Below are 55,796 nucleotides of genomic sequence, written 5' to 3'. Positions count from 1 at the left end.
CCGACGCCAATCGAACAACCCATCAATCTTTCAGGGGGAAGCGACGTCGCCGTTACCATTGCAGAGGCCGAGCAGATGCTCTTTGGGGATGGAACCTTGCGCATGCAACAGCGACGCCATCGGTCAACATGTGACCAAAACGGAGTGAGGCTGAACAATATTGCCTCACGATTACTCATTACCGGCACTGAACGGCCGCCACTCACTCACAAAACCCTCGCATATCTGAGGGATAGTCAATTTATGGCATTTCAATTATGACTCGGTTATGGGAAATTTCCCTATGCTTTCCCCCAAAACGGATAGAAGGGGCGGCGCGTGCAGGTAGCAAAGGTAGAACTATGGCAGATATCGGGGCCTATCTTAAGAAACACACCGAAGCCTTGGTGAAAGATGTCGGGATCGAAGCCGCGTGTGAGATCACGGGCAAATCCAAGGCGACGCTCGGCCGCTACTATTCGGATAATTCGGAGCACGCGGATCGGTTCATGCCCGTTGACGCAGTGGCACGGCTAGAGAATGCGGCTAACTATCCGCATGTCACTTCGGCGCTGGCGGACCTGAAGAACATCACTCTGTCCTACGGGGATCGCAACACGGATTCTCCGCGTACAGGTGGTGTGAACGCGGATGTCATCGCCCTGAGCCAGCGTTTCGCCATGCTGATGACCGAGTATCAGGCGGCCATCGAAGACGGGATCATTACCGTCAACGAAGCCAAGCGCCTGCTGAAGGAAACCAGCCTTTTGCAGCAGGTTCTTATTGAGATGAAACTACATCTCGAAGAAGAAAGCGTTAGTTAAGAGTTGGCACCAGACGCCTTTGGGCGGTCGTTGTTAGAACGTGCTTATTGCACTGCCACCTGACAGCTTCTCCTATACAGTGTCAGATCAGGATTTCCGTTTTACAATTACGGACCCTACCGAATAACCCGCTCCGAACGAGCAGATTAGCCCGATATCCCCGTCTTCAAGATCGTCCGAGTATTTGGAGAAGGCGATAATCGACCCGGCTGAGGACGTGTTGGCATAGTCCTGCAAGATGTTGGGTTGCTCACCCGCCTCGGGCACACGTCCAAGGACCTTCTTTCCGATGAAATCGTTCATGGTCTTGTTGGCCTGATGCAGCCACAGGCGTGTCAGGTCGTCGCTGCCGATGCCCTCGGCCTCCATGTGGTCGCTGATATGCTGGCTGACCATGGGCAGCACTTCCTTGAAGACCTTGCGCCCGTTCTGCATGAACTGCATGTCGCGCCGGTCGATCATCCCATCAGGGCGCGAGCGGCGCAGAAAGCCGTTATTGTTGCGGATATTGTTCGAGAAACTGGTGGCGCATCGGGTCGACAGGACCTCAAAATGCGGGCCTTGCGCGTCTTCGATGCGTTCGATCAGGGTGGCCGTGGCCACGTCGCCGAAGATGAAATGACAATCCCGGTCGCGCCATTCCAGATGGCCCGAGCAGATTTCGGGGTTCACGACCAATGCGGACCGAACCGAACCCGAGCGCACCATATCCGCCGCCGCCTGAATGCCAAACGTGGCCGAGGAACAGGCGACATTCATGTCAAACCCAAAACCCTTGATGCCCAGAGCCTGCTGTATCTCGATGGCAATGGCCGGGTAGGCCCGTTCGTGGTTCGAGGCCGCGCAGATCACCAGATCGACATCTGCCGCCGTCCGACCAGCTTGCGCCAGTGCTTTGTGGCAGGCATCCACCGCCATTTCGGTCATGATCCCCGGCTCGTCATCGCTGCGCTGGCGCAAAGCGGGGTGCATGGTGTCGGGGTCCAACACGCCGGATTTATCCATCACATAGCGGTTTTCGATGCCGGACGCCTTGACGATGAACTCCTCAGAGGAGTGCTGCATCGGCTCCATCTGTCCGGCTTCGATGGCCTGGGCGTTCTCTGCATTCACCTTGTCGGCATAGGCGTTGAAGGCTTGCACCAGCTCGGCATTGGTGATGACGTTTTCCGGCGTGAAAACGCCTGTACCGGTGATTGCAGGGATATACATGGCAAGTCCTGAACGTTTTGGATTTGCTCAAAATGCAGTCACAGGGGCATTTGATCAAGTCTTGGTTACCCGAGGGAAGCCAGGCCCGAGGATGATTCTCCACTTCAGTTATTGAATAGTTCATAATTTGAAGTATATGACCCGCAACGACGTCTCGGAGTCTCTTCAATGTCAGACAGTATCAGCGACAGGCTTAGCCGTTTGAGCCCAGAAATTCAGGCCATCATGGGCGTCTACGCGCTCTATTGGAAACTCGAAGAGACCTTCGACACCGTCGAAACTGACCTGAGCCACCCGGAATGCCATATGCTGATCAAGCTGGATGAACCTAAGCGAATGGGTGTTCTGGCAGCCGATATGCTCAGCGTGCCATCCACAATTACGGCCACTGCGGATGCTCTGGAAGAAGCCGGCTATCTGGCGCGCCAGCGCGATCCCAACGATCGCCGTGCCTGGTTGCTGGTGCTGACCGAACAAGGCGAGAGCGCGCGAGATATGTTGGTGTCAGCAGCCGGAGATCTGTTTCACAAGGCATCTGGCCTGAATGCAGAAGAAACAGCCGAGTTCGCCCGGATGGCGAGCAAGATTCGTGACAACGTACTGAAAACGGGAATTCCCGAGGGATTGAAGAAATGAAACAGCTGACTTCTCTGGGCCTGCTATTGGCCGTTTTGGCGACGCCGCTTGTCGCGCAAGAGACCGCGAAACCGGTCAAGCTAATGCAGGTGCAGGAAACGGCTCCGGGTTTCACTCGACAGTTTTTCGGCCGCGTCGCTGCGCGTCAGACCGTTGATCTGGCATTTCAGGTTCCAGGGCAGATTGTTGAGATGCCTGTCACCGAAGGGTTCGTCATCCCGAAGGACGGTCTGATTGCCCGACTGGATCAGGAACCGTTCGAACTCAGGCTGGATCGCGCCCGGTTGCAGAAAGAACAAGCTGACCGAACCGTCGCGCGCCTGTCGCGGTTGCGCGGCACAACCGCCAGCCAAGTGGCGGTCGATGATTCCGAAACCGAAGCGCAACTGGCCGCTATCGCCCTCCGCGACGCGGAATACGAGCTGGAACACGCAACGCTGACGGCGCCGTTCGACGCGCTTGTATCAAGCCGCGCAGTTGAGGCCTTTACCACCGTGTCGGCGGGAACTCCGATCGTGCGCATCCACGACATGTCCGAACTTCGGATCGAGGTGGACGTCCCCGAGATCCTGTTCCAACGCTCGGGTCAGCAGGATGACATCACGATCACGGCCAAATTCCCCGTAAGCGACGAAGTTTTTCCGCTGGAAATCCGTGAGTTCGACGCTGAGACCTCGAGTGTTGGGCAGACATTCCGCATTCAGTTCGGCCTGACCCCGCCTGAGGGGCTGCAGATTCTGCCCGGCTCGTCCGTGTCGGTGAACGTGCATGTCAGGGATGGCCGCACGGGGATCGTTCTGCCGGCGTCAGCCATCGTCGCTGGCGCGGATGGCGCGCTGGGCGTGATGGTCTTTTCTCCGGCTGGCGCAGACGAGGGCACGGTACGCCTTGCACCCGTAACCATCGAACCAACGCAGACCGGCGAAGTCCGTGTTCTGACCGGCTTGTCAGACGGCGATGAGGTGGTTGTCGCAGGTGGCTCGGCGTTGACAGACGGCCAGAGCGTGCGCCGTTTCACCGGCTTCTCGAACTAAGGGGCGGGCTAATGAGAATTGCACGCGCATCTATCGACCGGCCGCTTTACACGTGGCTGATCATCCTGATCGCCCTGTTTGGCGGTATTTGGGGCTTCCTTTCCCTGGGGCGCCTGGAGGACCCGGCTTTTACAATCAAAAACGCGGTGATCGTCACGCAATACCCCGGCGCCACGGCCGAGCAAGTGGCGCTGGAAGTCTCTGAACCTCTGGAATCGGCGATCCAGCAAATGGGCGAAGTGGATACGATCACCTCGTTGAACCAGCCGGGGCAGTCCCTGATCGAGGTTGAGATCAAATCCACATATGACGGTAGCGAATTGCCAGCCATCTGGACCCGCCTGCGCGCCAAAGTGCGCGATGCGGCGCGGGGCCTGCCATCTGGCGTAAACCAGCCCTTCGTCAATGATGGTTTCGGCGACGTGTTCGGCCTGTTCTACGCAGTCACGGCCGAGGGGTTTTCGGACGCCGAAAAGCACGAATTGGCGACGTTTCTGCGGCGTGAGCTGTTAACGGTCGACGGCGTTGCCGATGTCGAGGTTCAGGGCTTGCCGCAAGAGGCGATTTTCATCGAACCGGATCTGTCCATCTCGGTGAACCAGAATGTCCCAATCCAAGCCATCAACGAGGCGATTGCCAACGCGGATTCGGTCAACTCCTCCGGCTCGGTTCGGTCCGAGAACGACCGCACCACCATTCTGACAGCCGAAGGGTCGGATAGTGTGTCGGCCATCGCAGGGTTGTCGGTCGGCTCGCAAGGGCAGGTGATCAACCTGTTTGACATGTCCAACGTTTACCGCGCCCGTCAGACCGACCCGGATATCATGATCCGCTTCGATGGGACCGAGGCCTTTACGCTGGGCATTGCCGGTTTGGCCGCCGAAAACATTGTCGAAGTCGGCAAGCGCGCGGATGCCAAATTCGCGGAACTGGATACGCAAATCCCCTTTGGCGTGGAGATTCTGCCCATCTACCAGCAGCATGTGGTGGTCGAGCAAGCCTCGAACGACTTTCTTGTGAACCTCGCCATGTCGGTGATCATCGTGGTCGCGGTTCTGGGCCTCTTTATGGGATGGCGCGCCGCCATTGTGGTCGGGACGACATTGCTTCTGACCGTGGTCGGGACGCTACTGTTCATGGCGCTGTTCTCGATTGAGATGGAGCGAATCTCGCTGGGTGCCCTGATCATTGCGATGGGGATGTTGGTGGACAATGCCATCGTGGTGGCCGAGGGCATGCAGATCGCGATGCTGCGCGGCAAATCCTCGCGCGATGCAGCGGATGAGGTGGCATCGAAAACGCAGATCCCACTGCTGGGCGCGACGGTCATCGGCATCATGGCCTTTGCGGGCATCGGTCTCAGCCCCGATGCGACCGGAGAGTTTCTGTTCTCGCTCTTTGCGGTTATCGGGATCTCATTGCTGCTCAGCTGGGTTCTGGCAATCACAGTAACACCGATGTTGGCGCATTACTTCTTCAAGCAGGGCAAAGAGGGTGAAGTTGACGCCTATGGCAGCCTTCTGTTCCGCGTTTACGGCGCGATCCTGCGCTGGGCGTTGCGGTTCCGCTGGCTCGTTGTGGCCGGGCTGATCGCTGTCACGGTGGCCTGTTATGCGGGCTTTGGCCTGATGAAGCAGCAATTCTTCCCGGACTCGAATACGCCGCTGTTCTTTGTCCACTACAAACTGCCTCAGGGCACACCAATCTCGCGTACGTCAGCGGATATGGCCGTGGTCGAGGATTGGCTGGCCGAACGTGACGATGTGGTGTCCGTCACCACATTTGTCGGGCAGGGCGCAACCCGTTTCATGCTGACCTACAGCGCGGAGGACCCGAACCCAAGCTACGGTCATATGATCATTCGGACGGAAACGCTCGAGGATATCCCAGTGCTGCAGGCCGAGCTTGAGGCCTTTGGGGTGGCTCAGTTCCCTGAAAGCGAGTTTCGCACCAAACGTCTGGTCTTTGGTCCGGGTGGAGGCACCCCGATACAAGCCCGCTTTTCGGGTAGCGACCCAGCCGTGCTGCGGCAGTTGGCGGACGAAGCGGTTCAACGCATGGCGGCTGCTACGCCGAACGCGCTGAACATCCACCATGACTGGCGCGAAAAAGAACTGGCGGTTCAACCGATCTACGCAACCGAACGCGCGCAGACAGCTGGTGTTTCTCGCGAAGATATTGCGGCCACGCTGCAATTCTCGACCGATGGCATCACCGGAGGCGTCCTGCGCGAGCGCGACCGCCTGATCCCAATCATTCTGCGCCGCCCTGCGGAGGGTGACTATTCGATCGTCGATCAGGTCGTGTATTCCGATCAGTCAGGCCAATTCGTACCCATCGAACAGATGGTGGACGGGTTCGAATACCAGTTGCTGAACACCGAGGTCCACCGGCGCAACCGGGTCCTGACCATCACCGTTGGCGCGGATATCCCGCCGGATGTGACTGCAGCGCAGGTGCATTCCGAGGTGCGCGCAACGATTGAAGAGATAGACCTGCCACCCGGCTATCGTATGGAATGGGGCGGTGAGTTCGAGGACTCGGGCGATGCCCAGGAAAGCCTTGGTAGGCAATTGCCGCTGAGCCTGCTGATCATGGTGCTGATCTCGGTGCTGCTGTTCAATGCGATCCGCCAGCCGGTTATCATCTGGCTGTTGGTGCCCATGTCGGTGAACGGCGTGGTCATCGGTTTGCTGGGCACCGGGCTGCCGTTCACCTTTACGGCGCTTCTCGGTCTGCTCAGCCTGTCGGGAATGCTGATCAAGAACGGCATCGTTCTGGTCGAAGAGATTGACCTGGTCCGCGCAACGGGAAAACCCCTGCAGGAGTCGATCATCGAAGCATCCGTCTCGCGTCTACGGCCGGTGATGCTGGCGGCGATTACAACGATCCTTGGGATGGCCCCGCTGCTGACGGATGCGTTCTTTGTCTCGATGGCGGTCACCATCATGGGCGGGTTGGCTTTTGCCACGGTCCTGACCATGGTCGCGGCCCCGGTCTTCTATATGCTGTTTTTTCAGCGAGATGAGAAACGACAAGCGGTTACCGCTTGAATGAAAAACCCCCGGTCAAAGACCGGGGGTTTTGCTTTTTCCTTGGTGCTGCAGGTCAGCCCTGCAGCGATTTCACCTCGACGTCACCTTCGGCCTGCGCCTTGATCGCCAACGCTGCTGCGTAGCTGGCGGCGGCGGTGGTGAAATAGGGGATCTTGTCATACAGAGCGATCGAGCGGATCGACCGGCTGTCTTCCACCGCCTGTGCGCCTTCGGTTGAGTTCATCACCAGCTGAACACCGCCGTCTTTCATCAGGTCAGTCACATCGGGGCGTCCCTCATAGACCTTGTTGACCACTTCGCAAGGTACGCCCTGCGCGTCCAGCCAGGTTTGCGTGCCGCGTGTGGCGACCAGTTCAAAGCCCTGATCGACCAGAACGCGCGCGGCCTCCAACATGTCCGGCCCTTTGTCGGCATCCTTGATCGAGATGAATGCGCGGCCGGATGAGGGCAGCACCATGCCAGCGCCAATCTGTGCCTTCAGGAATGCGCGCGGGAAGTCGCGATCCCAGCCCATGACCTCACCAGTCGAACGCATTTCCGGGCCCAGAATGGTGTCGACGCCAGGGAAGCGTGCGAAGGGCAGCACGGCCTCTTTGACCGAGAACCACGGCATGTCCGGGTCGGCCAGTGTCATCTGGTCGGCGATCTTGCTGTCGTCGACTGTCTTGTAGGGCGGGCGTTTCGGGAAGTCCGCCAGTTTCTCACCCGCCATGACACGCGCGGCGATGGATGCAATTGCGCTGTCGGTGGCTTTGGCGACGAAGGGTACGGTACGCGAGGCGCGGGGGTTTACTTCAATCAGGTAGATCTCAGCATCCTTGATCGCGAACTGAACGTTCATAAGGCCGACCACGTTCAACGCCTTGGCCAGTTTGAACGCCTGATCTTTGATCTGCTCGATGATCTCTTTCGACAGCGAGTAGGGCGGCAGCGAACAGGCCGAGTCGCCCGAGTGAACACCCGCCTCTTCGATATGCTGCATGATGCCTGCAACGTGAACGTCGGTGCCATCGCACAGAGCATCGACGTCCAGTTCCACCGCACCAGCCAGATAGCTGTCCAGCAGAACAGGGCTGTCGCCCGAGACCACAACAGCCTCGTTGATGTAGCGCCGCAGCTGATCCATATCGCGCACGATCTCCATCGCGCGGCCGCCCAGAACGTAGGAGGGGCGGATCACCAGCGGGAAGCCGATTTCCTCGGCGATCTCAAGCGCCTGTTCATCGGTCGAAGCGATGCCGTTTTTCGGCTGCTTCAGGCCCAGCTCGTTGACCAGCGCCTGGAAGCGTTCACGGTCTTCGGCCAGGTCAATCGCGTCGGGCGTTGTGCCGAGGATCGGAATGCCTTCGGCCTCAAGCGCGTTCGCCAGTTTCAGCGGAGTCTGGCCGCCGAACTGGACGATGACGCCGTGCAGCGTGCCGTTTTCCTGCTCTTTCGTCAGGATTTCCATGACGTGCTCAAAAGTCAGCGGCTCAAAATACAGACGATCCGAGGTGTCATAGTCGGTCGAGACCGTCTCGGGGTTGCAGTTGACCATGATGGTCTCATAACCCGCGTCGGTCAGCGCAAAGCAGGCGTGACAGCAGCAATAGTCGAACTCGATGCCCTGACCGATCCGGTTCGGACCACCGCCAAGGATGACGACCTTTTTACGGTCACTTGGGCGCGCCTCACACTCAACTTCACCCATCATCGGAGCTTCGTAGGTCGAGTACATATAAGGTGTCTGCGCTTCGAATTCGGCGGCACAGGTGTCAATGCGTTTGAACACGGCCTTTACGCCCAGATTGCGGCGGGCGCGGCGGACGTTGTCTTCGTCACGGCCAGTCAGGTTGCCCAGACGTGCGTCGGTGAAGCCCAGCATTTTCAGTTTTCGGATGCCGTCCTCGGTGACCGGCAGGCCGTCTTTGCGGACCTGGCGCTCGGCCTCGATGATCTCGCGGATGCGGGCCAGGAACCAAGGGTCGAATTTGGTGACACCGAAAATCTCATCATCGGAAAGACCGTGACGCATCGCTTGCGCAATCGTGCGCAGACGGTCGGGAGTCTGCTGACTGATCGCTTTGATCACGGCAGCCTTGTCGTCCGCTTCTTCCCAAACACCTACATTCAGGCCGGAGATTTCGATTTCGTCAAAGCCGGTGAGGCCCGATTCCATTGAGGCCAGCGCCTTCTGCATCGATTCGTGGATCGTGCGGCCGATGGACATGGCCTCACCCACCGACTTCATCGCGGTGGTCAGGTAGGGCTCAGACCCCGGGAATTTCTCGAAGGCGAATTTCGGGATCTTTGTGACGACATAGTCAATGGTCGGCTCGAACGACGCGGGGGTGACCTTGGTGATGTCATTGTCCAGCTCGTCCAGCGTGTAGCCGACGGCCAGCTTCGCGGCGATCTTGGCAATCGGAAAACCGGTCGCTTTTGATGCCAGCGCGGACGACCGGGAAACCCGAGGGTTCATCTCGATGACGACCATGCGGCCATCTTCAGGGTTGATCGCCCACTGTACGTTCGAGCCACCGGTCTCAACCCCGATCTCGCGCAGAACGGCAATCGAGCCGTTGCGCATGATCTGATATTCCTTGTCGGTCAGCGTCAGGGCAGGGGCCACGGTGATCGAGTCACCCGTATGCACGCCCATCGGATCAACGTTTTCAATCGAGCAGACGATGATGGCGTTGTCGGCGGTGTCGCGGACCACCTCCATCTCGTATTCTTTCCAGCCCAGCAGGCTTTCATCGACGAGGATCTGGTTCACCGGCGAGGCATCCATGCCCGAGCGGCAGAAATGGATGTAATCCTCGCGGTTATAGGCCACGCCGCCGCCGGTACCGCCAAGCGTAAAGGCAGGTCGGATGATGGCGGGCAGGCCGATTTCCTCCAGCTCGTCCAAGGCCATCTGAACACCGGCATCCAGATCGGTAGAACCGTCTTCACGCTTGGGCGCGGTCACGATGGTTGCCTTGGGGTTTTCAAGGCCCAACCGGTCCATCGCCTCGCGGAACAGAGCACGGTCTTCTGCCATTTCGATCGCGTCGCGTTTAGCGCCGATCATCTCGACGCCGAACTTGTTCAGCACGCCCATCTCTTCCAGCGCTAGCGAGGTGTTCAGGCCGGTTTGGCCACCCATGGTCGGCAGCAGGGCATCGGGGCGCTCTTTCTCGATGATCTTGGCGACCACTTCGGGGGTGATCGGCTCAATATACGTCGCGTCGGCCAGACCCGGATCGGTCATGATCGTCGCGGGGTTCGAGTTCACCAGAATGACCCGGTATCCTTCCTCACGCAGCGCCTTACAGGCCTGAGCGCCGGAATAGTCAAACTCGCAGGCTTGTCCGATAACAATGGGGCCCGCCCCAATGATCATGATCGACTTGATGTCGGTTCTTCTCGGCATGGCCTTGTTCCTTCGATTGTCAGCGAGTCAGGGCACCGCCCCAGCGCCCAAATTGTCCTGCGTTATAGGGACCGCGCGAAAAGGTGCAAGAGGTATCGGGAACAGAGGTGAAATTGCCGCTTTCCCCCCTTTCCCTTGGCAGAGTATTCTCTATATCGCGCATCACGGCTTATGAGGATGCACTTGCGTATTCGTTTTGATCAGGGACCTGCCGGTCCGGGAACCCGGTTCGACCGGCCATCCCACATCATCCGGGCGGATGCCGCGGACGAGGTGCCACAGGCGTTGGCGGCCCTCGATGACGCGCGCGCGGCGGGTAGTTGGCTGGCTGGTTATGCCAGCTATGAGCTGGGCTATGTGCTGGAACCTCGGCTGCTTGGTTTGTTGCCTCGTGAACGGAAACTGCCGCTGCTGTGTTTCGGCGTCTATGACGCACCGGATCAAGGCGCGCTACCCAAAGCGCAAGGCGGCGTATCCGCGTTTCAGCCGCGTTGGGATGAAGCACGCTACAGTCAGGCCTTCCGGGCAGTGCATGATGCTATCGGGGCAGGGGATATTTATCAGGCGAACCTGACCTTCCCGATTGATCTGCAGGTCGATGGGGAGAGCGCGGCGCTCTACGCGGCGCTGACGTCCGGCCAACCGGTCGGCCACGGAGCACTGGTTCAACAGGACGGTCTGCCGGACCTTCTAAGCCGCTCGCCCGAGCTGTTCTTCCGCACGGATGAGACTGGCCGGATCGAAACGCGGCCCATGAAGGGCACCCAACCGCGCAGTGAGGACATGGCAGAAGATGCCCGCCGCCGCAACTTCCTGTCCTCGGATGAGAAGAACCGGGCCGAGAACCTGATGATCGTTGACCTGCTGCGCAACGATATCAGCCGCGTGGCGCTGCCCGGTTCGGTTCACGTGCCCGAGCTGTTCAAGGTCGAAACCTATGCTACGGTGCATCAGATGGTCTCGCTGGTGCGGGCGCAGCTGCAGGTCGGGGCCGGGCTGTCCGACATCATCACGGCTCTGTTCCCTTGTGGTTCCATCACCGGCGCGCCCAAGATCCGTGCGATGGAGATCCTGTCCGAGCTGGAGCCCTGGGCGCGTGATATCTATTGCGGAACCATCGGCTGGGCCGCGCCGGATGGCCGGTCGGAATTCAACGTCGCCATCCGCACACTGATGATGGACGATGGAAACGCCACCCTGAATGTCGGCGGCGGCGTGGTTTGGGACAGCACAGCCCCATCTGAATACGAGGAGGCCCTATGGAAAGCCCGCTTCGCCCACCAGTTGAGCCTGATTTCCGCCTGATCGAAACCCTTGGCTTTCAACCCGATCAGGGCTTCGTGCGGCGTGATCGGCACCTTGACCGCATGGCGCGCACGGCAAAGGACTTGGCGCTGTCCTTCGACCGCAATGCGGCGCTTGCGATATTTTCCGGCGTTACCAGCGATGCCCCCTTGCGGTGTCGGTTGACCATGGATGTCCACGGAGGCTTTGACCTGACCGCGGCCGCGTTAGCTGGCAACCCTGAGATCTGGCGGTTGGGGATTTCTCAGACCCGGCTGAACTCAGACGACATATGGTTGCAGCACAAAACCACGCGCCGCGTGGTTTATGATACTGCCCGAGCCTCCCTGCCGGATGGCATTGACGAGCTGCTGTTCTTCAACGAGCGGGAAGAGCTGTGCGAAGGAACCATCACCAATCTGTTCATTGAAAGGCCGGACGGGCGCAGGCTTACGCCTCCTGTGTCCTGCGGTCTTTTGCCGGGCATTCTGCGCGAACAGCTTTTGGAGGAGGGTTGGGCCGAGGCCGTTCTAACCATGAATGATCTGAGTTCCGCCAAGGCGATTTATATGGGCAACTCTCTGCGCGGTCTAATCCCCGCAAATATGGTGGCGCTATGAGCAACGACAGCGCATTGGACCACCGCCCGGTGGCGATTGGGCGTCTGCGGCTTGAATTCGGTGCGTTCTTTGTTGCGGTCCCTCTGCTGATTGCAGTCCTGTTCCCGCCCAACTGGATGTTCCCGGCCTTGTTCGCATTCACTGGGCTGGGCATTGTCCTCTTGCATGCCACACCGGGCTTCCAATGGGCCGAACTTCGCTACAATTGGGCAAACTGGTCGGTCCGCGAACTGGCCGCTTTCACGGCTGCTACAGCACTGTTCTGCACGGCGCTGATCTACCTAACCCGCCCGGACGCCGCCTTTTTCCTTTTGATGCACCGGCCCGAGATGCTGGCGTTTATCTGGGTCGGCTATCCGCTACTGTCTGCGCTACCGCAAGAGCTGTTGTTCCGCCCGCTGTTTTACCGCCGCTACCATGGGATCCTACCTGACGGCCACAAGGCCGACCTCCTGAACGCGGCCATCTTTTCCTTCGCCCATCTGATGTACTGGAGCTGGATCGTCGCCGTCATGACTTTTGTTGGCGGCCTGCTGTTTAGCTGGGCCTATCGCAAACGAGGGTCCTTCTTCTACGCGGTGTTGTTGCACGCGATTGCGGGGAATATCATTTTTGCCGTGGGCCTGGGCGTGTATTTCTATTCCGGCAACGTTCAAAGGCCGTTTTGACGGCGCGACCCGCCTTGACTTTCCAAGCCTGACAGGGTGTATCGGCGCGACGAATTCTGCGCCCGAAGGGATATTCCATGCACGCCTATCGCAGCCACACCTGCGCCGCTCTGACCGCCGCCAATGTCGGTGAAACCGTCCGCCTGTCCGGTTGGGTGCATCGGGTCCGAGATCATGGCGGCGTGCTGTTCATCGACCTGCGCGACCATTTCGGTGTGACACAAGTTCTCTGCGATGGCGACAGCGCGGCATTTGCCGAGCTTGAAAAAGTTCGCTCGGAATGGTGTATCCGCATCGACGGCACCGTCAAAGCGCGTGACGCCGATTTGGTGAACCCGAAACTGCCAACTGGCGAGATCGAGGTTTACGTGCGTGAGCTTGAGGTTCTGGGTGCCGCCGACGAACTGCCGCTGATGGTGTTCGGCGATCAGGAATACCCCGAGGAAACCCGCCTGCGCTATCGCTACCTCGACCTGCGCCGCGAGGCGATGCAGCAGAACATGACCCTGCGCTCGGACGTTGTGGCCTCGATGCGTCGCCGCATGTGGGATCAGGGCTTCCGTGAATATCAGACGCCGATCATCACCGCCTCGTCGCCCGAAGGCGCGCGTGACTTTCTGGTGCCCTCGCGCCTGCACCCGGGCAAGTTCTATGCACTGCCGCAAGCGCCGCAGCAGTTCAAGCAGCTGATCATGGTGTCTGGCTTCGACAAATACTTCCAGATCGCGCCATGTTTCCGTGACGAAGACCCGCGAGCGGACCGGTCGCCCACCGATTTCTACCAGCTTGACCTTGAGATGTCGTTTGTCGAACAGCAGGATGTGTTCGACACCATCCAGCCCGTTTTGACCGGCGTGTTCGAAGAGTTCGGTGGCGGCCGCAAGGTCGATCAGGAATGGCCTCAGATTTCCTACAAGGATGCGGCCCTGTGGTACGGCTCCGACAAGCCCGACCTGCGGAACCCTATCAAAATGCAAGTGGTCTCCGACCACTTCCGCGGTTCTGGCTTCGCGATTTTCGCAAAGCTGTTGGAGCAGGAAGGCACCGAAATCCGCGCCATCCCCGCGCCGACTGGCGGCAGCCGCAAGTTCTGCGACCGTATGAACGCTTTCGCCCAGAAAGAAGGTCTGCCCGGCATGGGCTACATCTTCTGGCGCGATCAGGGCGATGGGATGGAGGCCGCTGGCCCGCTTGCCAAGAACATCGGTCCCGAGCGGACCGAGGCGATCCGTCAGCAACTGGGTCTGGGTGTCGGCGATGCGGCGTTCTTCCTGGGTGGCAAGCCGAAAACCTTTGAAAAGGTCGCGGGCAAGGCGCGCGATGTGATCGGCGATGAGCTGGGCCTGACCGAGAAAGATCGTTTCGCCTTTGCTTGGATCGTGGATTTCCCGATCTACGAGCAGGACGAGGAAACCGGCGCGATCGACTTTGAACACAACCCGTTCTCGATGCCGCAGGGCGGTATGGAGGCGCTGAACGGCGATCCTCTGAACGTGCGCGGCTATCAGTACGATCTGGCTTGTAACGGGTATGAGCTAGTCTCGGGCGCGATCCGGAACCACAAGCCAGAAATCATGCTGAAAGCCTTTGAGCTGGCGGGCTATGGTGAGGACGAAGTGAAATCCCGCTTTGGTGCCCTTTTCAACGCGTTCCACTACGGCGCGCCGCCACACGGTGGTTGTGCCGCGGGCATCGACCGGATCGTGATGCTGCTGGCGGATGAAGCCAACATTCGCGAGGTCATGATGTTCCCGATGAACCAACGCGCCGAAGATTTGATGATGGATGCGCCGTCCGAGCCAAGCTCGGATCAATTGATGGAGCTGGGGCTTCGCATTATCCCGCAGGATTAAAGAAACAGCCGCCCGCTTCAAGCGGGCGGTTTGCTTTTGAGGGGGTGAAACAAGGCTTTAAGTGCGTATAACCTGATCGCGTTGATCACCGAGGCAAGAATGCGTTTGTGTTTCGATTCTGTCTCGTTACCTCAATCCCCTAATATGCTTGTGACATTCTCGGGACGGTGGTGCCGCTCAATGCTTCAAGCAAACCTGACCTAGATCGCTTCGGGTTAAACCTGTGACACGAATACCCTGCCACGCATTCAGCGTTCTCGGGACATTCGTGTCACTTGATGATTCAGGTAAAACCCGAAACGCTTTAGTCCAGAGGATTGGCTACCCCGACCCGTTTCGCCCGGATGGCCCGAGCCGAGCTGCGGGCCTGTCGGTACATCCACAAACACAACAAAGATGCGGTGATGAAATAGGCGGTTACCAATTCAGATAGCCTCTTTCTGCTGCAATCTGTCTTGAACGATCCCGGCAACCTGCGCGGCGCGTGCGGTGATCGGCGTGCCCTCGGAGCGCGAAGCTGCAAGGTCCTTTGCCGCCTTGATCAAGACCAGATCATTGGCCTCACGCGCGACGCTGCCGAGAAACTGGGCTGCATAGTCCAGCGTGCGGTGATCATTCGGACTGGCCAGCACATCGGCGATATGGGCCATGTCGTCCTGATAGGCGAGGGGATCTGGATGGATCTGCTCATCCCGGACCGCGTGTAGTTCGCTGGGGCGGCGGTTTTCGGGCAGCAGTTCGAGAATGGTTCTTTGAAAGAAGGCCATGGATTTGATTGGCTTGTCCAGAAATCCATCTGCCCCGGCCTGCATCGCCTTTTCGCGGATGCAGTCATCGCCGGACATACCAATGATGACACCGATCCGAGGGGTGGCCTGCGCCAGTTCGGCAATCAGATCAGCGCCCGAGCCATCTGGCAGCCCCATATCCACGACGATGATCGAGGGGCGATAGATCTGCAGGTGACGCCGTGCCGATTTCAGGCAATCTGCACGCCGGATCCGCGCGCCGCTATGCAGGCACATCAGGCGGATCACATCGCAGGAATATCGGCTGTCTTCGACAACCAGAATGGTCTGTCCCCGCAACGGTCGGGTCGCGGTGGGTGTGGCAATGGTGGTCAATGGTCCCGAATCGTCCATGGCAGCTCTCCTATCCAGCAGATGCCTCACGCTATGAACTTCTGGCTAACACAGGGTTAACGGGCAATTTGGCGCACTTGTCCTTTGACCGGGCAGCCCCCATAACCCAAGCAATGCAGGACAGAGGAGACTATCATGATTGGACGCCTGAACCACGTTGCCATCGCCGTTCCGGACCTTGAGGCCGCATCGGATCAATACCGCAATGCGCTGGGCGCCAAGGTGGGCGCGCCTCAGGATGAACCCGATCATGGTGTGACGGTTGTTTTCATCGAACTGCCCAACACGAAGATCGAGCTTCTGTACCCGCTGGGTGATGACAGCCCGATCAACGGATTTCTGGAAAAGAACCCCGCCGGAGGTATCCACCACGTTTGCTATGAGGTCGACGATATCATCGCCGCACGTGACCACCTGAAGGAAACCGGCGCGCGCGTCCTGGGCTCGGGTGAACCCAAGATCGGTGCCCATGGCAAACCCGTGTTGTTCCTGCACCCCAAGGATTTCAATGGTTGCCTGGTCGAGTTGGAACAGGTGTAACGCCAGCCCGGAGGGCCTGACATGACTATCACTGCCGCTTTGGTTCTGTTTGCCGTCATCTGGTTCATGACGCTGCTGATCGTTCTGCCTATCCGTATCAAGACGCAGGGCGATCTGGGGGATATCGTTCCGGGCACCCATGCGGGTGCGCCGGAAGAGCATCACATGAAAAAGAAGATGTGGATCACCACCGGCATTTCGATCGTTCTGTGGGCGATCATAGCCGGGATCATCCTATCAGGCGCGATTTCGGTGCGCGACTTCGACTGGTTGAACCAGTTAGAGCCGCGCTGACCTCAGGTGTTCGAAAGCTTGTGGTAGATATGGGTGAACGTGGCCGCCCCGAGGATCGGGATCACCAGGTTTACCAAAGGAACGGAAAGCGGGATCGCCATCAGCGTTCCTGCAGCCCAGATTGTGGTGACGTGTTTGGCGCGTAGCTTGCGTGCCCCGTCACGGCCCAAGCGGCGCATGGCGGCCAGCGTAAAGTACTCTCGACCCAGCAGAAATCCGTTCATCGCCCAGAAAATGAAGGGCGCGAAGGGTGGGAAGATCGCGTAGAGGATCAGTGCCAGAATATTGGCTAGGATCAGCACGCCTAAAAAGCCCAACCCATCCATGATGGCCTCGGATACCGGTATCCTTGGAGCCTTGGGCAGGGTTGGATAGTGCTTGTCCTCAACGGCCTGCGCCACGTCCTCGAGAAAAATTGAGGTGATGGCCGAGGCGACCGGCACCATTAAGAACACCGGCAACACCAGCACCAGAAAAATGCCCGAGTAATTCAGCACGTCGTTCAACCACGACACCGTGCCGACAAATGGCAATGATATCTCGTTTCCAGACAGTGAATTGATGAACCAGATCGCGCCCGCGCAGGCGAGGATCAATAACAGAATCGTCAGACCGATACCCCGAAACAGGACAGAGCGGAATTTTGGGTCTCCGATCTGACCCAGCGCGGCAAAAAACGCGTTGAGGATGATCATTCCGCGACCCATTCCGTCAGGGCGGCAACATCGGGCCGAGGGCGCTCGGGCGGGGCGCTGCCTTCCGTGGCGATGTGAATCAAGCCCGCGACGCTTTCATTGTCGGCGAGACCAAATGCTTTCTGGCAGAAGGCACGGTCATGGGTTTGCCAGCCGGACAGCCAGTTGGCGCCCCATCCTGCGGCCAATGCCGCGTTCAACAGCGCCAGACAGACCGCGCCCGCCGAATAGGTCTGTTCGATGGCCGGGATTTTCTCGGACGGTTTCTGAACCTCGATCACGGCTACAGCCAGATGTCCCAAGTCGAACTGGCTGCGCGCCTTTGCAATGTCTTCGGGGCTTTTGCCCAAAGCGGTGCCGCAGTCCTCGGTCAGGCTGGCCAGACGCGCCATGGCGCCGTTTTCCAACACAATGAACCGCCAAGGCTCAAGCTTGCCATGATCAGGGCTGCGCGCGGCTGCGGTCAGCAGCGGCAACAGCTCATCCCGCGTCGGAGCCGGGGCGATCAGCGTTTTTGCAGGGCGAGAGCGGCGCACCTGCAGAAATTCCAGCGCGGCGGGGTTTTTCAGGGACATATGTTAACTTCCTTTACATCAGCGGTTTGTATTTTGGTTGCCACGGCTTGGGTTTCAAGGGGCAGGACAAGTTCGCTGGGTCTTTTCTGGCCGGACGGTGGGGCCTACGGAAAAGGGGTTTGAATGGCTACATTTGGGATATCTAAGGCATCGGCGTGTCGCCGTCCATGCGCGCGCTATCGGAGCCTTAATCCTGCGTTTCGCGAATCTGATAGACGCCTTCGGGCAGATCCAGCGCGGCTGCCAGATCACGCACCTGTTCAGGCGACAGTGTTATTTTCTGGACCTCACCGGTGCGGGGATCGAATTGCTCCAACGTCACGCATTCCGCGAAGCTGTTGATGACAACGTCCTCGTTCAAAGGCTTGTCGCCTTCATCCACCAGAGTAATCACCGTCGAGTCGAATTCATGCTCAATCGAAAACATGAGTTCAGAGTGCGCGCGACCGCCTCGCAATGCAAGCCGTTTGGGCGCGATCCGGGTATGGTCGTGCCGTCATGCGCGCGCTATGTTCCCTTTAAGGCCTGACCGCTTGAAGGAAACCTGATGCGTCGACTTATTCTTCTGGTGATTGCACTGTTTCTGTCAGCATGCAGCGCGGAAACCCTGCGTGAGCAGTCCGTCGCCGAGTGGGAGGCCTCGGAAGCGCCCGTGACTGTTGAGACCTTCCGGGAAGTGAGCCAGGCAATCGGTGACGAAGCACGCGCGCAATGTTTGCGTACCTCAAAGGGGCAGAACTGCGACTTCCGAATTCTGGTAGACTTGAACCCCAAAGCTCCGGCCAATGCGTTTCAGACGCTGGACGACAAAAACCAGCCGGTGATCATTTTTACCCGCTCGATGATCCAGTCGGCCCAAAACGCGGATGAACTGGCCTTTGTCATGGGCCATGAGGCGGCGCATCACGTTCTGAGTCATATCGCCCGTCAAAGCGAAAACGCAAGCGCCAGCGCCGCGAAATTCGGAGATCTGGCGCGGCTGCGTGGCGGCACCGATGCAGAGATTGAAGAGGCGCAGAAACTGGGTGCTAAAGTGGGCGTGCAGGCCTATGTCCAGACCTTCGAGCTTGAGGCCGATCAACTGGGTACCATCATTACCTATAATGCCGGATATAACCCTCTGGTCGGTGCCAAGTATTTCGACCGCATTCCGGATCCCGCTGACAAGTTCCTCAGCACACATCCGCCCAACGCGCAGCGCGTGCAGATCGTTCAGCAAACGGCTCGGCAACTTGGATTGACCCAATGACGGATGTGCTGCGGATGGGGGTCGTCCTGACGGATCGGGGCTCGAAATACGCGGTGTCGGGCGCGCATGTCGAATCGCGGGCCGAGATTGACGCGGTGCTGGACGCGCTGCGTTCGGACAAAAGCTATGCCAAGGCCACGCATAATACATGGGCGGCGGTTTTGCCGACTGGCGGGCTAAAGGCCGATGATGGCGAAAGCGGCGCTGGCATGGTGATCCTACGTATGTTGGAGCGTGAGGGGCTGCGCAATCACGTGATCATCGTCACCCGCTGGTATGGCGGCAAGAAATTGGGCGGAGACCGCTTTCGTCGCGTTCAGGACGCCACGCGTGCCTACCTGGACCGGATCAGCGCCCCAACTTGACCTGAATCAAAGTCCTTTGGCCCATGCTTGCTACCCTGTTTGACAGCGCGACAGGGAAAGGACGCAACATGCCCAGCCTGAAATCACTGCGATTGCATGCCGGTTTGGTGGACGACATGGCAAACATGCTGGATGTCGATCTGGAGGAAGCCACGATCCGGGGCGATGTGTCTCTGGACCAGCTCTCAGAGGCGGTACTGCGCTGCACCGATTGCCCCAATCCCGACAATTGCCAAACGCTGTTGGCTCAAGCATCGTCTCTAAGCCGGACCCCTGAATACTGCCGCAACAAAGACTTGCTGCACAAACTGATGCCCTAGAGCGGGTTAGTGGGATGCCGCATCTGGGAAACATCATGACCCATTTCCGTCTGGTCCTGCGCATGGGGCAGACAACCGGCGCAGACCTTGTTCACGCGCATCGGTCCGGCAAGCTCAGCCAAGAGGAATGGGCCGAGATGATCCAGTTCTGCCGGGGGTGCTCATCTGCGCAGGATTGCCCCGAATGGATGGATCGGCAGGCCGCGGGCACAGACGCACCGCAGACCTGTCCGAATCGGGCGAAATTTGCCGCGCTCAAGGCCGCGCAAACTGAACAGGCCTGAAGTCTCAGGACCTGAAATGCCTTTCAGAGCTTTGAATGCGATCCGTCGCACAGGGGTTGCTTGGACGTATGTTTGCACCCGCAGAAGAACACCTTTTTGCTGGCCTCGGCGGTATATTTGACCGGCTCGAACGTGCTGCCTTTGTGGGAGCCATCGCAGAAAGGTTGCCGCTTAGACTGGCCGCAGGAGCACCAGAAATAGCTTTTCCCTTCTTCGACCTCGACAGGAATGGGCGAGTCTTGGGCGATGGTCGGCGATTGAGACATTTGGCTACTCCGTCCTTTGGCTGATGTCTGAAAAAAGTCTAGGGTTATGTTTCGAAAAAGGTAGCCTGTCTTGGCGAGTAGGTCGCAATTTGCCGGTCATGCTGGCATGGAATCGCTGCGTTTCACGGTTTTGTGATTGATTCTGTTGCCAGATTGCTTGTCAGCCCGTATTCTGGTCGTGGCCCCGAAAATTGGGCAATATCAGAAAAGTAATAAAGGAATGATGGACATGAAACTGAAGTTTGCCGCCGTTGGTGCGTTTGCTCTGATCCTGACTGCCTGTGCGCAGCAGGAAGAACCGACCCCAGTATACGTTCAGCCGAGCTATGATAAAGCTGGCACACCAAGCTGCCCGGGCGGGTATCAGCTGGCAACAACCGAAGCAGGCCAGACTGTCTGTGACCCGATACAATAAAGGTTTTGCAGGCGGCCCCGATGCGGGCCGTCTGCACATCCAACGGAGTGGATACCGCCCTTGGGGCGGTTTTTTCTTGCCCATTGCACTGCGCTTGCCAACCCTTCAGAACGGCACGAAAGCAATCGCCCGAGGACCCATGCTCAATTTCTTTTCCCGCCTAAAGGACCGCACCAAATGGAGCTGGCAAGGATTGGTCGCCACCTGGCGGGAGGAGTACTCCTTTCGCGTTTGGGGCTATGCCAACCTGATCTCGGCGGTGCTTGCTGTGTGGCTGCCGATCAGCGGGGTCGAGCGTGCGTTGATCCTTGTCATGGGCGTCCTCGTGCTCGTGGCCGAGCTGTTCAACACGGCCATCGAGCGGGCGGTCGACTATACCTCGACCGACCATCATCCGCTGGCGGGACAGGCCAAAGATGCTGCGAGCGCAGCTGTTGCATTGACAGCGATTGCCGCTGGGATTGCCTGGGCCGTAGCGCTGATCGGCCTGATCTAGACCGCCTTAAGCTACGCTTTAAACGCCGTGGAGCGCTCAGCGAAACTTGCGATGTATCCTGTGGCGCAGACCAAATGATCTGTGTTTCAGATGCCGCGGCCTGTGATGCTTGAGAACCAGTTTACGACGCGGATGCAGGACACGCTTGCCCAGTTTGACCTTGTGTTTGAGGACCGGAGCCGCGTGATGCCGGTGAACAAAGTGTTTGCTGCGCGTGTAAATCACCAGCTTGTTGCCACCGACTGACAAGATCGTGACCGCGCCGCTATGCGCGTGCTGCGCCGCGACCGGAGGCGCCAGCATCATGGCCGCCACCGCCAGCAATTTGAAATGCGATGAAATCTTCGGAAACCGAAACATGAAACCCTCCAACCCGTGTCGAGTTCAGCATCGCGGCTTTGGCGGGCAAGCGCCAATAAACTCGGCTCACGCTTGCCCCAACTTATTTGTAGTTGTCAGATCATAGGGTTAGGGGTGTTCAAACCCGTTTGCCCCACAAGTCATACTCACCCGCTTCATCGACCTCGACCGTAACGAGGTCTCCGGGTTTGAGGGTTTCGAACCCCTCATCAATGAAAAGGTTGCCGTCAATCTCGGGCGCGTCGGCCTTGGTTCGGCAGGTGGCGGCCTCGTCATCGACCTCATCCACGATGACCTGGAGGGTCTGACCGACCTTGGCTTCCAGTTTGGCTTCAGAGATCGCCTGCGCTTTCTCCATGAAACGGTCCCATCGGTTCTGCTTGACCTCAGGGGCCACATGATCGGGCAGATCGTTCGAGCGCGCGCCATCAACGTTTTCGTACTGAAAACAGCCAACACGATCCAATTGCGCTTCGTCCATCCAGTCCAGCAGGGTCTGGAATTCAGCCTCGGTCTCGCCCGGATAGCCGACGATAAAGGTCGAGCGCAGAGTGATGTCCGGGCAGATCTCGCGCCAGGCTTTGATCTCATCGAGTGTTTTGGCGGCTGCGGCCGGACGGGCCATGCGCTTCAGCACATCCGGGTGCGCATGCTGAAAGGGGATATCCAGATAGGGCAGCACGTTGCAGCCCGCATCTGCCATCAGCGGGATCAACTCGCGCACATGCGGGTAGGGGTAGACATAGTGTAGCCGAATCCAGGCATCGAGCTGCCCCAATTCGCGCGCCAGATCGGTGATATGGCTGCGCACCTCGCGGTCCTTCCACGGGTTCACATCGTATTTCCGGTCCAACCCATAGGCCGAGGTATCCTGACTGATCACTAGCAACTCGCGCACGCCGTTGTCGACCAGCTTTTCGGCCTCGCGCAGCACCGCATGGGCCGGACGGCTGACGAGCTTGCCGCGCATGTCGGGGATGATGCAGAACTTGCACTTGTGGTTACAGCCCTCCGAGATCTTGAGATAGCTATAATGCCGCGGAGTCAGCTGCACCGAGCTGGCGGGCAACAGGTCCACGAATGGGTCCGGATCAGGCGGCACCGCCACATGAACTGCGTCTAGAACCTGCTCGTATTGATGCGGGCCGGTGACCGCCATGATGCGCGGGTGGTGTTCCCGGATATAGTCCGGCTCTGCCCCCAGACAGCCAGTAACGATGACCTTGCCGTTTTCGACAAGAGCCTCGCCGATGGCGTCCAGAGATTCGGCCTTGGCGCTGTCCAGAAACCCGCAGGTGTTCACAATCACGGCATCGGCCCCGGAATAATCGGGTGAAATGCCGTACCCTTCGGCGCGCAGCCTGGTCAGGATGCGCTCGCTGTCTACCAGCGCTTTGGGGCAGCCCAATGAGACCATACCAATGGTCGGCTGGCCTGAACGCGGCGTGTCGGTGATCCGGGCAGACGGGGCAAGGTCGGGGCGGAGGTTTGGCGGATTGCTACTCATGCGGCCGCATATAGTTTGGATTGGTTCCCCTTGCAAATGCAGCCGTGGGTTTGAATGATACCAAAAACACAAGCCAAAAAAGGCGGAGAGCAGTTCGATGAAATGGCTGATACGTACCCTGTTCATCTTGGTGGCCGTTGTGGGCCTTGTCGTGGGCGCGCTTTTGTTGATGCCCGGCGACAAGCTGGGGGCGCTTCTGGCTGAACAGGTCAAGGCGGAAACGGGGCGTGAGCTGACCTTCTCGGGCGATGTGTCGATCTCATTCTGGCCCGTTCTGGGCCTCGAAACCGGGCCGGTCACCTTCGGCAACGCTGATTGGGCGGGGTCTGAGCCGATGCTGAGCGCTGAAAGCCTGTCTTTCGGTGTGGATGCGGCGGCGCTGTGGGCCGGCGAGATCCGGATCAAACGGGTCTTTGCCGACAGCCCGGTTCTGCGGCTGGAATATGCCAACGGGCGCGGAAATTGGGAGCTGACCGCAACTACGGCCGCCACGACAGGTGGAGGAACAGCGCCCGCGCCTCAGGCGACGCAACCGATCACGCTCGACCGGCTGGAACTCAGCAACGCGCGCCTGATCTTTGTCGAAAACGGCGCGACCAAGTGGAATTTCCGGGACGTAAACCTCTCGGCGCAATGGCCGGATGTCTCGGCCCCGATGATCATGGAGGCTAATATGGCCGTGCCCGGTGGCACTGTTCAGGTAAATCTGAAACTGCCTGATCTTCCAGCCTTTGCCTCGGGCGGCGCGGCACCTCTGGTGCTTTCGATGACAGTGCCGGGCGGGCGTATCGCCTTCAACGGGCGGGCCACCATCGAAGGAGAGATGGACGGCAAGACCGAAGTCAAGACCAGCAATACCGACGCCATGCTGGCCGCGTTCGGGCAGGCGGGTGTGTCGGTGCCCAATGGTCTGGGGCGTGTGGCAGACGTGTCGGGGCAGATGACTTACACGCGGGACGGTCGCATCTCTTTGCGAGACATGACCGCCGTGTTGGATCACAACCGGTTTGATGGCGAGGCCGATATCGTGATTTCAGACCCTCCGCAGATCACAGCCCGGTTGCGGGCGGGGGATTTGGATTTTTCAACCTTTGCAGACACCGTCGATACAGGATCCGGAGGTGGAGGGGCCTCTGCCAGCGACGGGTGGTCGACGACACACATCGACGCGTCGGCGCTGGGTTTGGCAAACGGTTCGATTCGATTGACCGCGTCCTCCATCGCCGTGCCGGACATGACGCTTGGACAAAGCGACCTGACGCTCAACCTCGACCGGTCGCGTGCGGTTCTGAAAATGCAGCCCGCGACCCTGTTTTCCGGGCAGTTAAACGGTCAGGTGGTGGCCAATAATCGCAACGGCCTATCCGTCGGTGGAAATTTCAAAGCCGAAGGGATCAATGTGCAGCAGGCCCTGTCAACGCTCGGAGGGGTTGAACGGCTGACGGGCACGGCTTCGGCTTCGCTGGAGTTTCTGGGCGTGGGGCAGACCGAAGATGCAATCATGCGGTCGCTGTCTGGGAAGGGAGATATTGCGGTCGGGAAAGGCGTGATCTCCGGCTTCGATCTGAACCGGCTGATGGGGCGCGGCGAAGGGTCCGGAGGGACCACGGTGTTCAACAGCCTGACGGCCAGTTTCACCATGGATGGCGGCAATCTGACGAATAACGACCTGCTCATGTCGCTGGATAATTTCAGGGCAGATGGCGCGGGACGCGTCGGGATCGGCGCGCGCGATATCGACTATCTGTTCACGCCGGTCGCCCTGCGCGCCAATTCAGGCGAAGGGATCGCCGTGCCGGTGCGCATCGTCGGTCCGTGGAGCGACCCTTCGATCCGCCCTGACCTGACAAAGGTCATCGAGGCAGCGGCAGAAGGAAAGCTGAAAGATCTGGAAAACGACGCCAAAACCAAGGTTCTGGAAAAGGTCGGAGGAGAGCTGGACTCGACCATCACAGACACTGATCAAATCGAAGAAGTGCTGAAGGACAAGCTAGAAAAAGAAGCCAAGAAAGGTTTGCTCAAGCTGTTCGGAGGGGATTGATTGGGGCGCGCATCGACGCCCCTTTCCTTTAGATCGTTTGGTCGTAGTCGCCGACACCCGGCTCGGTCCGGATGACAGCATCGATGTCGGCAAAAATCGCCCGCATCTCTGCTTCGCTTTCGCTGCTTTCGCAGACAACCACCAGATTGGGGGTGTTCGACGAGGCTCGCACTAAGCCCCAGCTGCCATTATCCAGAATGACACGTGCACCGTTGACGGTGACGACCTCTTTGATCGCGCGGCCCGCGAAGCTATTGCCTGCGTCGGCCTTGGCGACCAGCTTGTCCACGAGGCGCTGCAGGATATCGTATTTCTCGGTATCCGCCGCGTAGGGCGACATGGTCGGGGTGGACCACGTCTTGGGCAGGGCCTTGCGCAGGTCGGACATGCTCTGACCCGGGTTGCGGTCCATCAATTTGCAGATTTCCACCGCAACGCGCATCCCGCAGTCATATCCGCGCCCAACAGGCTCGGCGAGGAAGTAGTGGCCGGATTTCTCAAACCCTGCGAGGGCTCCGATCTCTTTGACCCGGCGTTTCATATGGCTGTGGCCGGTTTTCCAGTAATCTGCCTTGACGCCAAGGGCCTGAAGTTCCGGGTCGCTGGCAAACAGGCCGGTTGATTTTACGTCGGCCACGAAGGTCGCGCCGGGATGCAGCTTGGCCAGATCACGCGCCATGATGACACCGACCTTGTCGGCAAAGATCTCTTCGCCCTCGTCATCAACCACACCGCAGCGATCGCCGTCGCCGTCAAATCCCAAGGCCAGATCGGCACCGCTGGATTTCACCGCATCCGCCATGTCATGCAACATCTCCATGGCTTCGGGGTTCGGGTTGTAGTTCGGGAATGTGTAGTCGAGTTCGGTGTGGCTGGGCACAACCTCAACACCGATCCGCTCAAAAATCTCGGGTGCAAATGCCGAGGCAGTGCCATTACCCGTGGCGCAAACCACCTTAAGCGGGCGGGACATTTTGAAATCACCGACCAGATCGTCGATATAGGCCTCTTTAACGCCATCGACGAATTCATACGAGCCGCCCTCACGCGCCACTGTCTCGCCATTCAGCACAATGTCGCGCAGCTCGGACATCTCATCCGGGCCGTGGGTCAGCGGTCGGTCGAAACCCATTTTAACCCCGGTCCAGCCGTTTGGGTTATGGCTGGCGGTGACCATCGCCACCGCCGGAACATCCAGATGGAACTGCGCGAAATAAGCCATTGGGCTGAGGGCAGGGCCGATGTCCTTCACCTGAATACCCGCCTGCATCAGGCCGAGGATCAACGCGTTTTTGATGGCCAGAGAATAGTCGCGGTAGTCATTGCCAACCGCAATGACCGGCGCGATGCCGCGTTTGTGCATCTGAGTACCGATCCCAAGACCAAGGGCGGTCATGCCCGGCAGGTTGATCGCATCAGGGTACTTCCAGCGTGCATCATATTCGCGGAACCCGGTGGGTTTAATCATCGGGTCGCGCAGAAAGCTCCAGGTGTTTGGGGTCACCTCGGGAATGGGTTTGGTCATAACTGGTCTCAATCGTTAAATCTGAATCGGGTTCGCTTTGGCCAGCGCATCAAAACGCATCAATGTGTCAACAAGATGGGGCATCTGATCCAAAGGGATCATGTTGGGGCCATCAGACGGTGCTGTGTCGGGGTCCTGATGCGTTTCGATGAACACCGCTCCGATCCCCAGCGATACGGCGGCGCGCGCCATCACCGGCGCAAATTCGCGCTGCCCACCCGAGGAGCCACCTTTGCCACCGGGCTGTTGCACCGAATGGGTCGCGTCCATCACGACCGGATAGCCCGTCTTCGCCATTTGCGGCAGGCCCCGCATATCGGCCACCAGAGTATTGTACCCGAACGAGGTTCCACGTTCCGTCAGGAGGATATTCTGGTTCCCGGTGCTTTCGATCTTGTCGACGATGTTGCCCATTTCCCAGGGGGCGAGAAACTGACCTTTCTTGACGTTCACAGCCTTGCCCGTTGCGCCCGCCGCCAAAAGCATATCGGTCTGGCGACACAGAAAAGCTGGGATCTGCAGAATATCGACGGCGTCAGCCGCGATGGCGCATTGGGCTTCGGTGTGGACATCGGTCAGCACCGGAATGCCCATGGTGCTGCGAATGTCATCCAGAATCTTCAGCCCCGCATCAATCCCCATGCCACGCTTGCCGGACAAAGAGGTTCGGTTCGCCTTGTCGTAAGACGCCTTGAATACATACTGCGCCCCGGCCGCGTCGCAGGCTTCTTTCATGGCGCCCGCAATCATCTGGGCATGGTCTGCCGTCTCAAGCTGGCAAGGGCCGGCAATGATAGTCAGCGGAAGGTCGTTGCCGACCGTCAGGTCGGAGATTTTTACATGTTTCATATGTCTTACGAGGATACCTGTTCACGAAGGACCGACGCGGTAAGCGAGATCATCAGGTAGATACCAGCAAACAACAGGAAAGCCAAAATCGTATTTTCGAACTTTCGGGGATAGGTCGGATCCTGCGCTTCAACGGGGTTCACCGAAACGGTCAGGTACCGCACCTTGCGGTTCGCTTCGGATCGCGTGGTTTCCATTTGTTGCATTGCCGTTTGCAGCATCATGTCACGCGCCGCCAGATCGGCCTGCGCCATCTGGATTCGAACGCTCAACCGCGCCAGCGAGTTTTCGCCTGCGGATGCGTCCAGCATCTCGGCGTTCAACTCGGCTAGGACCACTTCCAAGCGGGCGATATCGGCACTGACTCCATCGACCTTGGCTTGGTTTGGTCGGCGGTTGTCCTGCAGGGCGGCCAGTTCCAGCTCTTTATCCTGAATGGCGACCTCGATCTCATTGATCCGACCGCGAAGACCAGCGATGACGTTTTCAGGGTCCAGCAAGGCACCCTGCAGCTGCAACTCGATCAATGCTTCCTGCGCCTTGCGCCGCTCTGACTGCGCCGCCTCGAACCCTTCCCGCGCATCGCGCATCTGATCCTCGCGCTTAAGGCCGGACAGGCTGTTGATCCGCTCTTCCGCGTAAGAGATCAGGCGTTGCGACAGTTCGACAGCGATTTCAGGTTCGGGGGCAGCGACTTCCATACGGACGATCCCGTCGCTTGGGTCATATCCGATGGTCACCATACGTTTATACAGCTTGTGGGTGTCTTCCAGACTGGCGTCCTGAGGCAGCCTCTGGATCGGGTCGATCCATTCCTGTTTGAAGATCTGGGAAAAGCCCATGTCCCGTTCCAGACGCTCTAATGCGTCCTTGGATTCGAGAAACTCTTGGGTGGAAACTGAATCCTGCGCGGTTGCATATTGGGTTCCGCTCAACAGGCCGCCAATTGTTCCGCCACCGCCGTCCGCTTGCAGGATCGAAAAGGCCGAATCGCTGGCATACATCGGCGTTGCCTCGCGATAGAAATAGTAGCCAACCACAAAAGTGGGCAGAAAGACGAACACCGCAAGCCGCGCGAACAACGCCGCCAGTTTCTTTTTTCGGCGGAGCGCGATGTCCTTCTGGATCTGACCGATTTCGCGATCGCGCCGCTCGGCCGGGCTCATCTCAGGTCCGGGTAGGGTCTGAGGAGCCTCGCTCACCGGTTGCGGCAACTGGACGGGTGCCGTTTCGTCACTCTCCGTTTTCGCCGAAGCATTGGCCGAGGCAAGCTCCAGCAGATTGCTGCGCCGGAATGGATCAATGCCCTTCTTGCGTAGCAGGCGTACCGCGTCATAGTCCGAGGTCGCGGCCAGTCCGTGTTTGCTGGCCAGACGCCGGGCGATGCGCAATTGCCGACCGGTCAGGCCTTCGCGCTTGATATCGTCCAGCTCGGCCCCGGGCTGCGTTTCGCCTGACGAGGCCTGCGTGGCGCTGCGAATGCGCGCCATGGCGTCCGAGCGGGCCTCGGGCGAGGTGTCTGATTGCGCCTTGTGGCGCCAGTTGTATTTTCTAACCTTGGGTTTCGTAGTCATATAACTGCTTTGCCTCTTCCAAGGTTTCAAACATGCGCAGTTGACCATCCACCAGAACGGCCGCCTGTTTCACGAATTTTTCAAGCGTTGCGGGGCTGTGCGACACGATGACCAGCGTTGTCGTGCGCAGCCTTTCCTGCAGGATCGCGCCGGCCTTATGGTTGAATTCCACATCCGTGGACGCCGGCATGCCCTCATCAATCAGGTACATGTCGAAGTCCAGTGCCAGCATCAGCGCAAAGGTGAATCTGGCCTTCATTCCCGAAGAATAGGTGGCCAGAGGCTGGTTGAAATACTCGCCAAGACCGCACAGCCAGCTGCAGTAGGCTTCGACATAGTCGGGGTCCATTCCGTAGATTTTGGCGATATAGCGTGCGTTCTCCAATGCAGACATCTTCGAGGAGACACCACCGGTAAACCCCATCGGGAAAGACACTTTGCACTCACGCCGGATGACCCCTTCATCGGGCTTTTCCAAACCCGCCATCATATTGATCAGAGTGGTTTTTCCCGTCCCGTTCGGCGCAAGCACGCCAAGCGAGGTTCCGAGTTCGACGCGGAAAGAAGCCCGGTCGAGGATCACCTTGCGGCGCGTCCCCGTCCAGAAGGATTTACTGACATTCTCGAACTCAAGCATGCTTGGCCTGCTGCTCAATCCTTTGGTTTGATCGCTCTTTTTGGTGAGCGTTTGGATGCGAAGTCTATCGTTTCATGTTGGCTACATTATGTCGAATTATGAAACAAATGTTCAATGCATCTTCACAAAGTGCAGATCACATCGTGCCAAACATCAACACGAAAAGATGTTTTGGCGGCAAGTTCGAGGGTGGTTATCTTCCCTTGATACTCACGATTTCGGTGCAAGACTGCGGCTATGAGCGATCTGCAAAAGGAAATCTCGGCCTGTCGGCTGTGTGCGGATGCGTTCGCGCAAACCGCGACGCAGCACGCGCCGCGCCCTGTCGTCTGGTTCCGCTCTGGCACCCCCATTTTGGTTGCGGGGCAGGCTCCGGGCGCGCGGGTTCATGAGTCGGGGCGGCCTTTTACAGACCCCTCAGGGGATCGCCTGCGGGATTGGTTGGGGATCGGCGAAGGAGTGTTTTACAACCGGGATCGTCTGTCCATTGTGCCCATGGCCTTCTGCTTTCCTGGATATGACGACCGCAAAGCGGATCTTCCGCCGCCCGCTTTGTGCCGTAAAACCTGGCATGACCGGGTTGTTGAGGCGCTGGGGCCGGTCCCTCTGACCGTGTTGGTCGGGGGGCACGCCCATAAGTACCATCTTGGAGTGCGCAGTTCGGTCACTGAGACGGTTCGCAACTGGCGGGACCACGCGCCGCACATCTTTGCCTTGCCTCATCCGTCGTGGCGCAATACTGCATGGATCAAGAAAAACCCGTGGTTCGAGACCGACCTGCTGCCGGCCTTGCGGGCACGGGTGCAAGAGGTTCTGAATGACTGAAGCAACGGCGCTGGACACGGCGCATACCGCGATGGAAACTGCTCCGCAGGACGATGCCGTCCGGCTGCGCTTTTTTGAGCGGCTGGCCGATAGTGAGCTGTTCCTGATGCTGACCGAAGAGGCGCAGGGCGAGAATATCTCACCCGAGCTGTTCGACGTGGCCGATGGCCGCTTTGTACTGGCCTTTGATCGCGAGGATCGGTTGGCGCAGTTCGCCGGACGTCCCGTTCCCTATGCGGCGCTTTCGGGGCGTATCCTGTCTTCGATGTTGGCAGGGCAGGGGATCGGTCTGGGCCTGAACCTCGAGGTCGCGCCATCCTCGTTGCTGATCCCGTCCGAGGCGCTGGGCTGGCTGGCGACAACGCTGGAACATGCGCCCGCCGAGGTCGAAGAGAAACTGGCCGAGTTTTTGCCTCCGACCGGCCTGCCGGAAACCCTGTTGCGCGCGTTGGATACGAAGCTGTCGACTGCAATCGGTCTGGCGCAGGAGGCCTATCTGGTCAGCACCAAATCCGAAACCGGCGCTTCGGGCCACTTGCTGGGCTTTGTCGGGGCCGTGGACGGGGCGCAATCGGCGCTGGCCAAGGCTGCATCCGAGGCGCTGACGTTTTCGGGGATCGAAGCCGGAGCGATGGATGTCGGGTTCTTTGCACACGAAGCGCCCGCTGCTGCGTCTTTGGCGAAGGTTGGTTTGCGGTTCGACCTGCCTCAGCCAGAGGCCCGAGACCTAACCCGACCTGTGCCCGGTAGCGATCCCGAGAACCCGCCGATCCTGAAATAAAGAAGCGCGGTGAAGTCTTTTGCACCGCGCCAAATGTCCCGAACGAACCTCGAAGAGATTAATCCGCTGCCGCTTCCAGCTTGTCCTGCGTGCGGGTATCAAAATCGCTGGTCTCATGGCGTTCATGAAGCTGCGTATGCGGCTCGCCAAACGCGCGGTTGACCATGCGGCCCCGCTTTACGGCCGGACGCGCGTCAATCGCCTTGGCCCAACGCATGACGTTTTCATAGGATTCCACATCGAGGAACTCGGCAGCATCATAGAGACGTCCAAGAACCAGCTGCCCATACCAGGGCCAAATCGCCATATCCGCGATCGAGTAATCCTCGCCTGCGATATAGGTGTTTTCGGCCAGTTGACGGTCCAGCACGTCCAGCTGGCGCTTGGCTTCCATGGCGAAGCGGTTGATCGGGTACTCCCATTTCTCAGGCGCATAGGCGTAGAAATGGCCGAATCCGCCGCCCAGATAAGGCGCGCTACCCATCTGCCAGAACACCCAGTTCATCACTTCGGTCCGTTCCGGGCCTGACTCAGGCAAGAACGCTCCGAATTTTTCGGCCAGATGGAACAGGATCGAAGCGCTTTCGAAGACGCGCACTTGTTCCTCGCCCGACCGATCCCAGAGCGCTGGGATTTTCGAGTTTGGGTTCGCCTCGACAAAGCCCGAGCTGAACTGATCCCCTTCGCCGATATTGATCAGCCACGCATTGTATTCGGCTTCTTCGTGACCCAGCGCCAAAAGCTCTTCGAGCATAACTGTCACTTTGACGCCATTTGGCGTGGCCAGCGAATAAAGCTGCATGGGGTGGCGGCCAATGGGCAGGTCCTTGTCATGGGTTGCGCCGGCGATGGGGCGGTTGATATTGGCGAAGCGTCCGCCGCTTTCGCTATCCCAGGTCCAGACTTTAGGGGGAGTGTAAGTGGATTGATCGCTCATCTGATGCCTTTCTTGCCAATCGCAGGGCTGCAAAGCCGATGCGCTAACAGCTAATGTTGCAAATCCCCGAGTCCAACCCCGCTTGACGCGGGAAACTGTAATAATTCTCTCACGAAATCTCGTTGATGGTCACACCGGCGCGAGCGGGCCTACGAAGCGCCCCAGAATCGCTTATTGTCTGTGGTGTCAGCCAAACGGCACCCCCGATACACGAAAAAGGAATGACCACATGAAACGTTTTGCCCTGTCTTTTGCTGCGGCCATGGCTCTGGCAATTCCGGCTTTTGCAGGCCCCCAATATGTCGACGGAACCGGATTCGCGGTCTCTGGCTATGATGTTGTCGCCTATCGCGGCCTTGATCAGGCACCGGTGGGGACGTCGCAGCCAGAAGGTGTACGCGGCAATGCCGACATCACGGCGGAATACAATGGCGCAACCTGGGCTTTTGCATCGGAAGAAAACCGCGACAAGTTCCTTGAGAACCCGGCCTACTACGCACCTCAATATGACGGGCATTGCGCCTATGGCGTCTCAAAAGGTGGCAAGGTTCCGGCAAACCCGAACCTGTGGCGTATCGTTGATGACAAGCTGTACCTGAACATCACCGACGTTGTTGTGGGCTTCTTCGAAGAGGACATCCCCGGCAACATCAACCTGGCCGAAGGTAACTGGCCCGGTATCGAAAGCGCGGACGCATCGACCAGCGTAATCCCGAAATTCACCTCGGAAGGTCCGGTCAGCAACTAATCGCGCAGACAATGTCGTAAAAAAAACAGCCCGGCTCCCCTCCACTGAGCCGGGCTTCTTTCTGGCTGACTATCCAGCCAGCCAGAATTCGTCGATCATGTCCTGATTGGCTTCGAACCGGATACGGACACTCTTTGCCCCCGGAAATTTGCGTTCGCAAATGGTGTCAGGAATCACCACCTCGCCCGGGCCGGCATTGTTGGACTTGAAGCTCAGAATCTCGGTCTCGACATGCCGTCTGTTGCTTAGCAACGAGGTCGGAAGAGCGATGCGGTTCGCCCCTTCGGTAACCGGCGTCGCCACGAAAAAGGTCAGGTGACGACCATAGCATCCGACGGCATCGGGCACATGGTCTGATGCGGCCGGTGCAACATCTGCGTCCCGAGGCGATGGTGAATCCGCCATATGCGGCAGTGCTTGCGTCGGGTTTAGCATGGATTTGCAGGCGGAGATGTCTTCGGGCGGTAACTCGATCACGCGCTTTTTGAGGCGCGGCCGTTTCGGCATCTGCGGGCCCGATGCGCCTTTTGCGCCCAACCCCTGTTTGCGCAGAAAATCATAGGCAGTCTTGGCGCGCGAGAAGTCTTCGCAATCCCCCGGCATATGGTCGGGATGCGCTCGGAAGGCAATATTGCGCCAAGCTTCGCGGATTTCGTCGGAACTGGCAGAGGGGGACAACCCTAGGTCCGCCAGCGCGCTGTTTCGCGCTGCGATCTTATCGACAGGTTTCATACTCAAAAACACTCATTAACGTACACGAGACCAGTTTGAGTACGGTCACGATTTTGTCAAATTCTTCTCAAGATTGAACTAGTTGCGGGGAACAATGATCTGGCCGTGCAGACATTGTTCCAGCGGCAAGGCAAAATGCCCACGCTTTCGGATGGCGCGGGTATTTCGTCTTTGTCGACAGGGATCAGGCGACGTTCTGCAGTTCGGCTTTCGGGGTGATCCCAAGGGCGAAGCACACGTCGCGGGTCAGCTCGGGCCGGTTCAGGGTGTAGAAGTGCAGCTTGTCGACGCCGCCCTCCAGCAGGTCCGAACACAGCTCGGTGCAAAGGGCCGTAGCCAGCAGATCCTCGCGGTCATCGCGCAGGGCTTTTTCAAAGGCGTGATCGACCCATTCGGGTATCCGAGTGCCGCAGCGCTGGGCAAAGGCGCGCGCGCCTTTCCAGTTTTCGATCGGCAGGATGCCCGGCACGATCGGCTTGTCGATCCCGGCTTTGGCACAGGCATCGCGGAACCGGAAGAAGGTCTCGGCCTCGAAGAAGAACTGCGTCAGTGCCTCATCGGCGCCCGCGTCCAGCTTGGCCTTTAGCCAGTCGATATCGGTCCGCGTATCCCGTGCTTCGGGGTGAATGTCGGGATAGGCGCCAACGCGAATGCTGAACATCTCGGTTTCTGCGAGGGCCTCAATCAATTCAACAGAGTTTGCAAAACCTTCGGGATGAGGGACAAACCTGTCCTGACCCTTCGGCGGATCGCCACGCAAGGCGACAATATTTTCCACACCGGCACGAGCGAAGGTGTCTGCAATATCCAACGTTTCCTGACGCGAGGCATCGACGCAGGTCAAATGCGCCGCAACCGGCAGGCCCGATGACTTGTGCAAAGTCGCGACTGCATCGCGCGTTAGCTCGCGCGTGGTGCCGCCAGCGCCATAGGTGACCGAAACGAACCGGGGCTCCAGAGGGGCCAGCGTCTGCACCGTATCCCACAGCCGAAATGAGGCCTCCAGCGTTTTGGGTGGAAAAAACTCGAATGAGATTTCAGGTTTGGTCATCGCAGCCTCTCAGGATAAACTGAGGGTCTTGTCGCACGGTACGCATTGTGAGACAAACTCATATTCCTCAAGAACAACATGAGCTCCACTTCACATGCACATCGAATTCCGGCACCTGCGCACCATCAAGGCGATCCATGACTGTGGCGGCCTTGCACGTGCGGCCGATCAGCTGAACATCACCCAATCGGCGCTGAGCCACCAGATAAAGGGGCTGGAGGATCAAGCCGGAGTCGAATTGTTCCTGCGTCGGTCCAAGCCGATGAAGCTGTCGGCGGCGGGTCTGCGTCTGTTGCGGCTGGCCGAGCAGATTCTGCCTCAGGTCGAGGCCGCGCAGCATGAGTTCTCATCCCTGCGCGATGGCCGCACGGGGCGGATGCATATTGCGATTGAATGCCACGCCTGTTTCGAATGGCTATTTCCAGTGTTGGAGGCCTTCCGCAAATCCTGGGGCGATGTCGACGTAGATATCCGCCCTGGCCTCGCATTCGACGCGCTGCCCGCCTTACAGAAGGAGGAGGTCGACCTGGTGGTATCCTCTGACCCCGAAGACCTGCCGGGTGTCGAGTTCGTGGAGTTGTTCGACTATAACCCGGTGTTCGTCGCCGCATCTTCCCATCCGCTGGCCGAGAAAGACTTCATCGAGGCCGAGGATTTTCGCGGTCAGACCCTGATCACCTATCCCGTCGAGCGCACGCGATTGGACGTGTTCAGCCAGTTGTTGATCCCGGCGCGGGTTGAACCAGCCAGCATCCGACAGGTTGAACTGACAGCCGTGATCCTGCTGCTTGTCGCCTCAAATCGGGGGATTTCTGTCCTGCCGGATTGGGTCGTGCGCGAGGTCAAATACAACTCAGACTACGTCACCCGCCCGCTGACAAAAGAAGGGATTACACGTCGTCTCTATGCCGCTGTCCGCACTGAGGATCTGGAAAAACCCTTTGTCCAAGAGCTGGTCAAACTGGCGCGAGACGAGGCGCAGAAGTTGCAGGCGCAGTAACGGCGTTTCGCTAAGGTCTGCTATGCGCATCATTCCTCTTGGCAAGGGCGCATTGCATCAGTATACGCGCGGTTTGACCGGACAGGAGCCTTTTCACAATGGTTGGCAGTGCAAATCTCAACATCATGATCAAAGCCGCGCGCAAGGCGGGGCGGTCTCTGGTCAAGGATTTCCGTGAAGTCGAGAACCTGCAGGTGTCGATGAAAGGCGCGGGCGATTTCGTGTCCAAGGCCGATATCGCCGCTGAAGCCATCCTGAAAGAGGAACTGCTGGGCGCGCGTCCGACCTATGGCTGGCTGGCCGAAGAGGGCGGTGCGATTGACGGCGAGGACCCGACCCGCCGTTGGATCGTCGATCCGCTGGATGGCACAACCAACTTCTTGCACGGGTTGCCGCACTGGGCGATCTCGATCGCGCTGGAACACAAAGGCAAGATCGTCGCCGGTGTGATCTACGACGCCGCCAAGGACGAGATGTTCTTTGCTGAAAAAGGCGAGGGCGCCTGGATGAACGATATGCGCATCCGCGTCTCGGGCCGTCACCGCATGATCGAGTCTGTTTTCTCGACTGGTCTGCCCTTCGGTGGTCGCTCGGATTTGCCTGCCACGCTGCAGGATCTGGCGCGCCTGATGCCGGCATGTGCCGGCGTGCGCCGCTGGGGCGCAGCCGCGCTCGACATGGCTTATGTGGCGGCTGGTCGCTACGAGGGCTTTTGGGAGCGCCGCTTGAACGCATGGGACTTGGCCGCCGGGATCATCATCGTGAAAGAGGCCGGTGGTCTGGTTCAGCCCTTGAACCCCGAAGGCAGCATTCTGGAAGATGGCGAGGTCATCTGCGCCAACGAGCCGATCTTTGACAGCTTTGCCAAGGTCATCCGGGGCTAGATCGCTTTGCGTTTGATTTGAATCGAAAAACGCTGCCTCTCCCTTCGATCGAACGCGCATTTCGACCACTTTGCCTCAGATAAAACGCAAAACGCTTTAAACGCCTTTACCTACGCGGCACGCGCGGGATCCGCGATTGCGAAAGCTTGTATTTCGTCTCGGGGTGAGGCGGGTGACCGTGCGTGCGGTCCCAGTACGCTGGCCCTCCGCGTTTCAGCCAGAGCGGGATGCACAGGATCAGCCCCACGACGAACCCTCCGGTATGGGCCCAATAAGCAACGCCGCCTTCGTTGGGGTTGCTGGAAAGACTGCCGAAAAACTGCAGGGCCAGCCAAACCCCGAGCATCACGAAGGCCGGGATGGTAAAGACCCTGAAATAGACGATCAGGATCAGCAGAATATCCACGCGGGCTTTGGGAAAAAGCAGTAGATACCCGCCCATCACGCCAGCAATCGCTCCGGATGCGCCTATTGTGGGTACTATCGAGTCGGGTGCGGTGATCACATGGATCAGTCCGGCTCCGATCCCGGCGACAAGGTAGAACAGCAGAAAGGGCAGGTGGCCCATTTCGTCTTCCAGATTGTCCCCGAAAATCCACAGAAACAGCATGTTGCCCGCCAGATGCATCCAGCCGCCATGCAGGAACATCGAGGTCACGAAGGTCTCGAGTGCGACCCCTTCGGCGCTACGGGCGGGAATGATCGCGTAGTCGAAATAGAACCGCTGAAGCACCCGTGCGTTGTCCATGATCCCGACATAGCTGACGAAGATCAGGATATTCGCCGCCATCAGGGCGTAGACAACATAGGGCGTGCGCCCCGAGGGGTTGTGATCTCGGATCGGAAACATGGCGCGACGCTGGGCTTTTCCGCGCCCAGCGTCAAGGTCAGGTTATGCCGCACCACCCAACAGCGCCGCATTGCCGCCCGCCGCCGTTGTATCGACGCAGACATGGCGTTCCGCCAAGACCCGCGTGCGATCCGGCAGGCCGGGGATCATGGGCAGGATCGGTCCGTCGCGCCGCGCCAGATGCTGTTCGATCTGACGGGCGGTTTCCTCGTCGCCCCACCAGACAACGCCCGCGAAGCCCGTCAGGTTTTTCAGACGATGCAGGTCGAGCGTGCCCGTTGCCTCAATCGCCGTCCCACCCAAGGCCAGAACCGCATCTGCCTGAGCGCACGCAGCGGTCTCGCCGGGGCCGAGGCACAACAGCGGAGGCCGCGCAAATTCAGATAACCGGTTTGATTCCCCCGTAGGTCCGGGCAGGGTTTGGGTGCGAACCGGGGCCGGTTGCCCTTTCGGCGCAGGCAAATCCGCAGTCGTCTGCCATGTCTCTGAGGTGCTCTGACGATCGGGAGCGCAAAACCGGGCCATGTAGTTCGGCCCGCCCGCCTTGGGGCCTGTTCCCGAAAGCCCCTCGCCTCCGAAGGGTTGAGATCCCACGATGGCGCCGATCTGGTTGCGGTTGACATAGACATTGCCCGCGTGAATCGCCTCGGTCACATGCTGAACCCGGTCGTCGATGCGGGTGTGCAGGCCGAAGGTCAGCCCGTAGCCAGTGGCGTTGATGTCGGCGATCACCGCGTCGATCTCTTGCGCTTTGAAGCGGGCAACGTGCAGAACCGGGCCGAAAATCTCACGCTCAAGGTCCGAGATGCTGCCGATTTCGATCAGGGTCGGGGCAATGAATGTCCCCTCGGGCGGCGTGTTGAGTTCTTTCAGAACGCGCCCTTCTGCACGGGCTTTCGCGACGTGATCTGCGATCCCCTGACGCGCGGCCTCATCAATGACCGGCCCGCAATCGGTCGAGATCTGCCACGGATCTCCGACCTGCAGTGCGTCCATCGCGCCTTTGAGCATGGTCAGCACATCCTCGGCGATATCCGCTTGCAGATAGAGGCAGCGCAGGGCCGAGCAGCGCTGGCCGGCCGACTGAAACGCGCTTTCGATGATGGACTGCACCGCCTGTTCCGGCAGCGCCGTGCTGTCTACGATCATCGCGTTCAATCCGCCCGTCTCGGCGATGAGCGGCGTACCGGGGCGCATGTTCTGCACCATGGCCGACCGGATTTTCAACGCCGTCGCCGTCGATCCGGTGAACGCCACGCCCGAAACGCGCGCGTCGGAGGTCAGCGCAGCCCCGATCTCCGGTCCGCCGGGCAGTAATTGCAATACATCGCAAGGAACTCCGGCTTCATGCAAAAGTTGCACCGCCCGATGCGCGATCAGAGGCGTCTGCGGTGCGGGTTTGGCGAGGACAGCGTTGCCGGTCGCAAGAGCTGCCGAAATCTGTCCGGTGAAGATCGCCAGAGGGAAGTTCCAGGGGCTGATACAGGTGAAAATTCCGGCCGGTTTGGCGTCGGGAATGTTCGCCGCGTAGTAGCGTAGGAAATCCACTGCTTCGCGCAGCTCGGCAACGGCATCGGGCAGGGATTTCCCCGCCTCGCGTGCCAGAAGGGCGAAGAGCTCTCCGAAATGAGCCTCATACAGATCGGCGGCTGCGTTCAGAGCTTTGGCGCGTTGTTCTGCCGGGGCTTGCCATGGGCTGGCCGAGGCCAGGGCAAGCTCCACATCCGCAGTGCTGGTCGGTGCAACTGTGCCAGGCTTGTCCAGCGGTTTGGCCGGGTTAATCACCGGCTTTTCAGCCATGGGTTTCGCGTCCTCGGACAAGAGCGGCCCGGCATGCCACTCGGTTTCTCGAAACCGATCCCGCGCTGCGTCGATCTGGTCCAGCGTTGGTGTGTGGTGCAGATCAACGCCCTTGGAGTTGGGACGCTCGGGCAAAAACAGCTCTGGCCCCGTCGGCAAGTGTGACTGGGGTGTTTCAATTGCGGTGAACGGATCTGCAGCGACCTCTTCCGGTGGCACGGCCTCATCCACAATCTGGTTCACGAAGGAAGAGTTCGCGCCGTTCTCCAGCAGACGCCGAACCAAATAGGCCAGCAAATCCCGATGCGCCCCAACCGGCGCGTAGATGCGGCAGCGGGTTTTGTGCGTGCCCAGAACCAGCCCGTGCAGCGTTTCGCCCATCCCATGCAGACGCTGGAACTCGAATGGCTGCCCCTCGGCCATATGCAGGATGGCGCTGACGGTATGAGCGTTATGCGTGGCAAATTGCGGATAGATCCGGTCGGTCATGCCCAGCAGCTTGCGGGCGTTCGCGATATACGAGATATCGGTCGCGGCCTTATGGGTGAAAACGGGGAAGCCATCGACACCTTCGACCTGCGCGCGCTTGATCTCGGTGTCCCAATAGGCGCCTTTGACCAGCCGCACCATCAGCTTGCGATCATGGCGTTGGGCCATGTCGTAAAGCGTATCCAGAACTAATCCGGCGCGCGGGCCGTAAGCCTGAACCACAATGCCGAACCCATCCCAACCGGCCAAGGCAGGCTCGGCCATGACCTCCTCGATGACTTGCAGGGACAGAGACAGCCGGTCGGCCTCCTCGGCGTCCACGTTCAGGCCCATGCCAGCGGCCTTGGCCAGCAAGGCCAACGCGCGCAGGCGGGGGACAAGCTCATCCATGACCCGCGCCTCCTGCGCCAGTTCATAGCGCGGATGCAGGGCGGACAGCTTGACCGAGATGCCGGGATTGGCGCGGATATCGTCATGGGTGCACGCCTCGGCAATGGCGGCGATGGCGCGCGAATAAGACAGGTGATATCGGGCGGCGTCGGCCTCGGTCCGGGCCGCTTCGCCCAGCATGTCGTAAGAATAAGTGTAGCCCTTGGTCTCCATCCCGCTGGCGCGATCCATGGCCGATTGAATGGTCTCGCCCAGAACGAACTGACGCCCCATCTCCTTCATCGCGCGTCCAACAGCGGTTCGGATGACCGGCTCACCCAGCCGCTTGATCGCCCCGCGGATGGCGCTTACGGGTGAGGCTTTGCCCTCATCCAATACCTTGCCGGTCAGCATCAAGGCCCAGGTCGAGGCGTTGACCAGCGATGATGAGGACTGTCCCAAATGTTTGCCCCAGTCCGAGGGCGCGATCTTGTCTTCGATCAGCGCATCAATCGTATCCGCATCGGGTACTCGCAGCAGCGCCTCGGCCAGGCACATCAGCGCCACGCCTTCGTCGGTGGACAGGCCGTATTCGGCCAGAAACACTTCCATCATGCCGGGCGAAGTGCTGGAGCGGATATCGCGAACCAACTGAGCGGCCGCGTCGCAGATGGCGCGACGGTCCGCCTCGGACAGGGCGGCCTGGTCGGTCAATGTCTGCAGAACGGTCGATTGATCGGCATAGGTGTGGGTGTCGATGGATGTGCGCAGGCTGTGAGACATTGTTCCTCCGGGCGTTTTTGTCAGTATACGCGGATTTTTTCGGGACAACGGACTGAGTTTTGTCATAAACAGGATAAATGAACTGATTTTTGACGGTATTTCGATGCAAATGGACTTTCCGAACCTCGACCGCTTTGATCGCGCGATTCTGCAGGCTCTGGCCGAAGATGGGCGCATCTCGGTCGCGAATTTGGCGCGGCGGATCGGGTTGTCGAAATCGCCGACCCAGGCACGGTTGAAGCGGCTTGAGGCAGATGGGGTGATTACAGGATACCGAGCAATGTTGGATCCGATCCGGTTGGGGCTAGATCACGTGGCCTTTGTCGAGGTGCGCATGACTGACACGCGAGAAAAAGCGCTGGCCGAGTTCAATGCCGCGGTCCGCAAGATCGCGGAGATCGAGCAAGCCCATATGATCGCGTCGAATTTCGACTATCTGCTGAAGGTGCGCACCGGGTCGATGTCGGAATACCGCGCGGTGCTGGCCGAGAAGATCTCGTCTCTGCCGCATGTCGCCAATACCTCGACCTTTGTTGCGATGGAAGCGGTGAAAGAAACCGGTTTGCTGGGTGGCATCGACCGCGAAACTTGACCAAAGCGGATTGTGCGTCACACTTGGTCTATGATCCGCACGTTCATAGCACCTGTCTTTGCCCTTTGGCTTACAACTCCCGCTTTGGCGCAATCCTGCCCGTCTGCACCGGACCATACGGAAGGAATGGGCGCGCTGATTGCACAAATTCAACAGGCCGAGTCGCAGTCCGAGGCGCGCGGGATTTCCAACCAGATGTGGGAGCTGTGGACCGATGCGCCCGACCTGCGCGCTCAGAAGCTATTGGATCGTGGCATGGCGCGGCGCGAGGCATCGGATCTTCTGGGCGCTTTGCAAGAGCTAGATGAACTGGTGGTCTACTGCCCGGACTATGCCGAAGGATACAACCAACGTGCTTTCGTCAATTTCCTGCGGCAAGACTTCCCTTCGGCCTTGGTTGATCTGGATCGGGCGCTGGAGCTATCCCCAAATCACATCGCGGCCATGAGCGGCCGTGCTCTGACGTTGCTGGGTCTGCGACGTCTGGATGAGGCCCGCACCACCCTAAACGCGGCCCTTGAGTTGAACCCATGGCTGTCCGAGCGCGCCCTGCTGGAACCGGGCGGCGCGCTGGAGCCGCCGGGCGAGGATATCTGACAGACCCGCCGCCCCAAGGAAATGCACGCCCGGCGTGATTTCGGTTTTTGATGTCCCTAGACGCTTGGATTAGCCAACCCAAACATTGAGCGGGTATAGCTTATTGGTAAAGCCCCTGCCCTCCAAGCAACAATGATCAGTTTCACTGAGTATCGTGTAGTTGCTATATCTTTCATCCAGTTCAATAATATGTTGCAGCTCGTACCATGTGGTAGCAGTTACTATCATGCTGTTTGCGACAAAAAGCCGATAAGATGCCAAAGCTCGCAGAGACATTCGCACGCAAGGTTCCGCAGACAAAACAGGGCACCGCCAAGCACTGGGATGGCGAGATCAACGGGCTTGTGCTCTTCGTTGGGAAACAGTCAAAGACCTGGTACTTCCTGAAAGACGTTGGGGGCCAAACGCGGCGTGTTTTGATCGGGCGCTACCCGATGATTTCCGCAGATACTGCTCGAGAAACTGCACTGGGATATGCGCTTGACTGGGGCAGGGGAGCGGGCAAGCGTTTTACAGATCGGAGCGCCCACGGTTGAGACGGCCATGGAAACCTATTTGGCACGTCCCGAGCTTCGGTCTGAGGCTCTCCGATCTGGGGTGCGTCAGCAGTTCGAGCTACATTTGAAAGATTGGCTGCGCCTGCCGCTGGATGAGATAACCAAGTCGATGGTGGTTGAGCGTCACAGATCCATGGCGGCAACACCATCCTCCGCAAATCACACATTGAAGTACTTTCGGACGGTCTGGAACCATGCGCGGCGCGTACATGATCTGCAGGAAGGCCCGACGATGGCTATCGATTGGAATGAGGAGCAACCGAACGGTTCGATCATTGAGGACTCGAGCGCATGGCGCCTTGCCGTGGATGAGCTGTACAACCCCATCCATAAGGTTTCCTACGAACTGCTCTTGTTCACAGGCTTCCGCAAAAACCGAGGCACTGACGCTTGTATGGAGGAATATGTACGAAGATCACATCCATCTGCCGATGACTAAGAACGGGCGCAGCTTTAATCTTCCCATCTTACAGTTTCATCACGAGATATTGGCACCTCTGCGAGGTCTGCATCGTCAATGGGTGTTTCCGACGCCCAAATCGCCCAGCGGGCATTTGAAGGGACCTGAACGTCTGCAATGGTCCATTCATTCCCTTCGCCGAACACTTGCGACGGTCGCCATGGAGGCGGGGATATTGGAAGAGATTGTGGGGCGCCTGCTCAATCACACGCCGCTGTCAATCACCGGTCAGCGCTAAGTGAAGCCGTCGCTCGACGCGCTAAGACCAGCAATGGATACAGTGTGCAGTGAACTGAGCGCTCGCCTTGAGCGAGGTCGGAAAGACACTTAGCCGGCAGCATCGAGGGGAAGTCATTTTCGTGTCACAAGGCAAAAAGATAGACCCGTTCAAACCTCTGAGAAAGAAGCTATTGGGAAAGGAACATCGTGCCCAGGGGGCCTTACGAGGAGATTGTACAAGACTATGCCCAAAAATACTTAGAAAGCCCGAAGTTTGATCTGAACGCCGTTCCGGAATTCGTAAGTATGATTTGCTCAGATGGACGCCTAGCGACGGTTCTGGATGGGCACAAATTGCAATGGCATCGTGGACTGGTCTCTTTGTGCAGCCCGGAGGTTGATGGGCAAGTTGGGGCAGCGGCGGACCTGCACTTTGAAGCCAACAATAACTTGTATCGGAGGTGGCACGCGGTCGATGATAATTATGGCCCGCGGTGCGCGTCATCAACCAGCACCAAAACGCAAAACTCTGAATCTTAGGGCGAAAGTCCATGCCCGGGCTTGTACATTCCCGACCGCAAGGCCTTGAGTGATAGCTACGTATCTGATGTGCTTAAGCCATATGCCTTATCAAAAGTTGCAGGCGTTAAGCCAAGGGACCGGCGGGGGAAGTCAAATTTTTCCGCGTGAAACTCTTAAAGGGGGGCAAACCGAATTGGAGCGGAAACCGGTCGTTTTATTCACCCGCAACGGTTCCATAATGGAATGTCAAAAGCAGACGTTCAAAAAAGTATGATCGCCTTTCGCGAGGCTGATTTGTCAACAAATGTGCAGCAATGCGCAGAAAGCGGACTTTGCAAAGTCTAGCTTGAGCTCAAAACGAACGCGCGCTGAATTCAAACGGAATTGACTTTCTCGGTTTTCAGAAAAAGGGGTTGTGAGTTTTCTGCTTTAACTCGGAGTATCCCAAAATATACCAAGGTGGGAGGATTTGTTATGAAAACAGCGGTAGTGACTGGTGCAGCGGGAGGGATGGGGCAAGCCATTTGTCGCCAACTGCGGGCAGATGGGTTCCACGTGTTTGGACTGGACCTCAACGAGGAGGGCCTAGGTGAAACGTCAACTGAGTTAGGTTCGGAATTCACGCCTATCTGCGTTGACTTAACGGATCCCATTGCTATCGCTCATACGTTTGATGGAATTAGGTTAGAGTATGGCGGTCTGGATGCTTTGGTAAACAACGCGGGCACCTGCTTCATGTCTGACTTCCCGCACATTCCGCCCGAGGAACTCGAAAAGCAGATGGCGATAAACTTTAACTCTGCATTCCAATGTTGCCAGCAGGCGGTTCAGTTGATGTTGGAACGCGAAGGCATCAAAAAGATTGTAAATATCTCATCGAATGGAGCTTACAATTTCGATGTGTTCGACCCTCCCCATTACCGGGCGTCAAAAGCGGCGATGGATACACTTACGAAAGACCTTGCCCGTCGATACGCGCAGGAAAAAATCTGTGTAAATTCTCTGGCACCTGCCATGACTGAGACACCGTTGTTCAATGTCTTAACCAAGGACGTCTTGGAGAAAGCCGTTAATGCTATGCCGCATGGCCGCGCGATGCTGCCCGAGCAAATCGCCGCTTGGGTCGGTTTTCTAATTTCGCCGGCTGGTGATGTTTCCAGTGGAAATGTGATTATTCTGAATCAAGGTCGCGACGTCAGATAACTCCTAGGCGCACCGTTGCCTTTATGGAAAATGGTCCGTGGGGTGGGATCAGCTGTAGCCTTCTGGTGCTTTTTTCAGAACAGGCCATTGCTTTGGACAATGCCCATAGATTACGAACGCATCTCGCTCGGATGCCAGACGCATCAACCTGTCTGCGCTGGCAATCGCTGCATCCTCGTCCCAAGACCCGGCAAACTTCTCGTCGATTTCTGCTGGTCGGGAAATCGCATCACTGGTTAGTAAAACCGTCCCCGATGGAAGATCGACCATTACCGCGATCTGGCCAGGCGCATGACCGGGTGCCATCAAAACGAAGATACCTGGCCCAATCTCTACGTCGTCATCAACAACCAGGTAATCCTGATCGGGCCATTCCAAAGGCCGCATTTCGCCCCAGTACAACGGGCGGGGTAAGGCTCGCTCCGCAGCAGAGATAAGAATTGGACTGCTTGGAAAGTCGCCCAGTGCGCCGATATGGTCGATATGGGTGTGCGTACAAATCTGTAGTGTTATGTCTGACGGAAGAAGCCCGAGTTTTGCCAGTTGTGCGCTTGGAAGATTGTCTGGTTCACACTTCAAGACCTCGCCGAACTCGAACAATCGATCTTCTTTGACTGCGGCGTCAGTGGCGGTGGCATATTTTTCGGGGAACCCGGTATCGATGAGTATTGCTTCTCCCAAATCTGTCCGGATCAGAAACCCGCAGATACCAATTATGCGGCCAGTGGAATGAACCTTGAACAGCCCGTAGTCCAAAACCGAAAGGTCAATCGGTCGCCCTTTGACAAATCCCTCTGCTTGCACAGACTATCTCCCTGATTGACTACAAAGATTTTGAGTAGAGCATGAAAGTCAAGATACACACACTCTTTCAGTACCTACTGGATACCACAGAAACGGATCCAGAAGCTTTCGTCGGGTTTTCCTTGTCCGAGTCACCGCGTTTGGGTGAGTTCATCGATGCGCTGGATCCAGCGCTGCCGTTGGATTGGAACCAAAAGAGTTTTCGGGGTCTGCCTGCTTTACGACGACATGTCTTGGACCGCGCCGGCTTGTCTGATGTTTGCAAGCCAGACGACGTTCTGATCACCGCCGGCGCAGCAGAAGCCAATTATCTTGCATTCATGCAATCGGTCCAACCGGGCGACGAAGTCGTAACGGAACGCCCGGGTTGGCCACAAGCGGGTGTATTGGCAGAGGCGGTTGGCGCGAGGCTAAAAGTTGTCGACCGTGAAGAGAGTGCTGGATGGGTATTGCCGCTCGACAAAGTTGAGGCCGCAGTAACGGAACGCACTCGACTAATCTTTATAACCAACCCCAATAACCCCTCCGGGCAGTTGATGACACAAGCAGAGCTGGAAAGGCTTGTCCAAATCGCAGATCGTGTAGGTGCATGGCTGGTTGTTGACGAGGTTTACGCAGGATTGGAGTGGGACGGGTCCCGCGCGCCTTCGACTGCCGGTCTGTATTCTAGGGGTATCACGACTGGCAGCGTTTCCAAGGCACTGGGGCTCCAGGGGCTACGCACCGGCTGGATGATATGCCGTGATCCCGATCTGATTTGGGACGCTATTATTCTGCGGGAAAACTCGAGCGAAATTATGAATATTCTCGGCGAAGTCATTGCCGAAATCGCTTTGAGGCCTGACCGATACAATCAGGTTATAAAAGCTGCACGGGCAGCTGGGATGAAAACGCTGGAACGCCTGGATAGGTTTGTTGCCGATCAGCCCAACCTCGATTGGGTCAAACCTCAGGCTGGATTAATTGGTTTGGCACGGCTCGATGGGATTGATGGCGACGTGTTCGCCAAACGCTTGCTCGCTGATCCCTATCGGACGTTTCTCTTACCGGGCTCGTCTTACGGGATGCAGAACCACATCCGACTGGGTGTGGGGGGAGGTGTTGCTGCCAACCTCGACCTTGGCCTACAGCGCACGGGCGAACTGTTGGCGAACTGGTAGAGTTAGGACACTCATTTCGGCTTCTCAGCCTGCAACGCCGGTCAAAAAGTGCTGCCCGATCAAAGCTGACATTGAGCGTCTTGATGGTGCAAGTTCACCCGCCGTGTGCTGGAAGCTTTTCCGCTAGAATAGCGCTGGTTGCGCGCTAGTTCGAAAATGGAACAACCGATTCATAAAAAAGGTTCGAAATGACAGGTTGGACAACTGAAAACGTCCAAGACTATCCGCGACCACCAGCGCTGCGGGTAGTACCCCATCGTGTGCGGATCGAGCTCGGCGGTCAAACCATCGTGGAGATCGATCATGCGTTTCAGGTTCTCGAAATCCGTCACGCACCAACTTAATGTATTCCGCCGCAAGACGTTGATACCGTTCTGACAAAGGCCTCGGGTAGCCGCAAAGACCTACAAGATTTCATTCAGCACGGCATCGAAGCCTAGAAAGGCAAGATCGCTGGTTTGTGTTGGACCGACTTAGCAGGGGTTCGCTGACGCATAGTGACTGTGCGTTCTCGCTAGTGGCGAGCAGTTGCCCGACCTCCCATCTTTGGCCTGAAAGGAGACAACCGATGCTCGATACATATACCATTCGCCAAGACGACATGCCTCAAGAGATGCGGTTTCTCTTGAAGCAATACCCCCGCGACAGCTGGGAAGCCCATCCGGGTTTCAAAGAAAAAACCAAACATTGGCTCGGTGCGCATGAGATGTTCCGCCGTGTGGCAGAACGTATTCGACTGGATACAGAGAAGCTGTTGAGCAGTGACATGGGGTTGGACGACTACGTGGGGCGGCTGTCCTACTATGGCCGCAACCTAGTCGGGAATCTGCATGGCCATCACGGCTGGGAAGATCGCAGCTATTTCCCTGAATTGTCTGCTGCGGACCCTCGTTTTGATGCGGGGCTTGAGTTGCTGGAACAGGATCACTTCGATCTGGATAAGGTGCTGAGTGACTTCACCCGCACGGCGAACCGTGTGATCAAGCTATCCGCACTTGATAAGGCGCAAGCTTACGACGAAGGCGGACAGCTCCATGCGACGAACAACACGATTGAAGCGTTCCTTAAACGGCATCTCAGCGATGAAGAAGAATTGGCTGTGCCAATCATCTTGCATCATCGGCTCAGAGGATGATGCTGAAGTCATGACCGACACGTCTACCGAAGAAGACCAAACTGATATCAACAAGCGCCGCGCACGGGGTGAATTCGTGCGCGGTGTCAGCGGCTTTCGCCACGCTATTGGCGATCCTGTGTTTCCGACAGAACCTGATCGCTATCACCTTTTCGTAGCACTGAATTGTCCGTGGTGTCACAGAGTGACGCTGGCGCGAAATGTGTTGGGCCTTCAAAACAGCATCACGATGGACGTTGCATTTCCAAACCGCACTGGCGACGACGATCCAGAGGCGCCAAACCTGTGGGAGTTTGCACCTAATCGGATTGCATCGCTCACAGGTGAGACTTTGCCAGAATGCACGAGCGAGACCGGCACCGGCAAAGGACTGCGCCTTGCCAAAGAGATCTATCGTGCCGAAGGCTCTGAAGAGCAATCCCTTCCAATCCTGTATGACAAGATTGCAGGGCGCATTGTTAACAACGAAAGCGCTGAAATTGTCCGAATGCTGGACGCTGCGGCGGATTCACTTGGCAGCACAATCCCGGCGGCTGAACGCGTTAGGCTTTACCCAGACGAAGTGCCGCGTCACCAAATTCACGACCTGAACGAACGAATATATACAGCGATTAACAATGGTGCTTACAAGGCCGGGTTTTCGTCTGATCAAACGATCTATGAAACAGCTTTTGACGGCTATTTCGAGACACTCGAATATTTGGAGGAACATCTCTCAGACGGTAGGCCCTATTTGACAGGCAACCACTTTTCAGAAGCAGATCTTCGCCTGTTCCCAACTCTCTATCGTCACGATCCGGTCTACTATGTGCGGATGAAACTTAATGGTGCCCGAATCCTGGATTACCCATACTTGTGGCGGTGGCTGTGCCGTGTATACGCGTTGCCCGGAATTGCCGAAGCAGGGTCTCTTGTACACTGCCTCCAGGGTTATTTTGGACGCAGTTGGAATGGCGTCGTGCCCAATGGGCCTTTCAAGCCAATGTCGTACCCAGAGGCCTATCGCCACCCTGAACTCGCAACACTGTAGGCCTCGTCAAATTGTATTTGGGAGGCCTAACTTCGAAAACAAACGTTTCTGTTTTGGACTACGGGAGCATTTTTCCTCCGCATTTCTTAACCTGCAAAGTTTAGTTGCAAATGTCCGGTTTGGTCTGCCGCCCGGTCATTAATGTGAAAAATAGCGAAAGGCGGCAACGAGCCCAAAATGGCAAATGCCGCACAATGTGTTTACTGGTGGGCACCACGCAATGCTGTCCTTAAAGTGACAACGGACGGTTCAAAGCTGCCGCTCATCGTTTTTCAGATCCTACATGTGATCAAATTGCATCATACAAAAGGCCATTCAGAAGTTTGTTAACACATCGTTAATTGGAACATCAAAAAGCCATCATTTTTTTGCCTCTGGCATGTGCGCGGAGAGTTCCGCGCAAAAAAAACGGTAGTGGTTTCCAAACCACCCTTAAGTGGTGAACAAGATGTTTCGAGTATGCGGTTTGAACCGTAGAGCGTGCCGTCATGCGGCGGCGCTTTCCAAAGCACAGCCCAATAACAACCATCGGGTTAGACCTACCTTATTTTGCGTCTTCGCGGTTCCGGTTGCGGCCGGTTCAATAGGTTTGGGGGCAATGATCGGAGTGGCAACTCCTTTAAGTGCGCAAACGGTTGTTCCTCCGTCAAACGGTCCGTGCACTGTTGCGGGTGACGTCGCCACCTGCACGGGAGATGTTTCGTCGGGTGTCCAGGCAAGCGGACCCACAATCGAAACGCTCAATATCAATAGTGTTACTGCACCTGGAATTGCACCTGGCGGTGGAACCGACGGCGTTGCCTTTGCCACACCATCAGGGAACGCAACCCTTAGTATCCAGACGAATGGAACCGGCGGCATTGTTACCACGGGCAATGGCGCGGATGGGATTGTTGTAGATGCAAACGGCGCCGGGGAAGTTTTGATCACTTCGACCGGCGACATTGCAACAAACGGACGGCGCTCCTTTGGTATTCGATCCGAACTTGAGGGTGACGGCACCGTTTCGGTGAACTCGACTGGCAACGTTACAACATCCGGACGCAGCCGAAGCGTCGGAATCGGCGTCACTCAACAAGGTGGTGATGGCAACGTGTCAGTAGTATCAGATGGTCGGATCAACACATCGGGCAGCCGTTCAGACGGAATTAACGCCAATCAAGACGGTGGAGACGGCGCGGTATCGGTCAACTCAGTGGGCGACATCAGCACAGCTGGAAGTCGGTCTACAGGCATCACCGCTCTTCAGAGTGGTGGCGAAGGGGATGTCTCGGTGGTGTCGGATGGCAATATCTCGACGGAAGCTAACAACTCTGGCGGGATAGTTGGACAGCAAAGCGATGACGATGGCGATATCGCGATCCAATCGACGGGAAATATCACAACAGAAGGCAACAACTCGAATGCCATCTTGGCGCGCCAAAATGGCGGCGAGGGGAATATTACCGTTGAATCCGAGGGCGACCTCTCGACTACCCGTAGAAACGCCCGCGGGATATTTGCCCGGCAAGACAATGACGATGGATTTATAACAATCCGTTCGACCGGAAACATCACGACGGCCGGGAATAACGCTGATGGTATCTTGGCGCGTCAAAATGGCGGCGACGGGGATATCACCGTAGAATCCGAGGGCGACCTCTCGACTACCGGAAACAACGCCCGAGGGATCTTTGCCCGGCAAGACGACGGTGACGGCTCTATCACAATCCGTTCGTCAGGAGACATCACGACGGCCGGGAACAATGCGGATGGCATATTTGCCCGCCAAAGGGGCGGAGAGGGAGATATCAATGTCACCTCGTCGGGCGACATTTCGTCCGCACGGGACGGCATCCGTGCGCTTGTGACCAATGACGGCGATATTTCCATATCGAACCGAGGCGATGTCAGAGGTGAAGCAGCAGGCGACGGCATCAACGCAACGGTAAATGGCGTGGGTGACGTCGTCATCGACAGCTCCGGGAATGTTACCGGCAGGGATTATGGGATCTACGGTGCAGCCAATGGAACGGGCAACGTAACGATCACCTCTAACGGCAACATTTCGGCTGATGAAGAACATGCGATCTTCGCAAACGCAGAGGACGGGAATGTAACCGTCGATGCGACGGGCGATATCGAGTCCCGCGACAGTGATGCGATTGATGTGGAAACCGGCAGCCCCGGAGGCGTGATCGACGTGATAGTGGCGGGCAATATCTCTGGCAGCGCTATTGGCATTGACGCAGACGCCGAGGATTCCGGCGATATCAGTATTCAGGTCACGGGCAATATTCGCGCTGGTTCGGATGACGGTATCGAGGCTGAAGTTGATGGAGACGGCAATATCTCGATCACGATGAATGGCGATATCGATGCTAGCGAACACGGGATCCGCAGTTTTGTGGCCGGTGACGGAAACATCTCGGTTGAAACGTCTGGCGAAATAGCGGCTGAAAACATTGACGGCATCAACGCGGAAATTGACGGAAGCGGTGATATTGCCATTTCGGCAACCGGCACCATCGATGCCGAAGTTGACGGAATCTTTGCCCATGTGACCGACAACGGAAACATACGCATTACAAATTCCGCATCCATAACCGCCAGAAACGACGAGGGAATTGACGCCGAAATCTTCGGAGACGGCGATGTCTTCATAGAAAACTCGGGTCAGGTAACCTCTCGCGAAGACGATGCGATTGAAGTGGATGTCGAAGGAAGTGGCAACGTCAGCATTGAAAACTCTGCCCGGCTTACCGCCGATTCCGACGCGATCGACATTGAGCTAAACGGTGACGGCAACGCGAGGGTCACCAACAGCGGGGCGTTGCGTTCGCTGGACAATAACGGGATCGAAGTGGACGTAGATGGAATGGGTTCGATCACCATTTTGAACACAGGAAACATTGATGCGTTCGAATACGGTATCGAAGTCGAAGATCGTGACAACAATGCCGCCGCAACCATCACAAACTCGGCTCGCATCACCGGTCGCGAAGGCTTTTCCATCGTATTCGGCGGGGACGGGAACGACACGTTGACGCTCGAACCCGGCTCAGCCCTGACCGGTTCGGTCGATTTCGGCAATGGCAATGATGGCATGGGGGGCACGAACCCGAATGACATTGACACGCTGAATTTTGCGCCCGGGGTGAATGCGGTTGTCAACTTTGCCGATGCATCGGGTAGCGATAGTGATCTTGCGTCCGCCCCCGAAGTCGTCAATTTCGATGGTACAGGCGTTTTGATCAACAATGGCCTCACGGCGGTTTCGGTGGATACGACAGGATTTGTGGCCCAAGGCACCTTTATCAGCGATCTGACCGACGCAGTGTTCAATACGATTGAAACCGCCAGCCCCTATGACTTTGGCTCATCCGATGGTCAGGTCAGCAGGAATCTGAGTCCTTTCGGGTATGCCGAACAGGATGGTGGTCCCTATGTTTGGGGTTCAGCCTTCGGCGGAGATCGCGATGTTGAAGAAGAAGGCTCAAGTCTTGGTTTCAGCCATAGAATGTACGGTTTTGTGGTTGGCGCTGAAACGAATGAGTTCATCGGAAACAGCGATTTTGGTGTTCTTGTTGGCTACGACGATAGCCGCATCTCGCTGGATCAGGATGCAGGTGATACTGATATCAAGTCATATTTTGGCGGTGTTTATCTCGAAAGGGACTACGGACAATATCGCATCAACGCAGCTCTCCTTGCTGGCATAACCGACAATGAAGTGACTCGAAACGTTGATGGCGGCGAAGCGCAAGGCGATTTTGATGGGACGTTCGTTGCTCCATCGCTTTCGATCTCGGCCCCCATCAACGCTTTGCCAATACCTGCCTTCTTCAGTGCTCGCGCAAGCTATGTATTTCTGAAGCTTGACGAGTATACCGAAACAGGAACCGCGTTTCCTCTAACGGTCGAAGATCGGAACGTTTCAGTCTTCAACTCGCGGGCGCAATTGAACTTCCCTCGCCTCTACGAGGGTGCAAATGGATCGAGCACCTACCTGAACTGGGCAGTCGGAATTGACGCAACTTTCGATGCAGGGTCCGACGATGTAGACGCGATCGTAGCGGCGACGCCCTTTTCTTTCGTAGCGTCTACAGAAGATGCCGCTGCTGGGTTTCTTGGCTTTAAGCTTGAACATATTTCTGCAGATGGAAATAGGTCGGTAGGCTTCAGCGGTGAATTTCAATCAACCTTTGGTGGTGGATCCAGTATTGTTGGAGAACTCACAGCTTCCATAAGGTTTTGAACCTATGGAGGGCTTCTCACTTGGTCGATTGTTGTTGCCGAAAAGCCTTTTCAATCGGGCTGGCTTCCCAACCATGGGAGCGCCCGTTTCGTTTCGTCAGGCGTGATCAAGAGATCTCCATTCACGATATCAGAGGGATTTTTTGTGTATAGGTAGCTAGCCGAAAACTTCGTCGCAAAGGTCGATTTGCGCCTGCTGCCAAATGGACTGGCATCTGCAGCGAATGTCCGCTTGCCGACGTCTTGAGGTTTTTCGTGGCATTCACGAATTGCTGAAAGCTGCCGTAAGGTCATGCGCTGCGAAATCACACTTTGTCCGCAGAGTGGTCATTCGACTCAACTCTTTCCAATGTCTGCTCTGCGGACAAAGCGCCAAATCGCGAGAATTGCACCAAGTTCAGCTTTGAGTACTTAACTCGTCCAAGCGGTCGATTGTTTATTTGATGATAGGTGTTGTTTTGTGTTCAGACAATTCGATGTCTCTCAGGACGTTTTCTTTGATTTATTAGTCGCCAAGAAGACGCCAAATCCAGCGACAACCATCCCAACCCAAGCAATCGGCGGCATAACTTCTCCGAGGACCAGCCAAGCAACAGCTGCCGCTCCCGGTGGGACTAGAAAAAAGAGCGCGGAAACTTTCGACACTTCCCCGGCGCGGATCATGGCAAGCAACAAGCCAACGGCGATGAGTGAACTTGCAATGATGAGATAGACCAGCGACGCAAAAAGCTGCCAAGTCCAAGTGATCTGCATGGTTTCAAAGGCGACCATGAATGGCGCAACCCCTAGCAAACCCGCTGTAAACCCGACCAAATTTGCAGTGACAGGATGGTGCGAAACTCCGAAGCGCTTCTCCCACAAGGTTCCGCCGGTAATGCCGATCAGGGCGAGTGCGGCGAAAAGAAAACCAACGAGTGGTGGCGTAGCAACCTCGGACATTGCCGTAATGACAAGAACCGCCCCCGTCAGGCCAAGGGCCAATCCGGCCCATTGCCGCCAGCTCACACTTTCACCTGCCCAACGCGGCGCGATCAGGCTGGTCAGAATGGGCTGCATAGCGAGGATAAGGGCCAGTGTTCCAACCGATAAACCTGCATTAAACGACATGTAGCACATGCCAAAATACATCGCCTGCAGTAGAAAACCAACGATGGCCAAGTGCATCCACTCTTTAGATGATTTTGGCAGCGGTGGGCGCAGGATTGCAAACAACCCGGCCATAATTACCACTACACAGGCAAAGCGCAGTGCTAGGAAAGTCATCGGCTCTATATAGCCGAGACCGAACTTGGCACCGACATAGCCGGTTGACCACACCGCCACAAATATACCTGGTGCAAAAATAAGCCATGTGGGCCGGTCGGCGGACAAGAAAAATACCCTCGGCAAGTGTTGGTGTCGGACATCAGGCAATATTCACGCGAACTCTGAAATACACTGAGCATGGAAATAGTGAAAATGAAATGGTTTAGCAGACATCTATCTTGCCATATCGAGTGACAAGAAATTCTCCGCTACCTAAATGGTGGCAGTATGGAATTTTCGATCATTGGACCGCAGGAGTTGTTAATACCGTCAGTTTTACCAGTCAGCTCTTTAAGAACTTCGGGCGTGTGAGAAACTGGCCTAGGTGGTCGAAAAAGCATCGCTCAGGAAAGCAAACGCCTTTGAATATACGCCAGGTGCCTCGGATTCACGTGGTCCGGCTACGTTGAGAACCGAAGGCTTGATCGATGAGACCCATTGCCGAACCCGCTCAGTTTCTAGACGGTTTTTATCTGCAAGCGCGATACGCAAAACCGGTTTTCCTACCTCAATTGCGACTTGATGAGTATAGTTCGTGCCGGGGCTTTCTGATCCATCAGTTAGAATAAGCGTAGCGTCGCTTGAAATGACGTTGAGTCGGGTTCTGACGTCTGGTTCAGCCGACGGTGCCTCCGTCAACCCTAAGTATCGTTCGGAAATGCGGCCAGCTTCGTTGATTCGACCTTTGGGAACCCAGCCGCCGTAGCTCAAACCGCGTTGGATAGCGAACTCAAGTGCAGCCAAGTCTACGCCAGTTTGCCCACCCGATACGATTTTCACGGTAACCTTCCTGCTGGATCCGACTTCTCACCTTCGCCAGACCGAACAATTTGCGTTTCGTTCGAATTTTAGAGCTTCACCAGTTCAAATACATCATCCCCGTTGCCATCCATCCATTGCTCATAGTCCTCCGGCTTGAGGATGGCGGGCATTCTCTGCGGGTGTATGGGCTTTACCAGTTCATTGGCCGTCGTGGTGATGACGGTGTAGGTTTCAACCTCCTCGGGCCCTTCAAGGCCCTGGTATCGCG

At 57.6% G+C, this 55,796-nt stretch carries 54 protein-coding genes; 32 read left to right on the top strand and 22 right to left on the bottom strand.

The features are described from left to right. Positions 1-341: 341 nt before the first annotated feature. Positions 342-803: a hypothetical protein gene (locus ACRZ95_RS17295; RefSeq protein ID WP_170374695.1), complete on the top strand. Its 462-nt coding sequence runs from the start codon at positions 342-344 to the stop codon at positions 801-803. An 87-nt stretch (positions 804-890) separates the two neighbouring features. Here the strand turns inward: ACRZ95_RS17295 and ACRZ95_RS17290 are convergent, their stop codons facing one another. Further along, positions 891-2,015, bottom strand: coding sequence for a beta-ketoacyl-ACP synthase III (locus ACRZ95_RS17290; protein ID WP_170555841.1), 1,125 nt, complete (start codon positions 2,013-2,015; stop codon positions 891-893). A 168-nt stretch (positions 2,016-2,183) separates the two neighbouring features. Here ACRZ95_RS17290 and ACRZ95_RS17285 point away from each other — a divergent pair, with 168 nt between their 5' ends. Genes ACRZ95_RS17285 through ACRZ95_RS17275 form a run of 3 tightly spaced genes read left to right on the top strand, consistent with a single transcriptional unit; the run spans position 2,184 to position 6,738 of the window. Continuing rightward, positions 2,184-2,651 (top strand): MarR family transcriptional regulator, encoded by a 468-nt coding sequence (locus tag ACRZ95_RS17285; RefSeq protein WP_170555840.1) that lies wholly within the window; start codon positions 2,184-2,186, stop codon positions 2,649-2,651. Further along, positions 2,648-3,685, top strand: coding sequence for an efflux RND transporter periplasmic adaptor subunit (locus ACRZ95_RS17280; RefSeq protein WP_170555839.1), 1,038 nt, complete (start codon positions 2,648-2,650; stop codon positions 3,683-3,685). Before ACRZ95_RS17285 ends, ACRZ95_RS17280 begins: the two co-directional genes overlap by 4 nt. Positions 3,686-3,696: 11 nt before the next feature. Further along, positions 3,697-6,738 (top strand): efflux RND transporter permease subunit, encoded by a 3,042-nt coding sequence (locus tag ACRZ95_RS17275; protein WP_170680390.1) that lies wholly within the window; start codon positions 3,697-3,699, stop codon positions 6,736-6,738. Between the two features lie 55 nt (positions 6,739-6,793). Here ACRZ95_RS17275 and carB read toward each other — a convergent pair whose 3' ends face one another. Continuing rightward, the gene (gene carB / locus ACRZ95_RS17270) at positions 6,794-10,138 is read right to left on the bottom strand and encodes a carbamoyl-phosphate synthase large subunit (RefSeq protein ID WP_170680400.1); all 3,345 of its coding nucleotides are present in this window, start codon (positions 10,136-10,138) and stop codon (positions 6,794-6,796) included. A 177-nt stretch (positions 10,139-10,315) separates the two neighbouring features. Between carB and ACRZ95_RS17265 the strand changes: the two genes are divergently transcribed. The 4 genes from ACRZ95_RS17265 (at position 10,316) to aspS (ending at position 14,563) form a co-directional block, all read left to right on the top strand. Beyond that, positions 10,316-11,443: an aminodeoxychorismate synthase component I gene (locus ACRZ95_RS17265; RefSeq protein WP_170680402.1), complete on the top strand. Its 1,128-nt coding sequence runs from the start codon at positions 10,316-10,318 to the stop codon at positions 11,441-11,443. Continuing rightward, the gene (locus tag ACRZ95_RS17260; RefSeq protein ID WP_170680404.1) at positions 11,398-12,042 is read left to right on the top strand and encodes an aminotransferase class IV family protein; all 645 of its coding nucleotides are present in this window, start codon (positions 11,398-11,400) and stop codon (positions 12,040-12,042) included. Before ACRZ95_RS17265 ends, ACRZ95_RS17260 begins: the two co-directional genes overlap by 46 nt. Next, entirely contained in the window at positions 12,039-12,710 is a 672-nt protein-coding gene (locus ACRZ95_RS17255; protein WP_170680406.1) for a CPBP family intramembrane glutamic endopeptidase, read from the top strand. Before ACRZ95_RS17260 ends, ACRZ95_RS17255 begins: the two co-directional genes overlap by 4 nt. A 77-nt stretch (positions 12,711-12,787) precedes the next feature. Beyond that, complete coding sequence (gene aspS, locus ACRZ95_RS17250) at positions 12,788-14,563, top strand: aspartate--tRNA ligase (protein ID WP_170680408.1); 1,776 nt, start codon at positions 12,788-12,790, stop codon at positions 14,561-14,563. A 425-nt stretch (positions 14,564-14,988) separates the two neighbouring features. Here aspS and ACRZ95_RS17245 read toward each other — a convergent pair whose 3' ends face one another. After that, on the bottom strand, positions 14,989-15,705 hold the full coding sequence (locus tag ACRZ95_RS17245) for a response regulator (RefSeq protein WP_170680410.1): 717 nt from the start codon (positions 15,703-15,705) through the stop codon (positions 14,989-14,991). A gap of 135 nt (positions 15,706-15,840) precedes the next feature. Here ACRZ95_RS17245 and mce point away from each other — a divergent pair, with 135 nt between their 5' ends. Further along, positions 15,841-16,245: a methylmalonyl-CoA epimerase gene (mce, locus tag ACRZ95_RS17240; protein ID WP_170374728.1), complete on the top strand. Its 405-nt coding sequence runs from the start codon at positions 15,841-15,843 to the stop codon at positions 16,243-16,245. Positions 16,246-16,266: 21 nt separating this feature from the next. Next, positions 16,267-16,539: a DUF1467 family protein gene (locus tag ACRZ95_RS17235; protein WP_170374730.1), complete on the top strand. Its 273-nt coding sequence runs from the start codon at positions 16,267-16,269 to the stop codon at positions 16,537-16,539. Positions 16,540-16,541: 2 nt separating this feature from the next. On the opposite strand, the gene ACRZ95_RS17230 is transcribed toward ACRZ95_RS17235, so the two are convergent. The 3 genes from ACRZ95_RS17230 to ACRZ95_RS17220 all read right to left on the bottom strand — a co-directional run bounded on the left by ACRZ95_RS17230 (position 16,542) and on the right by ACRZ95_RS17220 (position 18,236). Further along, positions 16,542-17,234 carry an EI24 domain-containing protein gene (locus ACRZ95_RS17230; RefSeq protein ID WP_170680412.1) on the bottom strand — a complete coding sequence of 231 codons (693 nt, stop codon included), beginning with the start codon at positions 17,232-17,234 and terminating at the stop codon, positions 16,542-16,544. Further along, the gene (locus ACRZ95_RS17225; RefSeq protein ID WP_170643121.1) at positions 17,231-17,809 is read right to left on the bottom strand and encodes a nitroreductase family protein; all 579 of its coding nucleotides are present in this window, start codon (positions 17,807-17,809) and stop codon (positions 17,231-17,233) included. The genes ACRZ95_RS17230 and ACRZ95_RS17225 overlap by 4 nt, the downstream gene beginning before the upstream one ends. 187 nt (positions 17,810-17,996) lie before the next feature. Continuing rightward, the gene (locus ACRZ95_RS17220) at positions 17,997-18,236 is read right to left on the bottom strand and encodes a hypothetical protein (protein WP_170460576.1); all 240 of its coding nucleotides are present in this window, start codon (positions 18,234-18,236) and stop codon (positions 17,997-17,999) included. A gap of 120 nt (positions 18,237-18,356) precedes the next feature. Between ACRZ95_RS17220 and ACRZ95_RS17215 the strand changes: the two genes are divergently transcribed. The 4 genes from ACRZ95_RS17215 (at position 18,357) to ACRZ95_RS17200 (ending at position 20,027) form a co-directional block, all read left to right on the top strand. Further along, complete coding sequence (locus ACRZ95_RS17215; protein ID WP_170643120.1) at positions 18,357-19,058, top strand: M48 family metallopeptidase; 702 nt, start codon at positions 18,357-18,359, stop codon at positions 19,056-19,058. Further along, positions 19,055-19,423, top strand: a complete 369-nt coding sequence (locus tag ACRZ95_RS17210) for a YigZ family protein (protein WP_170480391.1) — start codon at positions 19,055-19,057, stop codon at positions 19,421-19,423. Before ACRZ95_RS17215 ends, ACRZ95_RS17210 begins: the two co-directional genes overlap by 4 nt. A gap of 68 nt (positions 19,424-19,491) precedes the next feature. Continuing rightward, complete coding sequence (locus tag ACRZ95_RS17205) at positions 19,492-19,743, top strand: DUF6455 family protein (RefSeq protein WP_170468242.1); 252 nt, start codon at positions 19,492-19,494, stop codon at positions 19,741-19,743. Between the two features lie 14 nt (positions 19,744-19,757). Further along, positions 19,758-20,027: a DUF6455 family protein gene (locus tag ACRZ95_RS17200; RefSeq protein ID WP_170468240.1), complete on the top strand. Its 270-nt coding sequence runs from the start codon at positions 19,758-19,760 to the stop codon at positions 20,025-20,027. A 23-nt stretch (positions 20,028-20,050) separates the two neighbouring features. Here ACRZ95_RS17200 and ACRZ95_RS17195 read toward each other — a convergent pair whose 3' ends face one another. After that, complete coding sequence (locus ACRZ95_RS17195) at positions 20,051-20,293, bottom strand: CDGSH iron-sulfur domain-containing protein (RefSeq protein WP_170374744.1); 243 nt, start codon at positions 20,291-20,293, stop codon at positions 20,051-20,053. A 229-nt stretch (positions 20,294-20,522) separates the two neighbouring features. Here ACRZ95_RS17195 and ACRZ95_RS17190 point away from each other — a divergent pair, with 229 nt between their 5' ends. After that, entirely contained in the window at positions 20,523-20,708 is a 186-nt protein-coding gene (locus ACRZ95_RS17190) for a hypothetical protein (protein ID WP_425085163.1), read from the top strand. Positions 20,709-20,847: 139 nt separating this feature from the next. Next, positions 20,848-21,204, top strand: a complete 357-nt coding sequence (locus ACRZ95_RS17185; protein ID WP_170555825.1) for a diacylglycerol kinase — start codon at positions 20,848-20,850, stop codon at positions 21,202-21,204. A gap of 36 nt (positions 21,205-21,240) precedes the next feature. Here the strand turns inward: ACRZ95_RS17185 and ACRZ95_RS17180 are convergent, their stop codons facing one another. Next, positions 21,241-21,564, bottom strand: coding sequence for a hypothetical protein (locus ACRZ95_RS17180; RefSeq protein WP_170680414.1), 324 nt, complete (start codon positions 21,562-21,564; stop codon positions 21,241-21,243). Between the two features lie 118 nt (positions 21,565-21,682). Beyond that, complete coding sequence (rimO, locus tag ACRZ95_RS17175; RefSeq protein WP_170680416.1) at positions 21,683-23,071, bottom strand: 30S ribosomal protein S12 methylthiotransferase RimO; 1,389 nt, start codon at positions 23,069-23,071, stop codon at positions 21,683-21,685. Positions 23,072-23,168: 97 nt separating this feature from the next. Here rimO and ACRZ95_RS17170 point away from each other — a divergent pair, with 97 nt between their 5' ends. Further along, positions 23,169-25,112: an AsmA family protein gene (locus ACRZ95_RS17170; RefSeq protein ID WP_170680419.1), complete on the top strand. Its 1,944-nt coding sequence runs from the start codon at positions 23,169-23,171 to the stop codon at positions 25,110-25,112. Between the two features lie 28 nt (positions 25,113-25,140). Here ACRZ95_RS17170 and ACRZ95_RS17165 read toward each other — a convergent pair whose 3' ends face one another. The 4 genes from ACRZ95_RS17165 to ACRZ95_RS17150 are packed head-to-tail and all read right to left on the bottom strand — an operon-like array spanning position 25,141 to position 29,697. After that, positions 25,141-26,637, bottom strand: coding sequence for a phosphomannomutase/phosphoglucomutase (locus ACRZ95_RS17165; RefSeq protein WP_170680421.1), 1,497 nt, complete (start codon positions 26,635-26,637; stop codon positions 25,141-25,143). A 15-nt stretch (positions 26,638-26,652) separates the two neighbouring features. Continuing rightward, positions 26,653-27,486 (bottom strand): 3-deoxy-8-phosphooctulonate synthase, encoded by an 834-nt coding sequence (kdsA, locus tag ACRZ95_RS17160; RefSeq protein ID WP_170680423.1) that lies wholly within the window; start codon positions 27,484-27,486, stop codon positions 26,653-26,655. Positions 27,487-27,491: 5 nt separating this feature from the next. Continuing rightward, positions 27,492-29,060 carry a capsule biosynthesis protein gene (locus tag ACRZ95_RS17155; RefSeq protein WP_170680425.1) on the bottom strand — a complete coding sequence of 523 codons (1,569 nt, stop codon included), beginning with the start codon at positions 29,058-29,060 and terminating at the stop codon, positions 27,492-27,494. After that, positions 29,038-29,697: an ATP-binding cassette domain-containing protein gene (locus ACRZ95_RS17150; protein WP_170460627.1), complete on the bottom strand. Its 660-nt coding sequence runs from the start codon at positions 29,695-29,697 to the stop codon at positions 29,038-29,040. Before ACRZ95_RS17150 ends, ACRZ95_RS17155 begins: the two co-directional genes overlap by 23 nt. Positions 29,698-29,934: 237 nt before the next feature. Here ACRZ95_RS17150 and ACRZ95_RS17145 point away from each other — a divergent pair, with 237 nt between their 5' ends. Further along, positions 29,935-30,522 (top strand): uracil-DNA glycosylase family protein, encoded by a 588-nt coding sequence (locus tag ACRZ95_RS17145; RefSeq protein WP_170555818.1) that lies wholly within the window; start codon positions 29,935-29,937, stop codon positions 30,520-30,522. Continuing rightward, positions 30,515-31,303: an SseB family protein gene (locus ACRZ95_RS17140; RefSeq protein WP_170680427.1), complete on the top strand. Its 789-nt coding sequence runs from the start codon at positions 30,515-30,517 to the stop codon at positions 31,301-31,303. Before ACRZ95_RS17145 ends, ACRZ95_RS17140 begins: the two co-directional genes overlap by 8 nt. 58 nt (positions 31,304-31,361) lie before the next feature. On the opposite strand, the gene yghU is transcribed toward ACRZ95_RS17140, so the two are convergent. After that, entirely contained in the window at positions 31,362-32,240 is an 879-nt protein-coding gene (yghU, locus tag ACRZ95_RS17135) for a glutathione-dependent disulfide-bond oxidoreductase (RefSeq protein ID WP_170680429.1), read from the bottom strand. Positions 32,241-32,469: 229 nt separating this feature from the next. Here yghU and ACRZ95_RS17130 point away from each other — a divergent pair, with 229 nt between their 5' ends. Then, a complete protein-coding gene (locus ACRZ95_RS17130; RefSeq protein ID WP_170643114.1) occupies positions 32,470-32,988 on the top strand; it encodes a YHS domain-containing (seleno)protein in 519 nt (172 codons plus the stop codon). 69 nt (positions 32,989-33,057) lie between these two features. Here the strand turns inward: ACRZ95_RS17130 and ACRZ95_RS17125 are convergent, their stop codons facing one another. Together ACRZ95_RS17125 and metF are read right to left on the bottom strand one after the other, a co-directional pair. Then, a complete protein-coding gene (locus ACRZ95_RS17125) occupies positions 33,058-33,720 on the bottom strand; it encodes a J domain-containing protein (RefSeq protein ID WP_170680431.1) in 663 nt (220 codons plus the stop codon). 184 nt (positions 33,721-33,904) lie between these two features. Then, positions 33,905-34,771 (bottom strand): methylenetetrahydrofolate reductase [NAD(P)H], encoded by an 867-nt coding sequence (gene metF / locus ACRZ95_RS17120; RefSeq protein ID WP_170680433.1) that lies wholly within the window; start codon positions 34,769-34,771, stop codon positions 33,905-33,907. 94 nt (positions 34,772-34,865) lie between these two features. Here metF and ACRZ95_RS17115 point away from each other — a divergent pair, with 94 nt between their 5' ends. Further along, the gene (locus tag ACRZ95_RS17115; protein WP_170680435.1) at positions 34,866-35,771 is read left to right on the top strand and encodes a LysR family transcriptional regulator; all 906 of its coding nucleotides are present in this window, start codon (positions 34,866-34,868) and stop codon (positions 35,769-35,771) included. Between the two features lie 98 nt (positions 35,772-35,869). Then, entirely contained in the window at positions 35,870-36,655 is a 786-nt protein-coding gene (locus ACRZ95_RS17110; protein ID WP_170680437.1) for an inositol monophosphatase family protein, read from the top strand. A gap of 106 nt (positions 36,656-36,761) precedes the next feature. Here the strand turns inward: ACRZ95_RS17110 and ACRZ95_RS17105 are convergent, their stop codons facing one another. Beyond that, a complete protein-coding gene (locus tag ACRZ95_RS17105) occupies positions 36,762-37,505 on the bottom strand; it encodes a rhomboid family intramembrane serine protease (RefSeq protein ID WP_170680439.1) in 744 nt (247 codons plus the stop codon). A 42-nt stretch (positions 37,506-37,547) separates the two neighbouring features. Then, positions 37,548-40,946 (bottom strand): bifunctional proline dehydrogenase/L-glutamate gamma-semialdehyde dehydrogenase PutA, encoded by a 3,399-nt coding sequence (gene putA, locus ACRZ95_RS17100; RefSeq protein WP_170680442.1) that lies wholly within the window; start codon positions 40,944-40,946, stop codon positions 37,548-37,550. A gap of 103 nt (positions 40,947-41,049) precedes the next feature. Between putA and ACRZ95_RS17095 the strand changes: the two genes are divergently transcribed. The 6 genes from ACRZ95_RS17095 to ACRZ95_RS17070 all read left to right on the top strand — a co-directional run bounded on the left by ACRZ95_RS17095 (position 41,050) and on the right by ACRZ95_RS17070 (position 45,096). Continuing rightward, complete coding sequence (locus ACRZ95_RS17095) at positions 41,050-41,538, top strand: Lrp/AsnC ligand binding domain-containing protein (RefSeq protein WP_170680457.1); 489 nt, start codon at positions 41,050-41,052, stop codon at positions 41,536-41,538. Between the two features lie 30 nt (positions 41,539-41,568). Next, positions 41,569-42,135 carry a tetratricopeptide repeat protein gene (locus tag ACRZ95_RS17090; RefSeq protein WP_170680460.1) on the top strand — a complete coding sequence of 189 codons (567 nt, stop codon included), beginning with the start codon at positions 41,569-41,571 and terminating at the stop codon, positions 42,133-42,135. Positions 42,136-42,389: 254 nt separating this feature from the next. Then, on the top strand, positions 42,390-42,671 hold the full coding sequence (locus ACRZ95_RS17085; RefSeq protein WP_480555294.1) for an Arm DNA-binding domain-containing protein: 282 nt from the start codon (positions 42,390-42,392) through the stop codon (positions 42,669-42,671). Then, positions 42,616-43,131, top strand: coding sequence for a hypothetical protein (locus ACRZ95_RS17080; protein ID WP_480555331.1), 516 nt, complete (start codon positions 42,616-42,618; stop codon positions 43,129-43,131). The genes ACRZ95_RS17085 and ACRZ95_RS17080 overlap by 56 nt, the downstream gene beginning before the upstream one ends. Further along, entirely contained in the window at positions 43,097-43,390 is a 294-nt protein-coding gene (locus ACRZ95_RS17075) for a site-specific integrase (RefSeq protein ID WP_480555292.1), read from the top strand. Before ACRZ95_RS17080 ends, ACRZ95_RS17075 begins: the two co-directional genes overlap by 35 nt. A 977-nt stretch (positions 43,391-44,367) precedes the next feature. After that, on the top strand, positions 44,368-45,096 hold the full coding sequence (locus tag ACRZ95_RS17070) for an SDR family oxidoreductase (protein ID WP_170555808.1): 729 nt from the start codon (positions 44,368-44,370) through the stop codon (positions 45,094-45,096). A 48-nt stretch (positions 45,097-45,144) separates the two neighbouring features. Here ACRZ95_RS17070 and ACRZ95_RS17065 read toward each other — a convergent pair whose 3' ends face one another. After that, on the bottom strand, positions 45,145-45,900 hold the full coding sequence (locus ACRZ95_RS17065; RefSeq protein WP_170680462.1) for an N-acyl homoserine lactonase family protein: 756 nt from the start codon (positions 45,898-45,900) through the stop codon (positions 45,145-45,147). Positions 45,901-45,941: 41 nt separating this feature from the next. Here ACRZ95_RS17065 and ACRZ95_RS17060 point away from each other — a divergent pair, with 41 nt between their 5' ends. The 4 genes from ACRZ95_RS17060 to ACRZ95_RS17045 all read left to right on the top strand — a co-directional run bounded on the left by ACRZ95_RS17060 (position 45,942) and on the right by ACRZ95_RS17045 (position 53,462). Beyond that, positions 45,942-47,060 (top strand): pyridoxal phosphate-dependent aminotransferase, encoded by a 1,119-nt coding sequence (locus ACRZ95_RS17060; protein ID WP_170680465.1) that lies wholly within the window; start codon positions 45,942-45,944, stop codon positions 47,058-47,060. A gap of 568 nt (positions 47,061-47,628) precedes the next feature. After that, positions 47,629-48,195, top strand: a complete 567-nt coding sequence (locus ACRZ95_RS17055) for a hemerythrin domain-containing protein (protein WP_170680467.1) — start codon at positions 47,629-47,631, stop codon at positions 48,193-48,195. Then, positions 48,143-49,225 carry a glutathione S-transferase C-terminal domain-containing protein gene (locus ACRZ95_RS17050; RefSeq protein WP_480555290.1) on the top strand — a complete coding sequence of 361 codons (1,083 nt, stop codon included), beginning with the start codon at positions 48,143-48,145 and terminating at the stop codon, positions 49,223-49,225. Before ACRZ95_RS17055 ends, ACRZ95_RS17050 begins: the two co-directional genes overlap by 53 nt. A 598-nt stretch (positions 49,226-49,823) precedes the next feature. Beyond that, positions 49,824-53,462 carry an autotransporter domain-containing protein gene (locus tag ACRZ95_RS17045; RefSeq protein WP_170680477.1) on the top strand — a complete coding sequence of 1,213 codons (3,639 nt, stop codon included), beginning with the start codon at positions 49,824-49,826 and terminating at the stop codon, positions 53,460-53,462. 482 nt (positions 53,463-53,944) lie between these two features. Here ACRZ95_RS17045 and ACRZ95_RS17040 read toward each other — a convergent pair whose 3' ends face one another. The 3 genes from ACRZ95_RS17040 to ACRZ95_RS17030 all read right to left on the bottom strand — a co-directional run. After that, complete coding sequence (locus ACRZ95_RS17040) at positions 53,945-54,832, bottom strand: DMT family transporter (RefSeq protein ID WP_170637369.1); 888 nt, start codon at positions 54,830-54,832, stop codon at positions 53,945-53,947. 255 nt (positions 54,833-55,087) lie between these two features. Beyond that, positions 55,088-55,546 (bottom strand): putative molybdenum carrier protein, encoded by a 459-nt coding sequence (locus ACRZ95_RS17035; protein WP_170680478.1) that lies wholly within the window; start codon positions 55,544-55,546, stop codon positions 55,088-55,090. Positions 55,547-55,614: 68 nt separating this feature from the next. Next, a partial coding sequence (locus tag ACRZ95_RS17030) for an SOS response-associated peptidase family protein (RefSeq protein WP_480555287.1) occupies positions 55,615-55,796 on the bottom strand: 182 nt, incomplete at its 5' end.

This window comes from Ruegeria sp. AI3 (assembly GCF_056541245.1).
Note: the sequence above shows the minus strand (reverse complement) of the source record. Positions and strands in the feature narration are given on the sequence as shown.

Bases quoted from the DNA above. Each gene is read 5' to 3' on its own strand.
- ACRZ95_RS17295 (WP_170374695.1), top strand. From the start codon at position 342: ATGGCAGATATCGGGGCCTATCTTAAGAAACACACCGAAGCCTTGGTG.
- ACRZ95_RS17290 (WP_170555841.1), bottom strand. From the start codon at position 2,015: ATGTATATCCCTGCAATCACCGGTACAGGCGTTTTCACGCCGGAAAAC.
- ACRZ95_RS17285 (WP_170555840.1), top strand. From the start codon at position 2,184: ATGTCAGACAGTATCAGCGACAGGCTTAGCCGTTTGAGCCCAGAAATT.
- ACRZ95_RS17280 (WP_170555839.1), top strand. From the start codon at position 2,648: ATGAAACAGCTGACTTCTCTGGGCCTGCTATTGGCCGTTTTGGCGACG.
- ACRZ95_RS17275 (WP_170680390.1), top strand. From the start codon at position 3,697: ATGAGAATTGCACGCGCATCTATCGACCGGCCGCTTTACACGTGGCTG.
- carB (WP_170680400.1), bottom strand. From the start codon at position 10,138: ATGCCGAGAAGAACCGACATCAAGTCGATCATGATCATTGGGGCGGGC.
- ACRZ95_RS17265 (WP_170680402.1), top strand. From the start codon at position 10,316: ATGCACTTGCGTATTCGTTTTGATCAGGGACCTGCCGGTCCGGGAACC.
- ACRZ95_RS17260 (WP_170680404.1), top strand. From the start codon at position 11,398: ATGGAAAGCCCGCTTCGCCCACCAGTTGAGCCTGATTTCCGCCTGATC.
- ACRZ95_RS17255 (WP_170680406.1), top strand. From the start codon at position 12,039: ATGAGCAACGACAGCGCATTGGACCACCGCCCGGTGGCGATTGGGCGT.
- aspS (WP_170680408.1), top strand. From the start codon at position 12,788: ATGCACGCCTATCGCAGCCACACCTGCGCCGCTCTGACCGCCGCCAAT.
- ACRZ95_RS17245 (WP_170680410.1), bottom strand. From the start codon at position 15,705: ATGGACGATTCGGGACCATTGACCACCATTGCCACACCCACCGCGACC.
- mce (WP_170374728.1), top strand. From the start codon at position 15,841: ATGATTGGACGCCTGAACCACGTTGCCATCGCCGTTCCGGACCTTGAG.
- ACRZ95_RS17235 (WP_170374730.1), top strand. From the start codon at position 16,267: ATGACTATCACTGCCGCTTTGGTTCTGTTTGCCGTCATCTGGTTCATG.
- ACRZ95_RS17230 (WP_170680412.1), bottom strand. From the start codon at position 17,234: ATGATCATCCTCAACGCGTTTTTTGCCGCGCTGGGTCAGATCGGAGAC.
- ACRZ95_RS17225 (WP_170643121.1), bottom strand. From the start codon at position 17,809: ATGTCCCTGAAAAACCCCGCCGCGCTGGAATTTCTGCAGGTGCGCCGC.
- ACRZ95_RS17220 (WP_170460576.1), bottom strand. From the start codon at position 18,236: ATGTTTTCGATTGAGCATGAATTCGACTCGACGGTGATTACTCTGGTG.
- ACRZ95_RS17215 (WP_170643120.1), top strand. From the start codon at position 18,357: ATGCGTCGACTTATTCTTCTGGTGATTGCACTGTTTCTGTCAGCATGC.
- ACRZ95_RS17210 (WP_170480391.1), top strand. From the start codon at position 19,055: ATGACGGATGTGCTGCGGATGGGGGTCGTCCTGACGGATCGGGGCTCG.
- ACRZ95_RS17205 (WP_170468242.1), top strand. From the start codon at position 19,492: ATGCCCAGCCTGAAATCACTGCGATTGCATGCCGGTTTGGTGGACGAC.
- ACRZ95_RS17200 (WP_170468240.1), top strand. From the start codon at position 19,758: ATGCCGCATCTGGGAAACATCATGACCCATTTCCGTCTGGTCCTGCGC.
- ACRZ95_RS17195 (WP_170374744.1), bottom strand. From the start codon at position 20,293: ATGTCTCAATCGCCGACCATCGCCCAAGACTCGCCCATTCCTGTCGAG.
- ACRZ95_RS17190 (WP_425085163.1), top strand. From the start codon at position 20,523: ATGAAACTGAAGTTTGCCGCCGTTGGTGCGTTTGCTCTGATCCTGACT.
- ACRZ95_RS17185 (WP_170555825.1), top strand. From the start codon at position 20,848: ATGCTCAATTTCTTTTCCCGCCTAAAGGACCGCACCAAATGGAGCTGG.
- ACRZ95_RS17180 (WP_170680414.1), bottom strand. From the start codon at position 21,564: ATGTTTCGGTTTCCGAAGATTTCATCGCATTTCAAATTGCTGGCGGTG.
- rimO (WP_170680416.1), bottom strand. From the start codon at position 23,071: ATGAGTAGCAATCCGCCAAACCTCCGCCCCGACCTTGCCCCGTCTGCC.
- ACRZ95_RS17170 (WP_170680419.1), top strand. From the start codon at position 23,169: ATGAAATGGCTGATACGTACCCTGTTCATCTTGGTGGCCGTTGTGGGC.
- ACRZ95_RS17165 (WP_170680421.1), bottom strand. From the start codon at position 26,637: ATGACCAAACCCATTCCCGAGGTGACCCCAAACACCTGGAGCTTTCTG.
- kdsA (WP_170680423.1), bottom strand. From the start codon at position 27,486: ATGAAACATGTAAAAATCTCCGACCTGACGGTCGGCAACGACCTTCCG.
- ACRZ95_RS17155 (WP_170680425.1), bottom strand. From the start codon at position 29,060: ATGACTACGAAACCCAAGGTTAGAAAATACAACTGGCGCCACAAGGCG.
- ACRZ95_RS17150 (WP_170460627.1), bottom strand. From the start codon at position 29,697: ATGCTTGAGTTCGAGAATGTCAGTAAATCCTTCTGGACGGGGACGCGC.
- ACRZ95_RS17145 (WP_170555818.1), top strand. From the start codon at position 29,935: ATGAGCGATCTGCAAAAGGAAATCTCGGCCTGTCGGCTGTGTGCGGAT.
- ACRZ95_RS17140 (WP_170680427.1), top strand. From the start codon at position 30,515: ATGACTGAAGCAACGGCGCTGGACACGGCGCATACCGCGATGGAAACT.
- yghU (WP_170680429.1), bottom strand. From the start codon at position 32,240: ATGAGCGATCAATCCACTTACACTCCCCCTAAAGTCTGGACCTGGGAT.
- ACRZ95_RS17130 (WP_170643114.1), top strand. From the start codon at position 32,470: ATGAAACGTTTTGCCCTGTCTTTTGCTGCGGCCATGGCTCTGGCAATT.
- ACRZ95_RS17125 (WP_170680431.1), bottom strand. From the start codon at position 33,720: ATGAAACCTGTCGATAAGATCGCAGCGCGAAACAGCGCGCTGGCGGAC.
- metF (WP_170680433.1), bottom strand. From the start codon at position 34,771: ATGACCAAACCTGAAATCTCATTCGAGTTTTTTCCACCCAAAACGCTG.
- ACRZ95_RS17115 (WP_170680435.1), top strand. From the start codon at position 34,866: ATGCACATCGAATTCCGGCACCTGCGCACCATCAAGGCGATCCATGAC.
- ACRZ95_RS17110 (WP_170680437.1), top strand. From the start codon at position 35,870: ATGGTTGGCAGTGCAAATCTCAACATCATGATCAAAGCCGCGCGCAAG.
- ACRZ95_RS17105 (WP_170680439.1), bottom strand. From the start codon at position 37,505: ATGTTTCCGATCCGAGATCACAACCCCTCGGGGCGCACGCCCTATGTT.
- putA (WP_170680442.1), bottom strand. From the start codon at position 40,946: ATGTCTCACAGCCTGCGCACATCCATCGACACCCACACCTATGCCGAT.
- ACRZ95_RS17095 (WP_170680457.1), top strand. From the start codon at position 41,050: ATGCAAATGGACTTTCCGAACCTCGACCGCTTTGATCGCGCGATTCTG.
- ACRZ95_RS17090 (WP_170680460.1), top strand. From the start codon at position 41,569: ATGATCCGCACGTTCATAGCACCTGTCTTTGCCCTTTGGCTTACAACT.
- ACRZ95_RS17085 (WP_480555294.1), top strand. From the start codon at position 42,390: ATGCCAAAGCTCGCAGAGACATTCGCACGCAAGGTTCCGCAGACAAAA.
- ACRZ95_RS17075 (WP_480555292.1), top strand. From the start codon at position 43,097: ATGTACGAAGATCACATCCATCTGCCGATGACTAAGAACGGGCGCAGC.
- ACRZ95_RS17070 (WP_170555808.1), top strand. From the start codon at position 44,368: ATGAAAACAGCGGTAGTGACTGGTGCAGCGGGAGGGATGGGGCAAGCC.
- ACRZ95_RS17060 (WP_170680465.1), top strand. From the start codon at position 45,942: ATGAAAGTCAAGATACACACACTCTTTCAGTACCTACTGGATACCACA.
- ACRZ95_RS17055 (WP_170680467.1), top strand. From the start codon at position 47,629: ATGCTCGATACATATACCATTCGCCAAGACGACATGCCTCAAGAGATG.
- ACRZ95_RS17050 (WP_480555290.1), top strand. From the start codon at position 48,143: ATGAAGAAGAATTGGCTGTGCCAATCATCTTGCATCATCGGCTCAGAG.
- ACRZ95_RS17045 (WP_170680477.1), top strand. From the start codon at position 49,824: ATGATCGGAGTGGCAACTCCTTTAAGTGCGCAAACGGTTGTTCCTCCG.